Annotated in this window: 43 protein-coding genes (2 of these 43 running past the window's edge); 19 read left to right on the plus strand and 24 right to left on the minus strand. The window is 39.4% G+C overall.

The features are described from left to right. The 3 genes from ABD005_RS04050 to ABD005_RS04060 all read left to right on the plus strand — a co-directional run. Window positions 1-114, plus strand: the 3' end of a protein-coding gene (locus ABD005_RS04050; protein WP_343815247.1) for a GNAT family N-acetyltransferase. 597 nt of this gene lie to the left of the window's left edge; 114 of the gene's 711 nt are visible here — the last part of the coding sequence; its start codon lies off the left edge, out of view; it ends in the stop codon at window positions 112-114. Between the two features lie 88 nt (window positions 115-202). Next, entirely contained in the window at window positions 203-760 is a 558-nt protein-coding gene (locus ABD005_RS04055; protein ID WP_343815250.1) for a phosphoribosyltransferase, read from the plus strand. Window positions 761-844: 84 nt separating this feature from the next. Further along, window positions 845-1,531 carry a 2OG-Fe(II) oxygenase gene (locus ABD005_RS04060; RefSeq protein WP_343815253.1) on the plus strand — a complete coding sequence of 229 codons (687 nt, stop codon included), beginning with the start codon at window positions 845-847 and terminating at the stop codon, window positions 1,529-1,531. Window positions 1,532-1,676: 145 nt separating this feature from the next. On the opposite strand, the gene ABD005_RS04065 is transcribed toward ABD005_RS04060, so the two are convergent. The 4 genes from ABD005_RS04065 to ABD005_RS04080 all read right to left on the minus strand — a co-directional run bounded on the left by ABD005_RS04065 (window position 1,677) and on the right by ABD005_RS04080 (window position 11,524). After that, a complete protein-coding gene (locus ABD005_RS04065) occupies window positions 1,677-4,301 on the minus strand; it encodes a glycosyl hydrolase family 18 protein (RefSeq protein ID WP_343815256.1) in 2,625 nt (874 codons plus the stop codon). Window positions 4,302-4,375: 74 nt separating this feature from the next. Continuing rightward, a complete protein-coding gene (locus tag ABD005_RS04070; protein WP_343815259.1) occupies window positions 4,376-5,968 on the minus strand; it encodes a lytic polysaccharide monooxygenase in 1,593 nt (530 codons plus the stop codon). Between the two features lie 117 nt (window positions 5,969-6,085). Beyond that, complete coding sequence (locus tag ABD005_RS04075) at window positions 6,086-9,250, minus strand: glycosyl hydrolase family 18 protein (protein ID WP_343815262.1); 3,165 nt, start codon at window positions 9,248-9,250, stop codon at window positions 6,086-6,088. Window positions 9,251-9,877: 627 nt separating this feature from the next. After that, entirely contained in the window at window positions 9,878-11,524 is a 1,647-nt protein-coding gene (locus ABD005_RS04080) for a SulP family inorganic anion transporter (protein ID WP_343815636.1), read from the minus strand. Window positions 11,525-11,767: 243 nt separating this feature from the next. On the opposite strand from ABD005_RS04080, the gene ABD005_RS04085 reads away from it, so the two are divergent. From ABD005_RS04085 to ABD005_RS04095, 3 genes are all read left to right on the plus strand, one after another. Beyond that, window positions 11,768-13,030 carry an ABC transporter substrate-binding protein gene (locus ABD005_RS04085; RefSeq protein WP_343815264.1) on the plus strand — a complete coding sequence of 421 codons (1,263 nt, stop codon included), beginning with the start codon at window positions 11,768-11,770 and terminating at the stop codon, window positions 13,028-13,030. A gap of 39 nt (window positions 13,031-13,069) precedes the next feature. Then, window positions 13,070-15,781 (plus strand): ATP-binding protein, encoded by a 2,712-nt coding sequence (locus ABD005_RS04090; protein ID WP_343815267.1) that lies wholly within the window; start codon window positions 13,070-13,072, stop codon window positions 15,779-15,781. Window positions 15,782-15,904: 123 nt separating this feature from the next. After that, complete coding sequence (locus tag ABD005_RS04095) at window positions 15,905-17,194, plus strand: dipeptidase (RefSeq protein WP_343815269.1); 1,290 nt, start codon at window positions 15,905-15,907, stop codon at window positions 17,192-17,194. Between the two features lie 190 nt (window positions 17,195-17,384). Here ABD005_RS04095 and ABD005_RS04100 read toward each other — a convergent pair whose 3' ends face one another. From ABD005_RS04100 to ABD005_RS04120, 5 genes are all read right to left on the minus strand, one after another. After that, window positions 17,385-19,016, minus strand: coding sequence for a mechanosensitive ion channel family protein (locus ABD005_RS04100; protein ID WP_343815272.1), 1,632 nt, complete (start codon window positions 19,014-19,016; stop codon window positions 17,385-17,387). A 123-nt stretch (window positions 19,017-19,139) separates the two neighbouring features. Beyond that, window positions 19,140-22,097: an ATP-binding protein gene (locus ABD005_RS04105; protein WP_215980050.1), complete on the minus strand. Its 2,958-nt coding sequence runs from the start codon at window positions 22,095-22,097 to the stop codon at window positions 19,140-19,142. Between the two features lie 9 nt (window positions 22,098-22,106). Continuing rightward, window positions 22,107-22,292 (minus strand): hypothetical protein, encoded by a 186-nt coding sequence (locus tag ABD005_RS04110; RefSeq protein ID WP_215980049.1) that lies wholly within the window; start codon window positions 22,290-22,292, stop codon window positions 22,107-22,109. Between the two features lie 370 nt (window positions 22,293-22,662). After that, complete coding sequence (locus tag ABD005_RS04115) at window positions 22,663-25,797, minus strand: efflux RND transporter permease subunit (protein ID WP_343815281.1); 3,135 nt, start codon at window positions 25,795-25,797, stop codon at window positions 22,663-22,665. After that, window positions 25,797-26,861: an efflux RND transporter periplasmic adaptor subunit gene (locus ABD005_RS04120; RefSeq protein ID WP_215980047.1), complete on the minus strand. Its 1,065-nt coding sequence runs from the start codon at window positions 26,859-26,861 to the stop codon at window positions 25,797-25,799. Before ABD005_RS04120 ends, ABD005_RS04115 begins: the two co-directional genes overlap by 1 nt. Before the next feature lie 194 nt (window positions 26,862-27,055). On the opposite strand from ABD005_RS04120, the gene ABD005_RS04125 reads away from it, so the two are divergent. Next, on the plus strand, window positions 27,056-27,475 hold the full coding sequence (locus ABD005_RS04125) for a GFA family protein (protein ID WP_215980046.1): 420 nt from the start codon (window positions 27,056-27,058) through the stop codon (window positions 27,473-27,475). A 159-nt stretch (window positions 27,476-27,634) separates the two neighbouring features. On the opposite strand, the gene ABD005_RS04130 is transcribed toward ABD005_RS04125, so the two are convergent. The 6 genes from ABD005_RS04130 to ABD005_RS04155 all read right to left on the minus strand — a co-directional run bounded on the left by ABD005_RS04130 (window position 27,635) and on the right by ABD005_RS04155 (window position 36,518). After that, window positions 27,635-28,228, minus strand: coding sequence for a hypothetical protein (locus tag ABD005_RS04130; protein ID WP_343815284.1), 594 nt, complete (start codon window positions 28,226-28,228; stop codon window positions 27,635-27,637). 149 nt (window positions 28,229-28,377) lie between these two features. After that, on the minus strand, window positions 28,378-31,512 hold the full coding sequence (locus ABD005_RS04135) for an efflux RND transporter permease subunit (protein WP_343815287.1): 3,135 nt from the start codon (window positions 31,510-31,512) through the stop codon (window positions 28,378-28,380). Then, the gene (locus tag ABD005_RS04140; protein WP_343815290.1) at window positions 31,509-33,254 is read right to left on the minus strand and encodes an efflux RND transporter periplasmic adaptor subunit; all 1,746 of its coding nucleotides are present in this window, start codon (window positions 33,252-33,254) and stop codon (window positions 31,509-31,511) included. Before ABD005_RS04140 ends, ABD005_RS04135 begins: the two co-directional genes overlap by 4 nt. Beyond that, a complete protein-coding gene (locus ABD005_RS04145; protein ID WP_343815293.1) occupies window positions 33,251-34,783 on the minus strand; it encodes a TolC family protein in 1,533 nt (510 codons plus the stop codon). Before ABD005_RS04145 ends, ABD005_RS04140 begins: the two co-directional genes overlap by 4 nt. Before the next feature lie 168 nt (window positions 34,784-34,951). Beyond that, entirely contained in the window at window positions 34,952-35,419 is a 468-nt protein-coding gene (locus tag ABD005_RS04150; RefSeq protein ID WP_343815296.1) for a hypothetical protein, read from the minus strand. Between the two features lie 202 nt (window positions 35,420-35,621). Continuing rightward, a complete protein-coding gene (locus ABD005_RS04155) occupies window positions 35,622-36,518 on the minus strand; it encodes a redoxin family protein (RefSeq protein WP_343815301.1) in 897 nt (298 codons plus the stop codon). A gap of 552 nt (window positions 36,519-37,070) precedes the next feature. Here ABD005_RS04155 and ABD005_RS04160 point away from each other — a divergent pair. The 7 genes from ABD005_RS04160 to ABD005_RS04190 all read left to right on the plus strand — a co-directional run bounded on the left by ABD005_RS04160 (window position 37,071) and on the right by ABD005_RS04190 (window position 41,910). Continuing rightward, entirely contained in the window at window positions 37,071-37,817 is a 747-nt protein-coding gene (locus tag ABD005_RS04160) for a hypothetical protein (RefSeq protein ID WP_343815304.1), read from the plus strand. Between the two features lie 141 nt (window positions 37,818-37,958). Beyond that, window positions 37,959-38,270, plus strand: coding sequence for a hypothetical protein (locus ABD005_RS04165; RefSeq protein ID WP_343815306.1), 312 nt, complete (start codon window positions 37,959-37,961; stop codon window positions 38,268-38,270). Continuing rightward, window positions 38,243-39,004 carry a hypothetical protein gene (locus tag ABD005_RS04170; protein WP_343815308.1) on the plus strand — a complete coding sequence of 254 codons (762 nt, stop codon included), beginning with the start codon at window positions 38,243-38,245 and terminating at the stop codon, window positions 39,002-39,004. Before ABD005_RS04165 ends, ABD005_RS04170 begins: the two co-directional genes overlap by 28 nt. 308 nt (window positions 39,005-39,312) lie before the next feature. Further along, the gene (locus ABD005_RS04175) at window positions 39,313-40,356 is read left to right on the plus strand and encodes a hypothetical protein (protein ID WP_343815310.1); all 1,044 of its coding nucleotides are present in this window, start codon (window positions 39,313-39,315) and stop codon (window positions 40,354-40,356) included. Window positions 40,357-40,368: 12 nt separating this feature from the next. Further along, complete coding sequence (locus tag ABD005_RS04180; protein ID WP_343815313.1) at window positions 40,369-40,932, plus strand: LemA family protein; 564 nt, start codon at window positions 40,369-40,371, stop codon at window positions 40,930-40,932. Window positions 40,933-41,189: 257 nt separating this feature from the next. Beyond that, window positions 41,190-41,492: a hypothetical protein gene (locus tag ABD005_RS04185; RefSeq protein WP_343815315.1), complete on the plus strand. Its 303-nt coding sequence runs from the start codon at window positions 41,190-41,192 to the stop codon at window positions 41,490-41,492. Then, window positions 41,470-41,910, plus strand: a complete 441-nt coding sequence (locus ABD005_RS04190; RefSeq protein WP_343815318.1) for a hypothetical protein — start codon at window positions 41,470-41,472, stop codon at window positions 41,908-41,910. Before ABD005_RS04185 ends, ABD005_RS04190 begins: the two co-directional genes overlap by 23 nt. A gap of 163 nt (window positions 41,911-42,073) precedes the next feature. Here the strand turns inward: ABD005_RS04190 and ABD005_RS04195 are convergent, their stop codons facing one another. The 6 genes from ABD005_RS04195 to ilvG all read right to left on the minus strand — a co-directional run bounded on the left by ABD005_RS04195 (window position 42,074) and on the right by ilvG (window position 49,982). Beyond that, complete coding sequence (locus ABD005_RS04195) at window positions 42,074-43,006, minus strand: prohibitin family protein (protein WP_215980034.1); 933 nt, start codon at window positions 43,004-43,006, stop codon at window positions 42,074-42,076. Window positions 43,007-43,117: 111 nt separating this feature from the next. After that, window positions 43,118-44,683 (minus strand): threonine ammonia-lyase, biosynthetic, encoded by a 1,566-nt coding sequence (gene ilvA / locus ABD005_RS04200; RefSeq protein ID WP_343815321.1) that lies wholly within the window; start codon window positions 44,681-44,683, stop codon window positions 43,118-43,120. 162 nt (window positions 44,684-44,845) lie between these two features. Further along, complete coding sequence (ilvD, locus tag ABD005_RS04205) at window positions 44,846-46,705, minus strand: dihydroxy-acid dehydratase (RefSeq protein WP_215980032.1); 1,860 nt, start codon at window positions 46,703-46,705, stop codon at window positions 44,846-44,848. Window positions 46,706-46,979: 274 nt separating this feature from the next. Continuing rightward, on the minus strand, window positions 46,980-47,906 hold the full coding sequence (locus tag ABD005_RS04210; RefSeq protein WP_215980031.1) for a branched-chain amino acid transaminase: 927 nt from the start codon (window positions 47,904-47,906) through the stop codon (window positions 46,980-46,982). 137 nt (window positions 47,907-48,043) lie between these two features. Further along, window positions 48,044-48,316 carry an acetolactate synthase 2 small subunit gene (gene ilvM / locus ABD005_RS04215; RefSeq protein WP_343815325.1) on the minus strand — a complete coding sequence of 91 codons (273 nt, stop codon included), beginning with the start codon at window positions 48,314-48,316 and terminating at the stop codon, window positions 48,044-48,046. 1 nt (window position 48,317) lies between these two features. Further along, a complete protein-coding gene (gene ilvG / locus ABD005_RS04220) occupies window positions 48,318-49,982 on the minus strand; it encodes an acetolactate synthase 2 catalytic subunit (RefSeq protein WP_343815328.1) in 1,665 nt (554 codons plus the stop codon). Window positions 49,983-50,440: 458 nt separating this feature from the next. Between ilvG and ABD005_RS04225 the strand changes: the two genes are divergently transcribed. Both ABD005_RS04225 and ABD005_RS04230 read left to right on the plus strand, forming a co-directional pair. Then, window positions 50,441-51,961: a YifB family Mg chelatase-like AAA ATPase gene (locus tag ABD005_RS04225; RefSeq protein WP_343815331.1), complete on the plus strand. Its 1,521-nt coding sequence runs from the start codon at window positions 50,441-50,443 to the stop codon at window positions 51,959-51,961. 149 nt (window positions 51,962-52,110) lie between these two features. Next, window positions 52,111-52,782: a hypothetical protein gene (locus ABD005_RS04230; RefSeq protein WP_343815334.1), complete on the plus strand. Its 672-nt coding sequence runs from the start codon at window positions 52,111-52,113 to the stop codon at window positions 52,780-52,782. A 13-nt stretch (window positions 52,783-52,795) separates the two neighbouring features. Here the strand turns inward: ABD005_RS04230 and ilvY are convergent, their stop codons facing one another. Then, the gene (gene ilvY / locus ABD005_RS04235; RefSeq protein ID WP_215980026.1) at window positions 52,796-53,677 is read right to left on the minus strand and encodes an HTH-type transcriptional activator IlvY; all 882 of its coding nucleotides are present in this window, start codon (window positions 53,675-53,677) and stop codon (window positions 52,796-52,798) included. A 165-nt stretch (window positions 53,678-53,842) separates the two neighbouring features. Here ilvY and ilvC point away from each other — a divergent pair, with 165 nt between their 5' ends. After that, on the plus strand, window positions 53,843-55,327 hold the full coding sequence (ilvC, locus tag ABD005_RS04240) for a ketol-acid reductoisomerase (protein WP_343815337.1): 1,485 nt from the start codon (window positions 53,843-53,845) through the stop codon (window positions 55,325-55,327). A gap of 195 nt (window positions 55,328-55,522) precedes the next feature. Further along, a complete protein-coding gene (gene ppnP / locus ABD005_RS04245) occupies window positions 55,523-55,837 on the plus strand; it encodes a pyrimidine/purine nucleoside phosphorylase (protein WP_215980024.1) in 315 nt (104 codons plus the stop codon). A gap of 88 nt (window positions 55,838-55,925) precedes the next feature. On the opposite strand, the gene ABD005_RS04250 is transcribed toward ppnP, so the two are convergent. Next, entirely contained in the window at window positions 55,926-56,378 is a 453-nt protein-coding gene (locus tag ABD005_RS04250) for a hypothetical protein (RefSeq protein ID WP_343815341.1), read from the minus strand. Between the two features lie 27 nt (window positions 56,379-56,405). After that, window positions 56,406-56,738: a PBPRA1643 family SWIM/SEC-C metal-binding motif protein gene (locus tag ABD005_RS04255; protein WP_343815344.1), complete on the minus strand. Its 333-nt coding sequence runs from the start codon at window positions 56,736-56,738 to the stop codon at window positions 56,406-56,408. 298 nt (window positions 56,739-57,036) lie between these two features. On the opposite strand from ABD005_RS04255, the gene ABD005_RS04260 reads away from it, so the two are divergent. Then, window positions 57,037-57,671 carry the 5' portion of a glycoside hydrolase family 16 protein gene (locus ABD005_RS04260; protein WP_343815347.1) on the plus strand. It continues 304 nt past the right edge of the window, so only the first 635 of its 939 coding nucleotides appear in the window; the start codon lies at window positions 57,037-57,039; its stop codon lies beyond the right edge, outside the window.

The raw sequence follows: 57,671 nt of genomic DNA on the forward strand, positions 1-57,671 counted from the left end.
CAAGATAAAGGCTGCCATTATGTGAGTTTGCAAGCCTCCCAAGCGGGTTTACATTTATATGAAAAAATGGGCTTTAAAGCCCTCGCCAAATTAAACAGCTGGGTAAGAGAGTAATTTACCTGAGCTAAACGCATGAATAATTGTTTATAGTTTACTTAGTCAGTTATTATGGTTGGTTATTTACACTGAGGAAATACCATTAATGAACAAAGTATTTATTAGCGCGCAGCAACTGATGGAAGACTCTTTTCGGCTGGCGGCTAAAGTATATCAAGATGGCTTTCGCCCACAATTTATTATTGGTATTTGGCGTGGTGGTGCGCCTATAGGTATTGCGGTACAAGAGTATTTTGACTTTAAAAAAGTCAGTGCAGATCATATAGCAGTGCGTACTTCATCTTATCAAGGTATTAATCAACAAAAGAAAGAAATCACGGTGCATGGACTGCATTATATTGTGGAACAAGCCAACGCCGATGACAGTATTTTAATTGTCGACGATGTTTTTGATTCTGGGCAGAGCGTACAAGCGCTTATTACACAGTTACAACTACAAATGCGTAAAAACATGCCGCAAGACTTACGTATTGCATGCCCTTGGTTTAAGCCACAAAACAACAAAGTGGCTCTAATCCCAGATTATTACTTACACGAATCTGACGAGTGGTTAGTGTTTCCACACGAAATTTCAGGGTTAACTCCTGATGAAATAGTAAACGGTAAGTCTGATTTGGTGAATGTTTTGGAATTATTTGAATAATTCTTGTGGTGATACGCATTAAAACTCACCAGTTTTTTATTCTAATGATACTATGGCGCACTTTCCCTTTTTTAAGCCAACAGCATGTTGCTTCAACCTCAATTTACGGTCGATACTGATAGTACCGATACCTCGCTTTTTGAATCAATTTCAGATGATATTAGTACTAAAGGTTATAGTATTCGCCCTTATGCATTACCTGAACATTTAGCGCAGCTATTATTAGAGCAGGTCACCGAATTACCTGAACAGCAGTTTAAGCGAGCGGGTATTGGTAGGGCACAAGATCATATTATTAATGACTTTGTTCGCACTGACGAGATATGTTGGATTACCGGAAACTCTGTTGCAGGGAGCGCTTGGATAAAATGGACGCAATCGTTGCAAGCGTATTTAAATCGGCGCTTATTTTTGGGGTTATTCTCATTTGAAAGTCATTTTGCGCATTATGCTAAAGGTGATTTTTATAAAAAGCATAAAGATGCATTTACCGGCGAAGGAAACCGTGTTTTGTCTGTGGTGGTTTATCTGAATCAACATTGGGTTGCCGATAATGGCGGAGAACTAGTGATTTATGATGACAAGCAAATCAACAGCGGGATTATTGATGATCATATTATTAAGGTAACGCCAAGTTTTGGCACTATGGTCGTTTTTTTAAGTGAGGAATTTCCGCATGAAGTATTACCTGCTAAATGTGATCGCTACTCTATTGCAGGGTGGTTCCGCTTAAATAATAGCATTGCTAATAATATTGACCCGCCAAGTTAGCGGTAATAGGTTAAATAATAAAAAAGCGCGGCTGTTCATTACAGCCGCGCTTTACTTTTTCATTAGAAAATTTAGTTATTGGTTAATATTTAAATTAACGTCAGTCATTAACCTTAGTAGTTAATGTCATTCATTAACGGCAATATTAAAGTACTTTCCAAACACCAGCAACACCAGGCTCTTCACCTTTAGTCCACCAGCCAGCGCTATAATTTACGCCATTGTGCGTTACTTTATCACCGCCGTTGTAAACTAAATCTGCACGCCAAGCTCTTACTTGACCATCGTCTGGAATAACTTCAGACCATGCTGCGCTTTGATCAGGCTGTTCACCTTTAGTCCACCAGTTAGCTTTGTAAGTCACATTATTATAAACAACAGTATCACCTGTGTTATAAATTTTGCTGCTATCCCATGTGCCAGTGCCACCACCAGTACCTTTATTGGTGACTGTTACAGTAAAGCTTTGTGACGTTGTTGCAGTTCCGTCACTCACATCAACACTCACGGTAAAGTTAGTATCAGCAGTCACTTCTGCTGCCGTTAACGTTACATTAGCACCTGAACCTGCTAGCGTTAGGCCTGCAGGTACTTGCCAAGTGTAAGTTAGGCTATCGTTATCAGCATCAGTTGCAGAAACAGCAATGCTTGTTTGCATGTTTTCTTCTACGCTAACATCACTAATAACCGCGACAACAGGAGCAGTGTTACCTGTAGATGGAGCAACAACAGTTAACATTGCTGACTTATTAACATTTGCTGTACCGTCAGATACTGTAACCGTTACTGGGTAACTAGTAGTTTGAGTCACATTACTTGCCGTAATAACAACATTGGCAGTATCGGTTGCTGTTGCTGTTAATGCGCTATCAACAGTCCAGCTATAAGTGAGTGGGTCGTTATCAGCATCGGTTGCACTTGCTGAAATGGTAATAACTTCGCCAGCATTCACTGAAAAACTACTCGCTAAACTAACTACTGGTTTTTTATTTGTTGGACCACCCGTGCCACCTAAACCTTCATGCATAGCATTAAGAATATCGCCATTATCTGCATCAATTTCCCATGCAAATAAACCACCTAAACCATTTGTGGTAACGTATTCACCTTTGGCAATTACTGAGCGAGGGCTATCGTAAGTGATTAACTTTCCTGATTGCTTATTCCACACGTAAGCAGCTTCAGCAATTTCATCGTAACCTACTTCAAAACCATTAACGCCAGTACCATTAGCGCCAACCATGTGTTGAGCAACACCTTTGTAGTCAATTACACCAGCTTCCCATACTCCTTGTGCGCTCGTGCCGGTAAGTTTTCCGTTACCTGGAGCTGTCATAGGGTTGTCTAAAATAGTGGCATTTTCAGGTGTTACACCTTCCCAGCCACGGCCGTACATTGCGGTACCTACAACAATTTGTTTTGCTGGTACGCCTTGAGCGAGTAATAAGTCTACCGCATTAGTAATAGTATAAGCAGGACCTTTACGTGGATTACCTTCATCGTCTAAGCCAGTGCCATTACATTCATCAACACTGATATGGCTACCACAATTTAAGGCAGTTTGATGACCAGTTACATTGTTCCAACCGCCAAAGAAGTCATAAGTCATGGCAAAAATGTAATCCATAAATTGTGCTGCTGCAGCGTAATCTACGTCTTCAATTTTGTCATAGCCCGAGCCGATAGCTGAAGTTAGTTCGTAAGTACGACCTGTTTCTGCTTCTAACTCGTTTAACATGGTGCGTAACTCTTGCATCAAAGCCACATAAGCTGGACCATCATTAACTGGGTCACCTAATGTTGGAGACGCGCCGTTTCCACCTGGAAATTCCCAGTCAATATCAACACCATCGTAGAACTTCCATGTTTTTAGGAAGGTTTTCATTGAGGCAACAAAAACGTCACGATTAGCTTTTTCAGTAAAGCCATAGAAAGGGTCAGATAAAGTCCAGCCACCTACAGATGGAAGAATTTTTAAATCTGGGTTGCGTTGTTTTAACGCCATTAATTGTGCGTAAGTACCGCGAATTGGATCTTTAGCATTAATACCCGGTAGTGCTTTTTGAATTGCAGCCCACGGATCGTGTATTACTACTTCATAATCAGCCGAGCCAGCACAAGCGGTTTCTAAAGCACGCCAGCTATTGCCATTTTCAATTTCTTTTAGTGACTCGTTAGCGCCACAAATTGGAATAAAGCCGTATAAAATATGCGTTAAGTTATCTACTGGTATTTGGCTTACATCGTAGCCACGACCGTAAATACCCCATTCAACAAAATAAGCACCTACTACGTTATCAATTTGTTTAGGGTACGTTTTATTATTAGGATCGATATTCATTGCAAGTGGTGCTAAATGACCACCGTCAGTATCGGCAATTACAATTTCTTTTTGTGCACTAGTGGCACAAACTGCGCCTTCACATAGCTCAATTGTTAGCTGATGGCGACCAGACTTGTCATAAGGAAAAGTAATAACACCACTTTTAGTACCGGCTGCCAATGTGCCCTGATTTACTACGGTATTATCAAAATACACCTTGTAGCTGTCGCCGCCTGTGCCGCTCCATGAGTTCCATTTGATACTAATATCAACCACTTCTTTGGCAGTAACTAAATCTTTATATGAGCCAAGCCCTTCAAGATTTACTTCAACGAAAGAGTAATGTTGTGGTGCCCAGTCAATACTTGGCGCAGCAGGAGCTGCACTGACTTGTAATGACGAGAGTGCGGTGCTAATTGCACACGCCGTAAGTAGTTTTTTGTACATAATAACCTCTTATTATAAGTGCTGAATATTCAGCGTTTTTTAGTTGCGGGGGATTCTGTTGGTTAACCTAATGATTAAAGTTGCTGCCAAACTGCACTGGCGCCCGGAGTTTCACCTTTGGTCCACCATTTAGCTTGATAACTGATTTGCTCATGACTGACGACAGCACCTTTGCTGTATTCATTTTGGGCGCGCCAAATTGTTGCGCCACCGCCGGTTGATGTTTCTAACTGCCATGCGCTGCTGTTACTCGGTGCTTGGTTTTTATTCCACCATTTCGCGGTATAGACTTGGTTTTCGTAACTTACTTTATCGCCCGTTGAATAGGCGATGTCGCTTTGCCATGGTGGAGTTGTTGGATCAACAACGAGATTTTTTACGGTTACCGTGAAGTTTTTTGTGGTAGTTAACATGCCATCAGATACTGCAACACTGACGTTGAAATCAGTATCTTGTTCAACGCTTGGTGCGTTTAACGTAATATTGGCATCGTTGCCAGTAAAGCTCAGCGGGCTAGGAATCGTCCAAGTAAAGTTTAAGTTTGCTTGTTCATCATCAAAAGCATGAACATGAATGGCTGAACTAGTGCTTTCATCCATGATTAGGTTGGCAATATCATGTACAACAGGCGCAGTATTAACTGCTGCAGGTTTCACTGAAAGTACAAAAGTATGATCTTGGCTAGTTAAATAAACAACATTACTTAATAAGTTAGCTTGATCAAATTGAATATTATCTTGGGCGTCTTTCACGCCAATATTAAGTAAGTGAGCGTAATTTAAATTAAGTGTTTCGGCTAAGTCGTTAGCCCAAGTCGCTTGATTATTATCAGTAACATTGAGTTGTTGGCTGACTAACTCTTGTCCTGTTGCGTCAAATACGCGCAGACTAACACTTTCGCCTGCAACCGCGGTTTGACCTTGTTTTAGATAAAAGCCTGCGTCAAACCAAGTGTCGGGTTGAATACCATCACGAACAATGGTGATATCACTACAGTTATAAAAGCCTTCACCAACAACATCATCGCGTTGCCAGCGGGTATATAGTACGGCATCGCCAACACGGTCTGCTGGAATATTGACTTGCATTTCATAGAAACGATTACCGTCAGCATCTTTAATAAAATCAACATTGCCATGCGATTGCACTAAGTTAATATCATCCCAAGTTAATGGCATGGTGTTACCGTCATAGTTTGGATTACTTAAATAAAACTCCCAAAAACTTGGGTTATGTGGAGTAGTGGCTAAAAACTTAATGCTGATATCGCCATTGGCATTAGGTACTACATCACTACGCTGCCAATGTGGTGAAGGTATATCCATACCTTTTTTCTTGCTATCGCCACCCGCACATAAAGTGCCATTAGGTATATTCGCTTGTACTTCAACTAAGTTATTAAAGTCGCGCGTATTAACAGCAAACTCATGTTGCTGAACAAATTGAAAATGTCCTGAACTTAAGTAAGCGCCTCGACAGGCGGCGTTAGGAATATTTGAGCCATCTTCAGGCCACCAGTACCCTTGTTGAAGCTCACAAAAAGCTTGGCGAGCCATAGGGCTATACATGTAACCGTGCGCCGATACTTGATTGCTGGCGCCACATAGAACGCTGGTAAGTACCAAACTTAATGCGGCAGATTTATAATTTAAGTGATTTTTAAGCATAACTGTCCCTTAGCCATAAAATATGTGTTTTATGACGGTCTTGTACTGACGTAATGAATAATTGTGATTCGTTGTTGAAGTGTGGGCGCTTTTATTAAAGCGCCCACATTTTAGGTGCTATAGACTACAAACACTGTCCCAGTCTGCGCCGCCAGGTGTCGAGCTTGTCCACCATTTGGCTTTATAAACCGTATTATTATGAACAACCATGTCACCTGCATTAGCATGACTTGAGTTACCCGCCCAATCTTTTTGTGGGAACTCGGGGTAAACTGATAAGCCGGCTACATTAATACCGTCACACGTTGTTGTGCCGTTACCGCCACCGGTATCTCCGCCGCCATTACCGCCTGAAGTTGCTTCTGGTAGTTTTGGGTATTCAGCTTTGAAGGCAAATACTTTACCGTCTTTTTCTATCGTGAAGTTAGTTGGTCCACTAATCGGCATGTAGTACATTACTTGCGCATTAACGGTTTGACCTGTGGTGAATGATTCAGCAGTGCCACCCCATTCATTGGTTAAGGTAATTGAAAAACGATGGAATTCGTTCTCATAACCTCCAATGTTATTACCTGCGGCATTTGAACCATTTTGTTCAATTTCCATTTTCAACTTTTTCGTTGCATTCCAATTAGATTTAAAGATTGCAGACGTTGATACCGGTACATCAAACGATATTTTAGCACCTGAAAAGTCAATCGCTGAATTGTTGGTAAAAGCAAACGTTGGGCTGATCGGGTAGTTTTCATCGCCAACAGGGAAGTCTTTAGCAACAAAGCTTACATCAACCATTTCAGCAGGTTTAACAAAAGCGCTATTACCTTTATCAATACCGTAAGGAGTACCACTTTGATTAAATTTGTCATAAGCAATGGTGGTCATGGTTGAGCCCATGAAGTATTCACCTTTCGCTGCGTCAAAATCAAAATCACCAGCAAGCTCCCAGAACATCACACCACCTAAACCGTTATTGATAACGTAATCTACTTTAGTGGCCATTGACTCTTCATCTTCGGTTGAAATAAAGACTTTTTTCGTGTCATTCCATAACCAAGGAGCAACAGCTACGCTGTCATAATGGCGAGTGTAGGTACCTACTAACTTGTCGTTTTCATCATTAGCAGGGTCAAGACCATAAGTTGCTGAGTAGCTACCTACTATGCCATTTTCTAAGTTTTTAACGTGCCATAGTGGGTTAGAGCCGGCAGGAACTTCTCGATCATTTTCGATGTCGTGCCATAAGTTATCGATACCTATTGCGCCATTACCACAACTGTTTTTATCACCAACTCCTGTACCTTTCGGGCAATTAGCTTGATCAGGAAACGCTGCTTGTCCCCATAAACCATTGGTGCCGCCAGTTACATCTTTAAAACCACGAGTGTAATACGGAATACCAATGTTAATACGACCTGCCGATAAACCACCGCGGAAGTACTTAACAGCCCAGTCGGTATTTAAGTAACCAATACCTTCAAACTCTTTAGTTGTATACACATCCCATGCAGCAAGCTCTGAATCTAAGCCAGTATCATAAAGTGAGGCATTGTGACCAACATGTGAGTTCCATGCGCCGTGTAAGTCGTAAGACATAATGTTTACGTAATCAAGATATTGCGTCGCTTGGAATGTTTCCATACCACGTAATAAATACCCCGATGATGGTGAAGCTATAGTTAATAAATAATGTTTACCTGCGGCTTCACCCGCTTTGTCTAAGCTTTCACGTAAAGACTTCATTAAGACTTGGTAGGAATTATTTAAATAAGCGCGACGAGCATTTGAAAAAGTGAAGTCGTCAGGGTGACCAGAGTCATTCATTGATGATGGGTATTCATAATCAATATCGATACCATCAAAGCCATATTTCTCAATAAACTCAACAGCGCTTGCACTAAATGCTGCAATGCCTGCTTCGTTGACTGTACCGTCAGCATTCGTGGTTAAAGTATAAAAACCGCCATCAGCAACGCGACCATTTTCGCCAAAGTGACCACCTGTTTCTGCCCAACCACCAACTGACACTAATGTTTTCACATCAGGGTATTGTTTTTTGTATTTGTTTAAGAGGTTGAAGTGACCTTTGTATGGCAGGCTAGGGTCCATTTCAGCACCGACAACACCAGGCCATTCCATGTTAGTTGCTGGGTTGTTTGGTGAATTTGGATCGCCAATAGAAACTTTATGATTAGCATCAACGTGGGCAAAGGCGTAATTAATATGGGTAATTTTATCCCACGGAATGTCGTTTACTAAATAACTCGGTTGTTCATTAGCGCCATTACGCCAGCTGGTAAAGTAACCAATAACGCGTCGAGGGTGGTCTGCACCCATAAGTTCACGACCGTCTTGATCGTAAATAGTACAGTATGGCGTGTTAACACCCGGTGTTTGGTATAAGCCTTCAGGACGACAAGCATCAGCATCGGTACCGGTTTGTCCTTCGGTAACTACGGCAAAGTTAATGGCATTACTTAGTGATTTCGCGCCTTTATCGTCAGTTGCTTCTACGGTAAAGCTTTGACTACCCAGTGCCGTAGCTGTCCATGCAAAGCTACCAGTATTAGCGTTTACCGTACTAATCACAGAGCCATTTTCAAGTAGCGATAATTGTGTTACTTGGCCATCACTATCGCTACCAGAGAATTCGAAATTAATTACGGTGCCCACTAAAACTTGGCTAGGTAAGCTTGCCATCAGTGTAGCAACTGGTGCTTCATTGACTGGGGTTGTATCGTTAGCGGTAACACTAAAATTAATAGCACTAGTGGTTGCTTTAGCACCTTTATCGTCAGTAGCAACGGCAGTTAACACATGCTCGCCAACAATACCTGCCCATGAAAAACTATATGGTGCGTTCGTTAACGTACTTACTTTGGCGTTATTTAAATAGAACTCAACTTGGGCGATAGTGCCATCTGTATCAGAAGCATTCACACTAAAGACAACGCTGTCATTTTCAAGGAAAGAACTACCTGCGATAGGCGATGTAAAAGACACTTCAGGAGGGAGGTTAGCTGTCACGTCGCCAGCACAGGTGCCTAAGTTTTCCCACTCTTGCCATGGGCCAGAATGTGATACTGGGTTGGTTTTATTCCACCAGTTAGCTTTAAAAGCTTGATTGTTCGTTTGTACAATGGTCCCTTTCACTGAAACTTGGTCAGTTTGCCACTCAGCTAGGTTAGTACAATCGTAAGTTGTTGCGTAAACCGAGCTACTGAGTAAAGCGGTCGATATTGCACACAATTTAAATACACGGTTTGTTGGTTTTATTTTTTTCATGTTATCCCCGTCAACAATTAGTTAACAAATTTCAAAGTCAATTTAAAAGTAACATAAAAAAAAATAGCGTCAATTGTCTCTAAAAGTAGACACTGGATAAGTAAATTGGTTTGATTTATTATTTTAAGCATTATAAATCAATGTCTTAACAGGTTATTTCTGTGATTGTAAATAACCCACCAATTTGTTCATATTTTGTTACATTCTTACGGTTTTACCTTGATGTAAAAAATATGTTAATTAATTGCAGGGCTGATTTACAGAGGCTAGTAGGATAAAAAACAAACAAATATATAGTTGGTTATATGATATTCTTAATTGTTATATGTAAATGTTACATATCCTGTAGAGCTTTTACTTTAGAAAGAGGGTCTCTAGAGAAATAAAGCGATAATAACCTTTTTTATGGTGTGACTTATTGTGAGCATCAATGATTTATCTCTAATTAAGCTGAGCCCAGATTAGCTAGCATTTAATTTATAAATTTATTGTAAGTTAGGTTATAAGTGAAACTGGTCATTGGTTTCACTTATTTATAACTAATTCAAAACATTACCTTTCAAAGGCTCTGCCTTGTATAAATACCCAACAAAAAGCTGCAAAACAATCTCGAAAGATCAACAGTCCCTAACACTCAAGTACTGGTTGATTATTCTTTTCAACATGCTTTAACGAGGCTTGTAGTGCTTCGTAGCGAAATGCGTAGGTGTTGCCGTCAGGGACTAGATCTAACACTCTAAATTTTTCTAATTGCTGACGGGTTTTTGTATTAGGGCACAAAAGTAACACTTCACAATTAACATCTAATGCATCCTTAATGGCATTTTCAAGAGCTAAGCCAACAGTAACATCAATCATAGGAACATCAGTCAAATCGAGAATCATAACATCGTAATCATCAATACTTGCGTGCTGCTGTGATATTGCCTTTGAAACACTAAATATCATCGGACCTGACAAGTAGAAAAACAGCACCTTACCGTTAGCTTGGTCAAGTAAGCCTCGTTCGCTATCAGTTAATGGAACAATATTATCATCGGCATCACTTATCGCTTTAACTTGTCGTGCTTGAACACGGCTAAGTTGTTCAATAATAATAATATTTGATATAAATACGCCTAAGCCTACGGCAACAATTAAGTCGACGAATACCGTTAATAACATTACGCCATACATGACCGCCATACCGGGCATACTCACTTTATGAGCACGTTGAATAAAGCTCCAATCGAGAATGTTAAAGCCAACATAAACGGCAATACCAGCTAAAACTGCCATAGGAATCGGTTCAGTTAAGCTACCCGCAATTAATACGACAAGTGCTAGCATTAACGCGCGGATGATGCCTGACAGTGGTGAACGTGCTCCAACCTGAATATTAGTTACGGTACCCATAGTTGCACCAGCACCTGGTAGCGCGCCAAATAAACCTGAGATCATATTGGCAATACCTTGACCACGCAGCTCTTTGTCTGAGTCATGTACTTTACGGGTCAAAGAGTCACCAATAACGGCGGTTAATAGGGTATCAATACAGCCTAGCGTACCTAATACCAAAGCATCAATCACCATTGTCATAAACATTTCGGTATTAATGTGCGGTAACACTAAAGAAGGCAACCCAGCAGGTATTTCACCAATTCGGCGGATACTATCAGTGTCGAAAATAATTACAGACAATAACGTTATTGCAACTAATGCTACTAATTGTGCAGGGACATATTTTCGGTATTTACTCGGGAAAAAGAAGAGTATTGCTAGGGTTAATAAACCAAGAAAGAGTTCGCTAAATTTTAAGTTAACTAAAGTATTAGGCAGCGCCGATAACGTGCCCATTACACCGCCAGCGGGAGCTGAATGTCCTAGTAAAGGTGATAGCTGTAAAATAATGAGGATAACCCCAATGCCAGACATAAAACCTGAAATAACGCTGTAGGGCATTAAGGTTATGTATTTACCGAGTTTAAGTGTCCCCAACAATACTTGAAAGGCACCGGCCATAATAACCACAGTAAAACCCATGGCCATGCCAGTTTCTGGATATTTAGCCATCATACTGGTAAGTACTGCAGTCATAATTACAGTCATTGGGCCGGTCGGTTCAGAAATTAAACTAGTAGAGCCACCAAATAAGGCGGCAAATAAGCCAACCAAAATGGCGCCCCAAAGACCGGCTTCAGCACCAGCACCAGAAGCAACACCAAAGGCTAATGCTAAGGGGAGGGAAATTATCGCTGTGGTAACACCACCAAATAAATCACCTTTGATACTCATATCTTTAAAACGATTATCAAACACAGCAGAAACCCTTATTTATGAAAGCAAAAAAGAAAAACAAATAAATCGCGTGATTTTAGCAAATTGTTATAGATGCAGCAAAGGATGTTGTAGGAATACATTAATTAAGTATTCATAATGCGAGTATATTTAATTCAGTTATATTAAACTTTGTAATATAACCGCAAAAAATTTAAAAGCCCCTATACTGAGAATAACATTCTCACAGTGATGATAATTATGGATATTTCTCGCAGAAAAGCGTTAAAAAATATTGCAGCAGGGACGTTAACAGGCGCCTGTATTATTAAAGCACCTTATATTATTGCCAAAGAAAAGGTCACGTTACGAATACTAGGAACCCATGTCACTTTGCAAGAAGAGCTAAGGCAAAGAGCAATGGAAGATTTAGGCATTAAACTTATCTTTGAGCCTAAAGGTAGTGCTGCAGTATTACAAAAAGCAGCAATGTTTCCTCAATCGTTCGATTTATACGAGCAATGGTCTAATAGTATTAATGTTTTATGGCGCTCGGGTGCTATTCAATCCATTGATAAATCAAGAATAACCCATTGGGGTGAAATTAATAACTTAACCAAGACTGGCCGAATAACCCCATCTGCAAAATATGGTGCAGGTGATGCTCCCCATAAGTTATTGCATGTGCAAAAAAATAACATGTTAGGCGCTGAGCACACTAATGATATTAGTTTTCTTCCTTATGTTCATAATGTTGACTCTTTTGGTTATAACACCAATGTTATTCAGGCTGGTATACCTTATGAAACCGAAAGCTGGGGCTGGCTGTTGAATGAAAAATATAGTGGCAAGGTCGGTATTATTAATGCGCCTACCATTGGCTTGTTTGATTTGGCATTGGCCGCTCAGGCGAATAACCTGATGGCTTTTAACAATATTGGCGCGATGACTAAAGCAGAGTTAGATCAATTGTTTAATATTCTAATTGAATTTAAGCAGGCTGGTCACTTTAGTGGTTTTTGGACTTCAGTGCCCGAGTCTGTCGAGTTTATGAAATCAGATCGCGTTGTTATTGAAAGTATGTTTTCTCCAGCGGTTTCAGCGTTAAATGGCATAAATATTCCTGTTAACTATGCCGCTCCTAAAGAAGGCTATCGAGGCTGGCATGGTGTTATGTGTTTGTCTAGTCGCACTAAAGGTCGAGCAAAAGATGCGGCATATGATTATATGAATTGGTGGCTTTCAGGTTGGCCCGGTGCTTATATTGCTAAACAAGGGTATTACATATCAAACCCTCAGCGAGCAGCTAAATACCTATCTCAAGATGAATGGGATTACTGGTATGACGGCAAGCCTGCCGGTCAAAACTTAAAAGGAACAGATAATAAAATATCTGTCAAAGCTGGAGATATAAGAAGTGGAGGGAGTTATCAAAAGCGCTTTAGTAACGTTGCAGTTTGGAACTCGGTTATGCCAACTTATGATTATAGTTTACAAAAATGGTATGAATTTATTAATGCTTAGTCGCCACCTTCCGCAACAAATTTTTAAGCAGAGTCTTATATGTTTAGCAGTTTAAAACTACAGTTAACTGCCGCTTTACTTGTTATCTTGCTACTTGCTTTAGGCCAGCAGTTTGTAGCGGTTGAAAGTCAAAAGCTATTAACGTCTGGCTTAGCAACAACTCAGCGTGTTGCTAATAAAGTTATGCTAGTAAAAGCCTTTGAAAAAGATGTTTTAGATTTGCAACGTAGTGTTCTGATCTATCAGCAAAATAATAGTCAATCTGTACTCAAGCGATTTGAGCAAACGATGCAGTCAATTAATGAGAAGTTGGCTGATATTTCAATGTTTATTGATATAAGCACACTTGATAAGAAGCAACAAACCGTTATTAATAGCATGCGAGGCCATTTAACCAGCTATCGCGAGAATTTTGATGTGGTTGTAGAAACCCTCATAAAAAGAAAGTCATTATTTGATGAAAATATTGTCACTGAAATTGAAGCAGTAAAAGCTCAGTTAACTGAGCAGATTAATGCTTCAAGGAATGCTGATACTAAAAAAGCATATTACAGAGAGTTACTTTCTTTAATAAATCAGCTGCAAGTTAGTGTCTATGAATATGCATTGTATTCAACTTTTGAACCTATAGAAAAGTTTAATAAAATCAAATCACAACTAGATGAATTGTTAAGCAAGATAAATGATCCTAGTAGCACGAAAAGTATCACGGCAAGTGTTAATCATATTAACAGTAATTTTTTTCAATTAACGCAAATAACGCGTAATTATCAGTTTTTAGTAAATGTTGTTATGTCTGGCTCTGCTAATGAGTTTCTTTATTTAGCCAAGAGTTTAAGCCAAGCATTTTTGACGTATTTAAAGGACAATAATAGCACCTTAAATCATACGGTTGAGCAATCAGGACATCGTAGTAATGCAATGTTTATTCTGAGTTTGATTATGATGCTAATGGTGATGGTTTTTGTAGTATACCGTTTAATTTTTCCAATACAGCGAGTAACCAAAGTATTCGATATACTGGCAGAAAACAAAGAATTGAAAGAAGAATTGAACTCTTCTCGTGTTGATGAAATAGGCAAGTTAATTCGCTCAGCTAATATCTTTAAAAATAAAAACCTACAAACTAATACGCTGTTATTAGAAGCAAGACAGCTGAATGAACAATTAATTATAGAAACGGAAAAAGCAGAAAAAGCCACTAAAGCTAAAAGTATTTTTTTAGCTAATATGAGCCATGAAATTAGGACGCCAATTAATGGTATTGTCGGCTTAGTTGACCTACTTATGTTGAAAGACTTACCTAATGAAGAAATGGACTACCTGAATAAAATTCGTTACTCCACCAGCATTCTCATGAGTGTTATCAATGATATTCTCGATTTCTCTAAAATTGAAGCAGGTAAGTTAGTGATTGAAAATATTGCTTTCAATCCGGGTACCATCATTGAAAATATTATTGAGTCTGTAGTCGTAAGAGCGGCAGAAAAAAATATCAACATTCATTGCTTATTGCCTGAAAATTTACCCGAAACTCTTGAAGGAGATCCCGTACGTTTAAGTCAAATATTACTTAATTTGGTCAACAATGCGGTTAAATTTACCGAAAAAGGGCATATAACTTTAAAAGTCAGTCATGAAGTCCACCCAGATAAAACGGGAGCTACACTTTGTTTACAGGTTATTGATAGCGGTATTGGTATTAGTGATGAACAACAACAAAATATTTTTAAGGACTTTATTCAAGCCGATGGCTCCACGAGTCGCCATTATGGAGGAACAGGTTTAGGCTTAAGCATTTCTGAGCAGTTAGCGAAATTAATGGGAGGGAGCATCAAATTAAAATCAACACTTAATGTTGGTAGTACATTTATTGTTACTATCCCATTTGCGCTAATAAAGGCAGATATATCACCCCCTACGCTTTCGTTGCAGCCTTGTGTTCACCTATGTAACCTTGAGCAAGAGTTGGCAATATATAACCGGTCATTCACGCCTTATTTCACTCGTTCGATAATAGTGAACCAAGTCGACTTAATATCTGATGACGGTCCTTTTGCTATCCAAAAAGAACAAGAAGAAAAAGAGAAACAAGTACTTATTATTTTTGTGGGTAAATTACTTACTTCACAGCAACGTAGTATTATTAATCAGCTATGCACGAGCAATATTTTACTCGGTTTTTGTCTTGAAACTCATGCCGATGAGATAAAAGAATCTTTACTTAAGTTAGGAGGAAAGCACTTTATTCATCAGCCTTTATTACCCAGTCGTATTCATTCTTTTTTAAATGACCTATTTCGTGAAGAGCATGATATGCAATCGCCTCCTATAGTGACATCGGCAAAAGCTATTCGTGACAGTGAAAAAGTCTTAACCTTTCAAGGGCATGTGCTATTAGTTGAGGATAATACTATTAACCAATTGGTTGCTGGTAAAGTATTAAAAAGCTTTGGTTTAACATACGATATTGCTGGTGATGGCGAACAAGCAGTTGAAAAAATAAAGCGCAATCAAGCGTATGATTTGATCTTTATGGACATTCAAATGCCTGTTTTAGATGGTTATGAAGCGACTAAAAGTATTCGAAAGCTTGGCTTTGACGATTTAATTGTTTGTGGGCTCTCTGCTAACGCTATGCGTGACGATATCAATAAAGGCATGGATTCAGGTATGAATGAGTATATTACTAAACCGTTACACCGCAATGATATGGAGCGCATTTTAAGTAAGTACCTTAGCTCTACTTAACCCAAGTCTTGTGTATGCGATAATGATACTTATTCATTTCACCGATGAACTTTGACATTATACTAATGGCTTGGCACAGTAAGGTTTTATATCTTCAATTCACATAATAAGAAGCCTATTACTATGAGCCTATCAGTTAAAAAAAATCTACCAGGTAAAATATACGCTAAGCCCTTAGCTGTAGCAGTGTTAATTGCCCTAGGGTTAGCAATTTCAGGCTGTCAAGATAACGCATCGTCAAGCAGTCAAGCAGAGCAAAGTGCTGCCGCCGCTCCTAAACTCTCATTAGCACAACAAGCGAATGAAATTGCTAAGAAGTACATTATTGCCGACACGCACATTGATGTGCCTTATCGTTTAGAAAGTCAGTTTGAAGACGTTTCTGAGCACACACCTCATGGTGACTTTGACTACCCAAGAGCTGTTGCTGGTGGTTTAAATGCTGCATTTATGTCGATTTACATTCCAGCGACACTTGAAAAAACAGGCGGTAGTAAAGCACTTGCCGACAACTTAATTACCATGGTTGAAGATATAGTCAAAGCCGCGCCTAATAAATTTGCGTTAGCATACTCTAGCGACGATTTAAGTAAAAACTTCGCTAATGGACTGATTTCATTACCTATGGGAATGGAAAATGGTAGCGCAATTGAAGGCGATTTAGCTAACCTTAAACACTTTTACGATCGCGGTATTCGTTACATCACTTTAACGCATTCGAAAGCAAATCATATCTCAGACTCTTCTTATGATATTGAGCGACCAGCCAAAGGGTTAACTGATTTTGGTAAAGAGTTAGTACAAGCAATGAATAACATTGGCGTGATGGTTGATGTTTCTCATATTTCTGATGAAGCTTTTTATCAAGTGATGGAAGTCAGTAAAGCGCCAGTGATTGCTTCACACTCTTCAGCGCGTCACTTTACGCCAGGTTTTGAGCGTAATATGAGTGACGACATGATCAAGCTACTGGCTGAAAATGGTGGCGTTATTCAAATAAACTTCGGTTCAAGCTTTATTTCACAAGCGTCAATCGACAAACGTAATATCCATAAAGCGGCAGTAAAAGCCTTTGCCTTAGAGCATGGCTTAGATGAAAAAAGTGAACAGGTTAAAGAATTCTCGAAAGCTTACTTAGCAAAAAATCCTTATTTATACGCCAGTTTAGAGCAAGTATTAGATCACTTTGATCATGTGGTTAAGTTAGTGGGCATTGACTATGTTGGTATTGGCTCTGATTATGATGGCGTAGGTGACAGCTTGCCAACCAACTTAAAAGATGTTGCTTCATACCCTAATTTAATTGAAGGATTATTAAAGCGCGGTTATAGCGAAGCCGATATTGTTAAAATACTCTCGGGTAATTTAATGCGTGTTTGGCAAGAGGTAGAAGCTTACGCGGCTGAGCATTAATCGCTTTTTTAAAGGGCTTTATTAAAGCGCTGTTAATGCAACCCGAGCTCGGCTTAACAAATGTTTCTCTAGTTGCTATTTTCCTAACTTCTTCGTTAAATTTACTTGCAATAGCTCCTAGAGATTCAGAAAAATAATTTTTGCTGATATTTCAGATTGTTAAATATCTCTTAAATTGAGTTCAGGTTAATTATCCTGCTGGCTGCACATAAGGTTGTACTGGAATTATTTTAGAGCCATGCTCTTCGACAATTTCCATTATTCTTAATTGTAATTCTTCGGCAACAGCTTGATAAGTAGGAAAGCTTTGAGTGCCCACATAAGCAAAAACATTGATTTCTAAACCATGTAAGCCAAACCCTTTAAAAGTGACTCTAAGTGGGCTTTCAAGCACATCTTCATGGTTTTCAAGCAAAGCCTTAATATCAGCAATAATCGCCTTTAACTGCGTAGTATTAGTGCTGTAAGGTAAGCGAATATCGGTTTTAAAGCGAATTTTCTCGCGTTCAGAAATATTCTCAATTTCCATTTCGGCTAATTTAGCATTGGGTACGTGAATTACCGTTCTGTCTAAAGTACGAATGCGGGTACAACGTAAGCCTATTTCTTCAACGGTGCCACGCATTGAGCCAAACTGGCATAAATTACCAACTCTAATGGGCGCTGCTGAATATAAGGTCATGGTACCAATGAGGTTTTCTATTGATTGCTTTGACGCTAAAGCAATAGCAATGCCACCAATACCCATACCTGCGAGTATGGCACTGGCGTTAAAGCCTAAGCTTTCTAGCCAAATCAGTATGGCTAAAATAAAAACAATAACACGAACAAAATTAACTAAAGGACGTAGTAGCGAAGCGCCTTGTTTATTACCCTTTTTAAGTAAGTGCTCACGCAACATTGACTGGAAAACACTAATAAGCGACCACACTAACCACATAATGCTTAAGATCAATAATACGCCATTTTCCATTAGCTCACTTGCACGTGCTGTTAGCTCTGTATTGGCGAGCCATGCTTGATTGACAGACAGCGCTAAAAATACGCGTAAAGGTCTAGATATCCACTTTGCTATTTCATTTTTTACGGTAAATTTACTGCGTAAAACTAACCATTTTGTTAGCCAAGTTATTGGTAATACAATAATAAATGCAACAATAAGATAACTACTAAGTAGTGCCCACTCCCAAATATTCAGCTTAAAAAATCGCCCTTCAGGCGTGTGCTCAATAAACCATTCTGGTAAGGGGCCATAACCCAAATCACTATATAACTGAGGTATTTTAGCTACCGTGGTATTGGATACTTTCCAAACACTACCTGATTTACCACTAGGTACTTTTTGTAGCACTAAACTTATTTTTTCGCCTTGTATTTCTATAGTGCCAAATAATTCTCGATAGGTTGGTAAGTTGTCATTGGTGTTGCCGTTTGGATCGTCACTGATTTCTTCTAAGTTAATCCAAATATTACGATCTAAAATGGCTTGTAATTGCTCGGCATAAACCGCGGCATTTTTAGCATTCATGGTGTCTGGTAAATAGCGAACATCAAGATACTGTGCTGCTTTAATATAATCAATATCGTAGGCTGCAGCGGCGGTAAAGCCTCTTAATGCACCACGAGGGGTGTCACGCTGTAATGGATCAACGTATTTATAATCAACCACCATTTTTTTTGTTTCAACACTAGCAGGCTCTGCTTTGGTTTTGTTGAGCTGAGCGTTAGCAAGCGCAGTGTTTGCTGAAGCAATAGCAGAAGTTATGCTGATAAGACAGCATAGTAACAAGCCCATCAGAGCAGTGATTGAAGTGTGACGCATGAGTTAGGATCTCTAAAATAAAAGCGGCAAAATTTTAGCACTGAAAAGTGTTGATACCTAGCATAAGCGTCATGCTTTTTTTGAGCGAAAATAACCTCTTGATTAGGCGTTAGTTTGGGCTGCTCAATTTATACTCGGATGAAGGGGGATGGTGATAATAAAACCTAAACCTTGAGTTATGCTTTCATCAATAACTATTTCACCTTTGAGCTGTTGACTAACAATATTATAAATAATGTGCGCACCAAGCCCAGTACCGCCTATACCACGTTTGGTGGTATAAAAAGGCTCAAATATATTTTGCTTTCCTTCGGCAGAAACCCCTTTGCCATCATCGCTGTATTTAAAGACGATGGTTTGGTTACTTTTCTCAACCGTGATGGAGATTTTACCTGCTTGGTTTGGCTCATAAGCATGAATGTGTGAATTAAAAATAAAATTAGAAATAATTTGCGAGAATGCGCCAGGAAAACTATTTATTGTTAAGGTGTCGTCGCAGACAAGATCAATGCTTAGTTGTGTTTTGCGTAATGTTGGACGTAACGACAATAAAATATCTTCAATGTAGTCTTTAACTAAAAATTCTCTTTGTTCTTCATGGGTTTGGTCTACAGCAACTTGCTTAAAGCTGGTGACTAAATCTGCGGCACGCCGAATATTATTCTCTGAAATTTTACAGGCCTCATCAGCATAGTGAAGATAATGATCCATGTTTTTCTTGGTTATTTTATTCTCATGATAAAGCTCAGTAATACGCGCAGTTTCTGATTGTAAAGATGATATAGCAGTTAATACTATCCCGATAGGGGTATTAATTTCATGGGATACGCCAGCCACTAAACCACCTAAAGAAGCCATTTTTTCTGCTTCAACTAATTGTGTTTGCGTATTTTTTAGCGCCGACATTGCCGTGGTTAAGTCGGTGTTAGCTTGGGTTAACTGTTTGGTTCTGTCGTCAACACGTAGCTCAAGTTCTTCATTTAATGATTTTAATGCCTGCCTTGCTTGGCTGGTTTGTTCTTTTTCACATTGTAACTCTTGAATTATATGTTGTTGTTGTTCAGCATGATTCTCTAAAAGCGATTGCTTTTCTTGGTAAAAGTCTACCTTTTCGAGTAGCTCATCGGGAGAAAGGTTTGCTTTGGCTAATAACTCGGAATAGCAGGTTGACAATAACGCTTGTTCATTATCATTAAGTAACTCAATGCTTTTCATGGCATTATTGGCTGAAGCCATGCCAATAATACCGGCCAGGACACTTGTTGCTTGGGCTTTTAATTGCGCTAATTCTAAAATATTTATTTTTGTATTATTGTTCAGTTTTGCACGAGTAATACATAAGTTAATTTTATTTTTACGCTCAGTTAGTGGTAGATATTCAGCCAATAGCACATCTATTTTATTGAGTTTCTCATTAAGAGCTATGTTGCTAACTAATGAAGTTGAGAGTGACTTTGCTTCATATGATTGGCCTAAGCCGACATTAAGAAACTCTTGGTTATGTTTTAATTCATCTTTGCGCGCATTATTATTTAATGAGGACATTAAAATATAGACACAAGTATTAATGAACAAGCTCCAAAATAAACTATGCCCGATAGGGGTATCAATATTAGAGCCTAATAATTGTTCAGGTTTAAGCCATGCAAGCTGAAATAATCCGGTTTGTAAAATGTCGGTATCAATCCAGCCACTACGAATAACAGAAGGCAGCATTGAGGTATAAAACCACACTAGCATTCCAATGAATATTGCAGAAAATGCCCCTCTTAATGTACCGTTTTTCCATAACATTCCTCCGACAAGAGCAGGTAATAGCTGTGCCATCGCGACAAATGATATAGAGCCTATTTTGACAATAACTTCCGACTCTCCAATACGTCTAAAGTAAAATAAGCTCAGTAATAGCAATGAAACAACCACCGCCCATTTTACATAAAGCAGGTGGCGGCGTAAAAAATGTAATACTGAGAAGCGCTCGATAAGTGGCAATACTAAATGGTTGGTACCCATGGTTGATAAAGTCATGGTGCTTACCATGATCATGGCGGTACTTGCGGCAAAGCCTCCTAAAAACACTAAGGTAGCGATAACAGAATGACCTTCGGTAATAGGAATGTTAAGCAATAATAAATCAGTACTGCCGCCTTGTGTGCCAATTAATTGTCCTGCCATTGCGAGCGGCAACACCATTAAATTCACGAGCAATAAATACAATGGAAATTGCCATTTTGCTTTATCTAAAAATTTTTCATTTGAGCATTCAACGACGGTAACGTGAAACTGACGGGGCAGTGCAATGATGCCAATAACACCTAAGATCATGGAGGTAAACCAAGCTGATATAGGTGGTGGTTGTGAAAATGAACTTAATGTACCTTGTGCGATGTTTTCGGCATCTATTTGCGCAATTATGTCGCTAAAGCCACCAAAAATAACAAAGCAAATTAGTAATGCGGAACAAATGAAAACGAGTAACTTAAATAAACTTTCTGCTGCCAAAGCGACCATCATTCCGGGGTGCTTTTCGGTAGGGTCTAAGCGTTTAACACCAAAAGCTATAGTGAAAGCGGCCATCATTAAAACAATAATCATATCTAACCAAGGCAGAATTACTTGGGCTTCGGCTGAATTATTATCAACTAGTAGCGTGAAAGTTGTAATAATAGATTTAAGTTGAATGGAAATATAAGGAGTAATGCCAACTAAACACAGTATGCTAATCAATGCTGCTAGAGCATGGGAGTTGTTATAACGAGTTGAAATAAAATCGGCAATACTAGTGGAATGATAAACGTTTTTAATTCGCACCATCTTTTTTAATATCGGCATAAACAGAATAAAAGCGAGAGTGCTGCCAATATAGAGTGCTATATGTTGTATACCTTGGCTAGAGGCTTGGCTGATATTGCCGTAATACGTCCAAGAGGTGCAGTAAACCGCTAAGCTTAGCGTGTAAGTGTAAGACGATTTTTTTATTCTGGTAGCACTTTTACTTGATGATTCACCCCAGCAGGCGATGAGATAAAGACAGCCGCCATAGAGAAATAACATCAAAAATGCTGAAAAAATAGAAATCACGTTAACTCACTATTGATCATTGTTGTGCTCGCTATTTTTATTATTGTCATAAAGTACGGTGCACAGAATAACGAGTAACCATAAAGCAAAGGGGTAAAGCCATAACGCCCAAATAGACAGTTGGAGTTGAGCAATAACCGGCCAACTAAATAACAGCACAAGAATTACTAATAATGTATATCTCACGCTATTCATCTGTGCTCCTTAATGATTATTTTTATACAATAATATTTTATTTATTCAGTATGTTAAGTACTTATCACCTTAGCAAAAAATGATTCCAATAAGCTATTGTTTTTTTAATTATTTTGTTTTAACGTCTTGTTTATGCTTATGTTAGTTGTCAATTCATTATGAGTTTTGTTGTACTTAAGTCTAAATTGTAAGGGCTTTTAATCCAGGTTTTTAATACAAGTTTTTAGCCTTTTTTAGGGCGTATTTCAGGCGGTCAAAGTCAAAAAGGAAATAATAATGAAGTGTAGCAGCGATAAAATAAACGGGTAATCTAATAGTAGTTACCCGTTTTTTGACAATACTTACGCGGCATATTTTATTGTACAGTTTGTTAACTGTTTTGCTCCGTTTGCTCTTTCATAATACTAACTAGCAGCGCGGGTAAAAATGTTAAGGCTAACAATGTTGAAAATAAAATACCGCATAACACAATAATACCAACACCACGATAAAGCTCAGTTCCGTCTCCTGGAATAAATACTAATGGCGCTAAACCAAAAATAGTGGTCGCGGTCGACATTAATATCGGCATTAAGCGCTTTTCAACTGCCTGACTTACGGCTTGGCTGACGAGCATACCTTTTTTCATCATATTTTTTCGGGTTTGATCAACAATTAAAATAGGGTTGTTAACGACAGTTCCTAATAAAATTAAGAAGCCCAGCATAGTGATCATGTCTAAAGGTTGGTGAAATGGCGGTATACCTATATTGGTTAAGAGTGAATTAATTCCGTTAACTGTGATTAAACCGAGTAAACCACCAGCCATCCCTAACGGAATAGTCGCTAAAATAAAAAGCGGATAGCGCCAATGGGTAAAAATAGCGACTAACAGCAAGTAACTCAGCAAAACTGAAATAATGAAATTGGCCGAGAGTGAGGTTTTTGTCGCCTCAAGTTGATCCGCCGCGCCACTAATTGACACATTAATGCCCGGTGCTATTTTCCCTTGTTGCCATAAAACTGGCAGTAATTCTGTCCTTACTTGTTGCTCTGCTGTTTCTAAAGCAACGTTACGCGGTGGAATAATATAAACGGTAACGGTTCGTTTTCCATCGACACGTCGCAAGCTATTACTACTTTTAGTAATATGCAAATCAGTCAGCGCATTTAAGGGCATAACTTGCCCTGAGGGCGTTAAAATAGGAGCGGTGGCTAGTTGTTCAATATTTTGTTCATTGCCTGCATTACTGAACATAAAAATATCTACTTTATCATCAGCTAAGATAAATTCATCAACATAAGCGCCATCGCTTAGTGCCGCAATGGCATAACCTAGTTCACGGCTATCTAAACCGAGCTCGGCTAAGCGAGACCAACGTGGTTGAATTTCAATAAGAGGTTGGTTCAAACTTAATGAACCAGGGTCTGAGTTGATTTGTGGATTATCAAAAACTTGCTCAGCTTGTTGGTAAACGGCTTCTGCCGCTTGATAAAGTTCTACTAGGTTGGGGCCAGAAATATCAACAGCTACTGCCCGTGTACCGCCATCATTACTTGAAATAATAGAGCCTCGCGATGAAAATGCCCGCATGCCCTCATAGCTTTCGAACTTACTGGTAATGGCATCCATCATTGCTTGAATATTTGCAGAGTCTACAGGGGCACTTAAAAACCAAATTCGACCAACAGAAACCGACATTGAGTAGTAGGCAAGCGGTGGCATATTGGTTTCGCCTTGAGCAAAATTTTCATTAGGCGCATTCACATAACCATCAAAGTGGTTACGCAGCTCTTGTCCAATACGTTGCATTTCACTTAAATTATAACTCGGCGGTGCAATCATCATTGAGAATGCTTTTGGCTCTTCGCCTTCAGGTAAATATTCAGCGGCAGGCATTAATAAATATGCGGCAGTTAAAATAGCGAATGAGAAAGCTATTACGCTGGTTATTGCGGTTTTTCTGCTGCGAATAAAAAAGCCAACCAGTGATAGCCATTTAGATGAAAGATGCAGTTGCTTTTTTTGTTGAAAATCTTCGTTATGACCAAAATTAGCTAAAGCAACTGGCACTACAAAAATGGCCACCAGCATTGAGGCAATTATGGCGGCAGAAATCGCGATAGCGATATCTGAATAAAGCTGACCAGCTTCTTGCTGCACAAATAAAATAGGTGCAAATACTAAAATAGTGGTGGCGGTTGAGGCTAATACGGCAGGCCACACATCAGTAACTCCAGTAATAGCGGCCTTGAGTTTGCTTAAGCCTCGTTGCTTGGCTTGCATAATGCTTTCTAAAACCACAATGCTATTATCTACGGTCATACCAATGGCAAAAGCTACACCAGCCAGAGAAATCACATTAATGGTGCGGTTAAATAGCATTAACCCTAAAAATGCCGCAATCGTACAAATAGGAATGCCTAATACACCAACCAATGTTGCTCGCCCAGAGCGTAAGAAAAAATACATGACTAAAGTAGCGAGCAATGCCCCTAGTGCTAAGTTAATCCAAACATTTTCTAACGAGCTATGAACATATTTTACATCGTCACTGAGTAAAACCAACGTTAAGCCATTATGTTGTAATAAATCACTATTGATTTGCTCTACAACCGTCAACATCTGCTCTTTTATGGCAAGTACATTTGAACCACTTTCACGTCGTACAGATAAACTAATAGTGCGCTCGCCGTTGTTATATGAGAGCCCACGGGTTTCAAAGTGATCTAAACTGACTTCGGCAACATCTTTGAGTAAAATATTGGCATTGCCTTGGCGCAGTAAAATAAGATCTTCTAACTCACTTAGGTGCGTAAACCGACCAACCATCCGCATTAAGTAGCGCTCTTTACCGCTTTCAATATCTCCAGCAGAGGCATCGGCATTACGGTTTCTGATCGCCGAACGTACTTGGCTTAAACTAATGCCACGTTGAGCGAGTTTGGCCGGATCTACTTTAATTTGTATTTGTTTAGCTGAGCCACCACCGACTCTAACCTCTGACACACCGGCAACGCTTTCCATTCTGGGGCGTATATAATCTTCGGCGTAGTCTTTGATTAAATCCATATCCAATTGCAATGGATTACCAACTTGCGGCTTTAAAACAAAATACATAAATGCATTGCTTGAAAAAGAACTGGATAATAACCTAGGTTGGTCAACATTTTCAGGGTAGGTTGGTACTTGGCTTAAGGCATTGTTTACATTAAGCAGTGCGTCACTAATATTGACACCAAAAGGGAACTCAAGCTCGATAGTGGCTTCGCCCATTTCAGCATAAGAAATCATGCGCTGTAGATTAGGTAAACTGCGTAAGTAGCGCTCTTGTTCAATCAGTATTTCTTTTTCAACATCTTGTGGTGTTGCACCAGACCAGCCAGTTTGTACGGTAATAGTGCGCACTTCCAAGTCTGGAATCATTTGTACGGGAATTTTTAAAGCCGCAACTACTCCTAAAATACACGTGATTGCCACAATAACCGTCACTAAAGTACCTTGTTTAATTGTCGCCTTAAACATTAGTTACTTTCCTTAACCGTAATATTCTCAACGGGAGTGCCTTCGGTTAATAATTCATTGCCTGAAACAATAATGGCTGAGCCTTTAGGAATACCAAGTACAGATACTTGCTGGTTTAAATGTTCTAGTACTTTAATGCTATAACGCTTTATTTTGTTCTCTGTTGCAGAAAAAACACTATAACTACCATCGGGGTGACGCTTCAAAGCAGCTTTAGGTACAACCATGTGCATTGTTTGCTGTGGAAGAAGAATTTCAGCGCGTGCAGAAGTCCCAGGAATAAAATGGCTATGCTGAGGTAAGTCAATACGCGCTTGTACTGTTCTGCTTAATTCACTTGAAATAGCAACAATTTTTGATAACGCTAAACGGTGCGTTTGTTGTATATCCAAATCTGAGCTTACTGCGGCCATTGGCGCTTTTTGGCGCTGTAAAGTCGCAACATACTCTTGAGGAATATCAACAATCAGACGTAAATTCTGATCAGATACTAATTGAAATAAGGAAGTTTGTTGCCCAACCCATTCACCAATATCAACAGTGCGCTTGGCAATAATGCCATCAAAAGGCGCAGTGAGTATGTGGCGGTTTACTATTTCTTGCTGTAGGGCTAGCTCTGCGGTGGCTTTGGCAAGTAAAGCCTGACTATTGGCGCGGTTTGCTTTACGCTCAGCTAATAAGGTGTTGGTAACCACTTGCTTTTTTGCTAACTCTATCACTTCTTCATGTAGACGTTGCGCTTCTTGATACTGAACTTTTGCTGACAATTGCACAGCTTGTGCTTGTTCAAGTTGTATTTTTGCTAGGGTATTATCAAGGGTGAGTAGTACTTGCCCTTGGCTTACATGATCGCCAGCTTCGACTAAAATAGTCGCGATTAAACCCGCTTCACGACTGGCTAAGTTAGCATCTTGTTGAGCAACTACAGTACCGGTTAATAAGAGCTTTTTATTAACGGTTTGTTGTTTCGGGTAAATAACGTCGACCGTAATGGCATAACTTGGTAAGGTCAAAGTTAGTGTTAAAAAGCTCAAGAGCATCAAAGACAGTAATTTTAAAAACATAACACACTCAAATGATAATAATTATCATCTATTGTGTGATATTTTTTGGCTAAGATCATCTTTTTTCGACCAACAAGCTGTTTTTAGCTGTAAAGTGCCCTTGACCTGTATCTATACTGTACCTATAACTAAGTGTTTCACTCGTGACTAATATCGCGTTATGGCTAAACTAAGGTTAATTAATAAGGAATAACATGGCTACTATAAACTACCCCCTTAAAGGAGCTTGCCAGTGCGGCGGTGTTACTTATGAGTTGTTAGCTCCACCTTTAGCTATTGCCGCATGCCATTGTCGAGCGTGTCAAAAGCTTTCGACCAGTGCTTTTAGTATTACCGCGATTGTGAAAGCACAAGATATAAAGTTTTATGGTGAAATGAAACATTGGAGTCGCTTGGCTGATAATGGTAATGAAAACGCAGGAAAGTTTTGTCCTACCTGCGGAAATCGCATTTATCATATTAATCCAGCCGAGCCTGAAAAAATTAAGCTCAAGCCGAGTACATTAGAAGATACCAGTATTATTAAACCGACGATGCATATTTGGACGAGTGAAAAACAAGCATGGTTTGATATACCGGCAGGCGTAAGTACCTTTGAAAAACAGCCTTTTTAAACGGTCTAGCCTAGCTAAATAGCTAACTAACCCGAACTCAGGCTAGTTATTCTGTTTATCATTATAAAAACCTATGTAGCGCTTGGCTTGATGTATCAGCTAAGCACTACTTATAGAGTAATTTTATCTTAAATGTTGATGGCGTTAGAGCTGAAATGGCTATTGCACTAACTCAAGTGCACGTACTTGTAAGGTTGCTTCGCCACCTTTTTCATCAGTTAAGCTTGGCGTTAAATAAAGCGCATTAATTTGTTCTAACACAATGCCGTGATCTACGGAGCTTTCTGGTGTCCAATCTGGGCGTGAAAAACCGCTAAAGTCCACTTCTTCGGTATGCCATTGTGTCGCGGCAGGTAGCTTTATTTGGTAATGGGCGTAGCTTTTATCTCCGTCTTTTCCATAATGCTTTTGTGATAATTTAATTAGCAGTGGAATATCACACTTATAAGTGAGCTTGATACGCTTAGTAGTGGCTAACATTGCTGCTTCGGGTGAATAAATGACTTCTATCCATGAGTTGCGTTTGGCATCAACACGTGGGATACGTTTGAAATTGACCCAAACACCTTGATCAGTAACTAAGCTTTCATTAATGTTCGCTTCACTGCCGTATGGGTCAGTTGCATAACTCCATTGACTTGCTTCTAACGGGGAATAATTTTCTTTGGCAGATACTGAGGTTGACAGTATTGTTGAGGTGGTTATCAATATAATGATCACATTGATAAATAAGGCTTTAACAGAAACGGACATTGTAATTTTCCTTAGTAATTCTTATATAAGAGTAAAATATAACAGTAAATGTATAACAGTAAGTAAATAAAAAACAGAGCACTAAACAATACTCTGCTTTGAGCTTGTAATCTAGCTTAAGCTCTTGTTTTATTTAACTTGAACTCGGATTACTTCTTAATAGATTGTGCTTTCCATAAGTAAAATAATACGGGTAACACCAGTAAAGCTAATAGCATTGCGCTGATCATACCGCCAACCATAGGTGTGGCAATTCTACTCATTACTTCTGAGCCTGTGCCTGTACCATACATTATTGGCAGTAAACCAATAATCACGGTACCTGCGGTCATCATTATTGGGCGTATTCTCATTCCAGCACCTTGTATTACTGATTGCAGAATATCACTTTTCGTGAGTGTTTCTTGGGCGGCCTGCTTACTTTCAACAACTTGTTGATAAGCTTGGTTTAAGTACACTAACATCAACACGCCTATTTCAACGGCAACGCCTGCTAAGGCAATAAAGCCAACGGCAACGGCAACTGAAAAGTTAAAGCCTTGTAAGTACATTAGCCAAATACTACCGACCATAGCTAATGGCAGCGTGCCTAAAATTAGTACTACTTCAACCACATTTTTAAAGTTTAAATACAACAAAACAATAATAATAAGTAAGGTTAGCGGAATAACATAGGTTAACTTGGCTTTAGCGCGCTCCATATATTCGTATTGACCTGCCCAAGTAATAGAGTAACCTGCGGGTAAACTTAGCTGCTCGTTAACTACAGCCTGTGCAGCAGTCACATAACCGCCAATATCTCGTGCTTCAATATCAATAAATACCCAGCCATTAAGGCGGGCATTTTCTGATTTAATACTTGGCGGCCCATCTTTAATCGCAATTGTTGCAACATCACCCAAGGCTATGCGTTGCCCAGACGGTGTCACTATTGGCAGCTTGGCTAATTGCTCAGGTGAATTACGGTAATCTTGCGGGTAACGTAAGCTAACCGGATAGCGCTCTAAACCTTCAATGGTCTTGGTGACATTCATTCCACCAATAGCAGTAGCAATAACTTGCTGAATATCATTAATATTTAAGCCATAACGAGCCGACTTAGCACGTAAAATATCAACATTAATATAGCGCCCGCCAGCAACGCGTTCAGAATAGACCGAAGCCGTGCCGTTAACTTGTGGCAAAATATTCTCAAGTTGCTGACCAATATCTTGAATTACTTGCAAGTTTGGCCCAGCTATTTTTATACCTACAGGGGTTTTAATACCAGTAGCAAGCATATCTATACGGGTTTTGATTGGCATTACCCAAGCATTAGTTACCCCAGGGAGTTTAACTAATGCGTCGAGCTCTTTTTTCAAACTAGCCGTAGTAACACCAGCGCGCCATTCACTTTGTGGTTTTAGCTGAATAAATGTTTCTATCATGGTTAAAGGCGCTGCATCGGTTGCCGTTTCCGCGCGACCTACTTTGCCAAACACGGTTGCGACTTCAGGCAAGGTTTTAATCAGTTTGTCTGTTTGTTGTAGCAATTGCCGTGCTTGCCCAATAGAAATACTTGGGTATGTGGTTGGCATATACATTAAATCACCTTCATCCAACGGAGGGATAAATTCACTACCAATTTTATTTACCGGATATAAGCCAGCACCTAAAATAATAACAGCGGCGAACACCGTAATTTTAGGAAAATTGAGTGCCGTTTTGAGTAGTGGCATATAGGCAGCGGTTAATGCTTTATTAATAGGGTTCTTATGTTCAGCTAACACGTTGCCGCGAATGAAATAACCCATCAGCACTGGCACTAAGGTAATTGCCAATGCGGCAGAAGCTGCCATCGCATAGGTTTTGGTATAGGCGAGTGGTGAAAACATTTTTCCTTCTTGTGCTTCTAAGGTAAATACCGGCACAAAACTTACGGTAATAATCAATAAACTGAAAAACAGCGCTGGACCAACTTCGTTGGCAGCGTTAATGACTAATTGCCAGCGTTTTTCATTACTGAGTTTTTCTTCTGGAGGTAGTTTTTCAAGGTGCTTATGCATGTTTTCTATCATCACAATAGCACCATCAACCATAGCGCCAATGGCAATGGCAATACCACCTAATGACATAATATTAGCGTTAAGCCCCTGTGCGTGCATAACCGTAAAAGCGGTCAGAATACCGACAGGAATACTGAAAATAACCACAAGGGAAGAGCGTAAATGAAAGAGGAAAATAATGCAGACTATGGCCACCACGACAAACTCTTCAACAAGTTTAGAGGTTAAGTTATCAACCGCTCGCTCAATGAGCGCAGAGCGATCATAAACCGTCACTATTTCAACGCCGTCAGGTAAGCCTTTTTTCAGTTGTTCAAGCTTACTTTTGACGCGATTAATCACTTGCTGCGCATTTTCACCAAAGCGCATAACGACAATACCGCCAACCGTTTCACCCTCACCATTAAGCTCGGCGATACCACGACGCATTTGCGGACCAGTAGTAATGTCAGCAACATCTTTTAGTAGCAGCGGCGTGCCATTTTCATTAACACCTAAAGGAATGTTTTCTAAATCATCAATACCTTTGAGGTAACCTGTTGCGCGCACCATATATTCCGCTTCAGCCATTTCCACAACCGACGCACCAACTTCTTGATTACCTTGCTTGATTGCGGTTTGAATTAACGACAGTGGAATACCAAAAGCACGTAATTTATCGGGATTAACCTGTATTTGATACTGTTTAACCATACCGCCTAAAACACTCACTTCAGAAACACCTGCGACTGTTTGTAGTTCGTATTTTAAAAACCAGTCTTGAATACTGCGTAATTGACTTAAATCATGTTGACCGCTTTTATCAACCAGTGCATATAAATAGACCCAGCCGACACCCGTGGCATCAGGGCCTAATTGTGGTTTTGCTTCAGTGGGTAGATTGGGGGCTACTTGGCTTAAGTACTCTAAAACACGTGAACGTGCCCAATATAGGTCGGTATCTTCTGAGAAAATAACGTAAACGTAAGAGTCACCAAAAAATGAAAAACCACGCACTGTTTCAGCACCAGGTACCGATAACATCGCGGTAGTTAATGGATACGTCACCTGATCTTCAACAACTTGTGGTGCTTGACCTGGATAGCTTGTTTTAATGATTACCTGTACATCAGACAAATCAGGGAGTGCATCAACAGGGGTATTTTTAAGTGAATAAATACCTGCACCAATGAGCATCAATGTACTGAGTAATACCAGTAAGCGATTGGTCACAGACCAACGAATAATAGCGCCGATCATTTGGTGTAAACCTTATTCAAACCTGCTTCTACCGTATGGGCAGCGCCGTGATCATGAAAATCACCATGATTATTACCTTTCATTGCCATGGCCTTGATAATAATAAAATCTCCGTCATGAATTTCGAAGGTAAACATTAAGTAAGCACCAGTAACAAATAAACTGATATCAACCGCGTCATCCACGATAAAATCAACGCTGGCTGCGGGTCTGTTCCATTTTTCAATAGCTTCACGGTCAATGGTAACCATGCGATGATCTGCCATAACCGAAGTAACCGTACCATGAACCATAGCGCTACTGACTTGTGAGGTATTTTGCTCCGTACCGTGTTTGTGTGCATCAGTGCTATGTTCGTCAGTGCTATGCTGATTATTACCATATTCATCAGTCATGTGTGCGTGCTCTGAAAAAGCATCCATGCGTTTAAAGTCAGATGATTTACTTGATTCAGAATCGAGTAAGAACTGCGCTGAGCTGACAATTTTTTCACCAGCGTGCAAGCCAGTTAAAATTTCAACATGATTATTGTCAAAGTGACCAACGGTAACGGCAACAGACTTGAAGTATCCATCGCCTAAAGCCAATACCACGCGATCTTGATGGCCGGTACGAATTAGAGCTTCACGAGGAATTTGTAATACTGGCTCGCTAGCACTGACATTGAGGGTAACTTGTGCAAACATATTGGGCTTTAAGTAACCGTCACTGTTGTCAAACTTTAGCCTTACAATGCCGGTGCGTGTCGCAGAGGTTAGCATAGGGTGAATATGAGCGACGGTACCCGACCACACTCTGCCAGGAAAATAATCTAAGTGCATAGTGGCGGTGTTACCCGTGGCAACGTTAACAATATCTTTCTCAAAGACTTCTGCTTTTAACCACACTTGGCTTAAATCAACAATAGATAGCATCATAGTTTCAGGCTTAACATAAAAGCCTTCGCGTATGTCTAAACTTTCAACCACACCATTTTGAGGGGCATAAAACGTTACATACTGTTGTACCCGTCGGGTATTTTTTAGGGTAGTAATAGCGCTTTCAGGTAATTGTAAAGCCACAAGACGGTTTTTGGCTGCGTTGATCAAACGTGTGTTTTTTCGATCAAGTGCAAGCAATAATTCTTCTTGTGCATTAACGAGCTCGGGTGAGTATATATCGTACAGGGGTTGACCTTGCTTAATAGTATCGCCAATGGCTTGAATATGGAGTTTTTCAATCCAGCCTGCTACGCGAGGGTGAATATGTATCAACTTATCTTCATTGTAGGTAACATAACCGACGGTTTTAATTTCATTATTTAAAGACTTTAAACTCACCTCGGTAGTACGTACGCCTAAGTTATTAATGACACTTGGCGAGATACTAATAGTACCAGGCCCTTCATCAAAGGCGTTATTTTGCGCGGTATTACCGTAGTATGGAATTAAATCCATGCCCATCGGCGATTTTCCTGGTTTGTCTCGACGATAGTTAGCATCCATTGGTGCTACCCAATAAAGTGGCTCGGCTTTAGCTGGAGTGCTATTTGCGCTAATAGCGTTTGCTGTAGTGTCTGGCATACTATGATGCGTAGTATTATCACTCAACAATATAACTAAAATTAAGGTCAATAAAATACCGATAGCTAAACCTACAGCTAAGCCAACAAGTGGACTGGCAATAATACTTAAGCCGTTAGCATCTTTGTGTTGAATATTTTGGGATTGAGAGCTTTGTGGTGCTGGTGGTTTTATATTCATGAATTCTCTCCTAGTGCTGCTAGGCTAGGTTGATTAGTAACACTGGTTTTTTGCGCGATAAATAAGTAGTTAAGCGCCAGTATAAGTTTTTGTTCTTCCACTAACAGGTTGATATGGTCTATTTCTGCGTTGAGTACCGCAATACGTGCGCGTACTACTTCAGCAAAATCGCCATCATCGTTGGTATAAGCAGAAAGCGCTGCTTCGGCTTGATCGTGAATTTGTGGTAATAGCTGAGTTTGATAAAGCGATTTTCGAGTTTGTATCCGTAGAAACCTTCCCTTAGCGCTATTAAATGAGGCGATTAATTGCCGTAATAACAATATTTTTTCAGTTTTAACGGATTCGGTTTGTGAAATAGCCGACTTAACCGCCATGTTTTGTTTATTTTCAGTAAACAAAGGTAAGTCAAAAGTCACCCCAACAGAGAAAAAATCACTTCTGCTTGCGCCGCTAGGAGTATCATCACGATAACCATAGCTTGCGTTAACTCCCCATTCAGGCTTATAAGCTTGTTCAGCGAGACTAATACCTGTTTTGTTTGAGGCTATTTTTTTATTTAACGCAAATACCGCTGGATGATTTGCGAATTGTTGTGCTAATTGCGTTGCTGATAACCACTGTTTACTTTGCACGAGTTCAGGTTTCAATAAACTAATATCGGGTAATGTACTACTTAAAGTGAACATACCTTGCTGCTCAAAAGCTACGTTAGGTTGAGTTGCTAATGACTCAACCTCAAACGGTGTTAACCACGGCGACATCATGCCGTGATACTTACTTTGTTGACCGGCAAAGGTATCAAGGCGCTCTTCTAAGCGCGTTAACTCTAACTGTGCACGAATAATGTCTTGCTGGCGTGTTTTTCCTGCGGTTGAAGCATAATTAATTTGGGCAATGTCGGTTAGCTGATCAAACAAAGCACGATTTTTTTCAATTAAGGCAATACTTTGCTGCGCTTTAAATGCGTCTAGCCATAAGCTGCCTACCGTAACGGCAACTTGTGCGCTGCGGTCTTGGCGTAAATAAGGGTAAGCCTCACTGGACAGGTGCAGTTGTTGCTTTTTAATCGCTAAGCTGTCACCTCGCGCAAACATTTGGCTAATGCCTACTTTTACTTGCGTCATACCTTCTTGAGAAAAATCAAAACCATCGGTTGGTAAATTGTTGAGCCCGAGTGACATTTTTGGGTCGGGTAATGTTGCAGCAGCATTACTCAGTGACTCTATGGCTTGCTGTTGGTGTTGATTGCCCTTTAGCCAAGGATCATTTTGCTGCGCATAGTTTATAGCGTGCTGTAGGCTTAGTGTTTTTATGGCTGTGTTTGAATTATTCGCCGTAGCCAATGTTGCAGCACTGGCTGAGCTAATAAAAATAAAAGCGCAAAAGACAATAAAAACAAAGGTTATTACAGTTAAGCACGTTGAGTAATACGGCGAACTATAAACCGCATTATTGTGCTTTATAGTTTGTTGCTTAGCCATTGCTTGGCTAGCTGTCTGGTGTTTGGTAAAAAAAATAGCAAACATATTCTCTCCAAAGAGAAATTTAACACTAGGGTTAATATATTTTTAACAGGCACTTACATGCGTAAAATAAAAACACTAACCATTGGTGTTAATAAAATGATGATAAATTAAACGCTTATCGTTGAAAAATGAGAATCACCTCAAATTTTAGAGGCAATGAGGCTGTGATCAGCTAACTATCGGTGGACGATATAAAGAAGGTAAGGGCTGTGTTACAGGGGTTTTATTAACAAAACTGATTTTGTTCGCCGTAGCGTTAATGCCACTATAGGCAATAGACTTTGAAAAAGCAGATGCATTAGAACAGCCACCCGTTAAACATTGGCAGTCTTGTGCGCAACATTGCTCGTTGCTATTGCTTGGTTGTTTTTTAGCGCTAATTTGCTGAGGGCTTTCATGGTGTGCGCTGTTAACCGACATCATAGGTTGCATTACTTCACTTGCAGAAGCACCGTGTTGACAATGAGCCATAGAGTTAGATGCACTGTTAGTGCTGCTATCATCACTCAAGATAACGCCACTCATTGAAGTCATTCCAGCCATACTATAAAACATAGTAACGGATGCCATTGATTGACCGACTAAGATCAAGCAAAGCAGAGTAACTAAAACTGTTTTATTAATAATAGATGTCACAAGTTATACCAAAGTTGATAAAAATGCGTGAATGAAAGTTGATTTTAGCACTAACAAAATCAACAGTTCAAGCTGCCACTTGGTTTCGCCGTTATATTACCCAACTAGTTATGTTACTCAACTAATACCTCCTAGATAACAGTACTTAGATAAAATCACCTAAATAGCAGCTTAAACAATATTAAAATGTGTGGCGCTGCCGTTATTTTGCAAGCAATTGCTTTATTTCATCACCTGTTATTTTTTCAACAACCTTACCATTTTCAATGTGGATTATGGTTGGAATATTTCGAATATTAAAGTGAGTGAATAACACACCATTGTTATCTATATTGAACGGAAAACCTAATTGGTAAAGTGTAATAAAGTCGGTAAGTGCTTTGTCATCTGTCCATAAGTGATTTACAAAGCCATGCCATGATTTATCACCTGATTGTTGGAATTTTTTGGTAATTGCTGACTGAATATCTTTGCAATCATTGGCCATTTTGGGTCTGGAATCTTTAAGGTACCAATCACACCAAGTCGCGGTAAAAAATAAAGTATGATTGCCCGTTTGCCAAGGTGCAATAATCTTTTGCTTCGCTTGTTCGCTGAGCATGTCATCGCTTTTGCTCGCAAGCGTCTCACCTTTGGCGAGTTTAGCAATAAAAGTATCTAGTAATTCATCCGACTCGTGTGTTGTGTACACTACATCGTTATTGGTGTTAATAAGAACACTAAAAGGGGTTCCTACGAGCCCAAGCGCTTCACTAAGTTGCCCCTCATTATCAAGTAATACTGGCATAGTTAGACCAAATTTAGTGATAACGTCATCAATATATTTCATCTCTTCATTGATATTAATATTCACCGCGATAATATTAATTTTTTCACCATAGGTTTCATGAAGCTTTTGAAAATGCGGCATTTGCGCCATACAGGGTTGACACCACGTTGCCCAAAGTTTCAGGTAAGTAGGCTTTGATTTATCAAATTCAGCTAATGATATTGCTTTATTTGACTTAAAGTCGGTTAATGGAATGTCGTTTAAATCATCGGCGAATGCCATAGGTACTAAGGTAAAAACCAACATAATAAGTGAGAGTAAGGCTTTCATGAATTTTGCACTCTTTACAGTAAATGATTAGGTATTGAGTATACCTTCAATCTAAGAAAATACGCTATATCCAAATACAATCGTATTATGGAAAATATAAAAATGTTAGCTCCAACTGAAGCTTGATATACTGCGAGCGTTTTGGATAAAAAGTATCTATGGAGTTAATTGTTACAGGCTCACGATTTAAGCTTTAAATTGTACTCAAAGGAATGAGGAAGAACATGAACGGAATAATAAACGATGGGTTTTAATTATAATTGGTTTAAAGGTGGCGCTGTTACTTTATCGAATCAGCGGGTCTTTAATCGCTATTTTAAGGAAAGCCGCGCTTACGAACACCGGAAAACTGATAATGTCATGGGTTTAGAGTTTACACGAAACGTAGGCGATTATGTAAGGGAAAATCTAATAATGGGGAGGTATTTCACGCAACGAGAACGCTATTACCCTGTTTTTAGTATGAACAATAATGTATTGAAAATTCTAGCTTTATATCTACCTTCTATATATGGAGGGGTCGCTTCGCTTGCCTGCGTATTTTTTTTTATAATGGCAGTTCTTTTTTCTGATGTGGATTTTCCTTGGTGGCTTTTAGCGGCGACCATTGGTTGGAATTTTTTTTGGCTTAATTTCCGCTTTGCTTTAAATTTTATTTTTAATAAATTCAAAGGTGCCTACATCGACCGAGAAAAGCAAACCATTAGTTTTACTTGGCACGTTAGTGGTAACCCCGCAAAAAATGAATTTGGTCATGCTACCTTCCCACTAAGTGATATTGAAGCGTTTGCGTCATTACAGTTACGTAATCAAAACGGCGGCTCAGCCTATGCCTTGTGTTTAGCCCATAAAGACCATGACAGCTATGATGGCGCTTTTTTACAAATTAGCGTGCCTGATAGTGCGCATAACACAAACTTTTGCCAAATGGAGTGGGAATTAATTCAGCGCTTTGCCGACAATACTTTGCCACTGCCCGACATACCTGATTTAGAAAAATTTCGACAGTTAGACCCTGTTACCGTTGCCTATGATAAGAAACACCAGCGACCTAAATTTCATTGGCGTAATATGCACGTTAAACAACAAAGAGCGATAGAGGCTGAAATAGAAAAGCAGGTGAATAGTTTCTTTTTTAATAGTGCGATAGCAGACCCTGAGCGTTACGCTCAAAAAGAGTTAGAAAAACCGTGGCGAACGTGGAAGGTTGATAAAAAATATTTTACCGATGAAGAGGCAATACCACTGTGGAAAAGACGAGGTAGAGTAGTTCTTAGACAGCTAATTGTTGGTGTTTAATCCTAACAGCATAGCACCGTGCTGCTTAGAGCGGCGTTAAGCGTAATATTAAAAAATTTTAAGGATGAAAATAAAGCATGATATTTGTCGTGATTGATTTAGCTATTGGTTTAGTTATTGGTTTAGCTAAGGACTGTAACTATGGGTTTTAACTATCGCTGGTTTAAAGCAGGCGCAACCACCTTACCTAATCAGCGGGTTTTTAATCGTTATTTCAAAGCTGGAGAAGGGCTCAAGGCTGATGAGAACTTTATTGGGTTGGAGTTAACCAAAAAGTTAGGTGATTACGTTAGGCGGAATTTAGCAGGTGATGAATACTTAAAGCAAGGTGAGCGCTATTACGCTATTAATAGCGTTACTGGTAATTTATTGGCATTTTTTGTTGTTGCAGGGCCAACAATACTTGGGGGGGTAGGCTCTCTTACTTGCGCATTTTTTTTATTGTATCAATGATTTCTGCTACCACAGACTTTCCAATGTTCGTTTTATACATCGTTGTGGCATGGAATTTATTTTGGTTAAATTGTCACTTTTTATTAAATTTTGTGTTTAATCGATTTAAGGGCGCTTATATTGACCGAGAAAAACAAACCATTAGCTTTACTTGGCGCGTGAAGGGTAACCCAGAAAAAAACGAATTTGGTCATGCTACCTTTTTACTAACTGACATTGAGGCGTTTTATTCGAAACAAATTAAAAATCAACAAGGTGGCTCAAGCTATACCTTGTGCTTAGCCCATAAAGACCATTACACTTACAGCGGTGCTTTTTTACAAATTAATATTAGAGATAATCCGCACAACCCTAATCATTGTCAGCATAAGTGGGAATTAATTCAGCGCTTTGCTGATAATACCTTGCCATTACCCGATATGCCTGAGTTGGAAGCATTTCGCCATCTTGACCCGCTCACCGTTGCTTACGATAAAAAACATAACCGCCCTGAATATCATTGGCGTAAAATGCATGTTAAACACCAAAGAGCAATAGAGGAAGCGTTAGAAGAAATGGTCCATAACTTTTCTTTTGAAAGTGCGATACACGATCCAACGTGCGCTAAAAAAGAGTTAGAAAAACCATGGTTAATCTGGCCGATAGAGCAAAAGTATTTTGATGATGAATTAGCTGTGCCACTATGGAGAAAGCGTGCAGGGGTTGTATTTAGGCAGCTAACCATAGGTATTTAATTTTAAAACTAACAAAAAATAACAGGGACAGTCGCTTAAAACTAACTGAGTAGCGGCTAACGCAATAACAAAATTAAAGAAATATAAAGAATGAGTAAGAATAAACTACACCATAGCAAGGCAGGCAATAACATTAAGCCCGAACAATTCGCTTGGGCTTTTTATTGAAAATGCCATTATTTTATAAATAAATGGTGTGAATATTTTTTCTTTCTATAATTAATTCAAGTATTTGGAATTACTTTTTAGATAAGCTATGATGCAAGTTCACGGACGAATAAATCAAATTTAATATGGATGTTTTTGGTATGCCCTCACACAATGAAAGACTTAGAACCTTACTTGATAGCACTAAACAAAAGACAGAAAATGCTACAACACAACAATGCTTAAGTAGTGTTATTGAAGACGCCATAGCATTTGATGGCCCTATAGAGTTTAACAATACAAAGGTGTGGTTATTATCAGGCTTGTGCCTATTAGTAGCGTGTTTTTTTGGTTATTTAATCGCTCCTAAACTTAATTTGGATTTCATTTTTTACTTCGTGCGTACATTTAATCAGTGTTCGCCAATCATATTTGCGCTTATTATGTGCGGTTTTTTTATGTGGCTCGGACTTACTCGTAATTCGAGGATTGATGCTTTATCAGATGAGATATATAGAAAAGATCTTATCGTTGATGCCGGTATGATACCTCAAAAAATTAATGGTGTTGAACACGCAAAGAAAATGGCTAAAGTACTTAATGATTTCCAACGAGGCAATCACTATTGGAACACCGAAAAATTATTTAACGCAAACTTTAGTGGTAGTGAATATTCATTTGCGTATCAATATTACTGTTTTCATTATGTTACTGAGCGCAGAGAGGTTGTAACCTCTACAGATTCAGAAGGGAGGACGACAACACGAACCGTAATGACTTATGTTCATTCAAGGCGTTATGGAATCCTGTTTGATTTTAGCTTTACTAAAGAAATTGAAATTAAAACTGGCACAGCTATTAAGTCTCAACAGTCGTTTACACCCGCTTCAATAGAGTTTAATAAAAGATACTGGGTTAAATGTAAAGATGACAAACGCGCAAGTAAATTCCTAAAACCAACGGTTGTACTCGCTTTCGAAGATTTAGATGAACAGCTTAAAGGCGTTCATTTTGAAGTAAACAACCATGGTAAGGCGTGTTTATCTACCGCGGTTGAAGTATTTGAAAATACGCGTAAATTCGGGTTAAGGCAACCTCAGCAATTCTTATCCGAGATAAATGAAAAAAACGAAGTTAATAGGCTTAATGAGCTGCTACTTTTTGCGCATAAATTAATGACATTAACAGATAATAATTTTAAGTAGGGGAGATCTTAGATGGAAATTTTAATAATTTTAATTCCGTTAACGATCCTGTTTATCGTTATTGTGAAAATTTATAACGGTATTATCCGTCGTCATAATGCGGTTAAAAGGGCGTGGGCGAATGTCATTACTCAGCAACGACAAAAAAACAAAATCATTCCTTATCTAGAAAGCTCACTCAATAAATACGGTGACTATGAGCAAGCGTTGCAAAAGCAAATTACACAATTACGTGAAGCGATCACAAATTTATCAGAATCCGATATTGATCATAGCAGTTTAAAAACCGCGCAAGAAAGTACTAGGGCTTTAGTTGGTGGTATTAGAGTGGCAGTTGAAGCATATCCCGATTTGAAAGCATCTAAATTGTATATTGGATTTATGAAGGAGTTAACGGAACAAGAAGAAAATATTGGCGCCACTGTACGTATTTTTAATCAAAATGTTGAGTCGTTTAACAATGGGATCCAAACATTTCCCAACTCACTTGTTAATACTATTTTAAACCAGAAAAAGCTAATCAATGTGTTTTCAGACAGCGAAGCTGAGGCTGATTTTGAATACAAACTAACATAAATTTAATACGTGAATATTATGATTTAATTAGTCTTTTTTTTATGATTATTATCTTTAATTAGCTGCGGTAATACATTTCCCGAAGACTTTGTTACTACTGAAAATGAGCGAAAAAAACACAATATCCACTACTACAGGGTATGTATGTAATATTCAATTTCTTTAGTGGCGGTAACTTAGAAGCTAAGCCTATAGTTGATAATACAATTTTAGAGGAGAGTAATAGTAAACTGAGGAATTTTCGACTTGGTCGAGGCATGAAAAAAATTGAACCTTTGACTGAATTTAGTTTTGAACAAAATAACGGCCAACTATTTACTAACCCTGAATATTTATCAATGGGGTCAATGAATATGGAGTATATAAGTAAAACGTCTTGGGCTATTCCGTTAACAATAGCCTTTTGTATTGGAATTGCCTTGTTAATTTCGTACCCTCAAACTCAAAAGTCATTTGCATTATATTGGGGGGGGAGGGATAAGTTTATTTACTGGCTTATGGCTAGCTTACCTAATAAAAGTCAAATACACAGAAAGCATGTATGTCTCTATTCGTTTTGAACGCAAAACCGGTTTGGTTATTTTTCCTATTGGTAATGGTGATAAGCATTTTTCAGTAGGCATAGAAGATGTTGAGTTATACACCAGTAAAGTATCGTCCAGTAAAGGGGTTATGCATCGTGTTGCTTTTCTCGCCCCCAAAAAATTCCCCAAAACAATGTGGTGGCAAAAGATTTACACGGTTAGTTTTATGCCCAGAACACCTGAGTCAGCACAAATTCTTTGGACGGAAGTAAATCATTATATGGATAAAACTAAGCCTATTCCGAAAGGCTTTTATCGAAATTGGCAAAATTTACTTGAAGATAGGGAGTCAACAGAAGAGGTGAAAAAAGAAACTCTAACACCTGAGTTGTATGCGCAAGCCCCTTTTTACGATCGAAAAAATGGTAAATATTTAGATAAGGAATTTTGGTAACGGTTACTTGTTAATGCTTTACCAGTAACTAAATTCATCTCAAGCTGTTATTTTTACCACTAACCGTGTTGGACTTATTTGTAATAGACCTAATCAATTGCTTGATTAGGTCTATATTTGCTTTGTTGGTGAAGACTAGCTTTGGCAAATTATGAATATGAGCTTATTTTTCTTTCATATTCCACAAAATGTCTTGGCCGCTACCCATTACCGTTGTTGGTAATTTACCATTCCATTGTTGTGCTTTGACGTACTCAACTAAGGTTTTATTGTTTTTAATGGCTTCGGCTTTTTTCACCATAGATTCAGCTTCTGCTAAACCTTTAACACGAATTGCCTCAGCTTGCGCTTTTGCTTCAATTTCTATGGCGTAAGCACTACCGTCAGCACGGGCTTTTTCAGCATCACGTTTTGCTTCAGCGGTATTTACCTCACGCTGAGCTTCAAGTTTTTGTCGCTCTAAACGGTGTTTTTCAGCTTCGGCTAAGTTTTTTTCGGTTTGCTTAGTTTCAATACTTTGTAAGTATTTTTGTGGTAATACCAAGTTTTCTATTTGTACACTATCAAGCTTTACCGGAAATTCAGCCATGGCTTCGAGTAATGTTTCTTCAATTTTTTGAATAACTTGTCCACGGTTTTGGATTATTTTTTCAGCTTTAAAGCGTGCGAGTGCATCTTTAGTGGCAGAGCGTAAACGTGGGTCTAAAATTCTATTTTCAAATTGATCTAAGCCGCCGTAACCTTTGTAAAGCTCAAAGGCCTCTGCGCGAATGACGGTCCAGTTTACCGATACTTCCGCTTGTACAGGCATTTGCTCAAAAGTAGAGGCTTTTAAATTCTCAGAATTTTTACGAGTACGAATTTCTAACTCTTCAATACTGTCAGCAAAGGGAACTTTAGTGTGTAGCCCCGGATTTACTTGGGTGGTTGCTTCACCAAAGCGCTTAACTATGCCAACATGACCTTCGTCAATGGTGTAAGGTACTTGCCATAAAACTGCTAGAGCGATAACGCCACTAACAACTTTACCAATATGTTTAGTTGCTTGCGCGGCATTTACATCAACGGTCTTTTTGCTTAGTCCATTTTTTAACATATTATTTCCTTCTGCTTATTTAACATTTATAACTACTTGTTAATAACAATAAAGCCTTGACATAATATGTCAAGGCTTTTGTTTGTTCGGCCAATTAAGTAACGTTTGTGGTTAATTTAAAAAGGTTTGATATGCCAAGTTGTCGGTTTCTTCTTGCCACTGGTAGCCTAAATCTGCCAAATGTTGAAAAAACTCTTGCTCTTGCTTATTGTCTACATCAAAGCCTGCTAATACTTGACCAAATGCCGCGCCATGGTTTCGGTAATGGAATAAAGTGATGTTCCAATGCTCACCCATTGCTGCTAGAAATTTCTCAAGGGCACCAGGGTGCTCAGGAAATTCAAAACTAAATAAGCGCTCATTTTTTTGATGATGTGCAGGGGTAATGTTTTTTCCGCCAATCATATAGCGTACATGAAGCTTGGCTAGCTCATTATCGGTAAAGTCACGCACTTTATAATTAGCGTTAACTAAACCTTGTAATAATTGCTGGCGTTCTTGCACGCTGCCCCCTAGGCGAATACCAACAAATATTTCAGCACTGGGTTCACCTGTGTAACGGTAGTTAAACTCAGTAATTGCGCGATTACCTATTGCTTGGCAAAAGCGCTTAAAGCTGCCTTTTTCTTCGGGAATGGTTACTGCTAAAATAGCTTCTTTTTTCTCGCCTAATTCACAACGTTCAGACACATAACGTAAGCTATGAAAGTTCATGTTGGCGCCAGAAAGTATTGCGGCTAAAGACTCTGAGCCTTGGCTACTTTGACAATATTTTTGTAAACCAGCTAACGACAAAGCGCCAGCAGGTTCGGCAATAACACGTGTTTGTTCAAAAATGTCTTTAATTGAAGCACAAATTTCGTCGGTATTTACGGTAATTACTTCGTCGCAATAGCGCTGAATTAAACCAAAGGTGTTTTCACCTATGCGCTTAACTGCAACGCCGTCGGCAAAAAGTCCTACTTGAGTAATATCAACAGGTCCGCCTGCGGCGAGTGCCGCTTTTAAACAAGCAGAGTCTTCTGCTTCTACGCCAATAATTTTAGTTTTTGGGCTCAGTTGTTTTAAGTAAACCGCCATGCCAGCCAGTAAACCACCACCGCCAACAGGAATGAATACTACGTCAGCATGGGGCAGTTGTTGTAATAACTCTTTAGCAACGGTACCTTGACCAGCAATAACATCAACATCGTCAAAAGGGTGAATAAGGGTTTTGTTTTCTGCTTGTGCATATTCTTGAGATGCCGCTTGAGCTTCGTTAAAGCTATTACCTACTAAGCGTACTTCGCCACCAAAACGACGGACATTGTCGACTTTAATGTCGGGTGTAGTTTTTGGCATAACAATAGTCGCTTTTATACCAAGTTTACTTGCTGCCAGTGCTAAACCTTGCGCATGGTTACCTGCTGAAGCGGCGATAACACCATGAATGCATTGTTCTTCGGTTAAATTGGCGAGCTTGTTGTATGCACCACGTAATTTAAAAGAATGTACAGGTTGCTGGTCTTCGCGTTTTAAATAAATTTGATTATTTAAACGCGTTGATAATTTAGTCAGTGGAGTCAGTTCAGTTTCTACTGCAACATCGTAAATCGGTGCAAGCAGAATACGTCGTAAATAATCGAGTTGTTCAGCTTGTTGTGTATTTTGCGTGAGTAGATCTTGCGTTGCGGTCATGGTATTGCCTAAATTACGGTGGTTGACTTAATTTTTTAGAATTTGATTGTGGCTTCAATTTTACTCATTAACTAGCGATGGTAATACGATGCTCGGCCTGTGCTAGCCGAACATCGGTAAGGTTAATTATTATGTCTAAAACAGGCTTTAGACATAATGATATTACTCGGTTAAGCCGTCTAGTAAGGCGCGGTTACGAACAGCTCCTTTGTCAGCACTCGTGGCTAACATGGCATAGTTTTTCAGTGCGTAGCTAATTGGGCGAACACGATCTTTAGGTTGCCAAGCATCTTTGCCTTTAGCTTCCATTGCTGCGCGACGTGTTGCTAATACTTCTTCGCTAATTTGTAGAGTAATTTCACGCGTAGGTATGTCGATATGAATAATATCGCCTTGTTCTACTAAGGCGATGGTTCCGCCACTTGCGGCTTCTGGTGATACGTGGCCAATAGACAGGCCAGAAGTACCGCCTGAGAAACGACCATCGGTAAGTAGAGCACAAGCTTTGCCTAAGCCCATTGATTTTAAATAAGTAGTTGGGTAAAGCATTTCTTGCATACCTGGACCACCTTTAGGGCCTTCGTAACGAATAACCACCACTTCACCAGCAACTACTTTACCGTCTAAAATACCGGCAACGGCATCGTCTTGGCTTTCAAAAATATGTGCAGGACCAGTAAATATTAAGTTGTCGTCACTAACACCCGCGGTTTTTACCACGCAGCCATCAACGGCAATATTACCCGAAAGTACCGCTAAGCCACCTTCCGTTGAAAAGGCATTATCAATGCTACGAATACAACCATTCGCTCTATCATCGTCTAACGTATCCCAGCGACAATCTTGGCTAAAGGCTTTAGTAGTACGAATACCGGCAGGGCCAGCGCGATAGAACTTTTTAACCTCTTCATCATCGGTAACTTTAATATCATACTGAGCGATAACATCAGCTAAGGTTGTGCCTAATACATTAGGAACATCTGTTTTTAATAAGTTAGCGCGGGCCAATTCACCTAAAATAGCAATAACACCACCAGCGCGATGAACATCTTCCATATGATAATCTGGTGTTGATGGCGCTACTTTACATAACTGTGGCACGATACGAGATAATTTATCCATATCTTCCATGGTGTAATCTATTTCAGCTTCTTGTGCGGTAGCCAGTAAATGCAAAATAGTATTGGTTGAGCCGCCCATCGCAATGTCTAAGCACATTGCGTTTGAAAAAGAGTCTTTGTTGGCGATATTACGTGGTAATGCTGACTCGTCGTTATCTTGATAGTAACGCTTAGTTAGCTCAACAATTTGTTTACCTGCTTTTAAGAATAATTGTTCGCGATCAGCGTGGGTTGCTAACATTGAACCATTGCCTGGTAATGCTAAACCTAAGGCTTCGGCTAAACAGTTCATTGAATTTGCGGTAAACATACCAGAACATGAACCACAAGTAGGACAGGCTGAACGTTCAACTTGGTCACTTTGCTCGTCAGATACTGTTGGATCAGCACCTTGAATCATAGCGTCTACTAAATCAAGTTTAATAATTTGTTCGCTTAATTTGGTTTTACCTGCCTCCATTGGTCCACCCGAAACAAAAATTACTGGAATGTTTAAACGCATTGCAGCCATTAACATTCCTGGGGTGATTTTGTCGCAGTTTGAAATACATACCATGGCATCAGCACAATGTGCGTTAACCATATATTCAACAGAGTCGGCAATTAAATCGCGAGAAGGTAGGCTGTAAAGCATGCCTGAGTGACCCATAGCAATGCCGTCATCAACGGCAATGGTGTTAAATTCTTTTGCAACACCGCCTGCTTCTTCAATGGCGCCTGCAACAAGTTGCCCCATGTCTTTTAAGTGCACATGACCAGGTACAAATTGCGTAAATGAATTAACCACCGCAATAATTGGTTTGCCAAAATCGCCATCGGTCATACCTGTAGCGCGCCAAAGTGCACGAGCACCGGCCATATTACGGCCTTGAGTAGAGGTAGCAGATCTTAATTTAGGCATATTCAGGACTTCCAATTAGAGGTTAGTATTATGTTTAATAAGTTTTTATTAGTTTTATTTTAAAAGCTTAATAAGAGTAAAATTAGTGATTAAGCTTTTAAAATAATACTTAGTTTGGGCGCTAGCCTTAGTTTGTACGTTAGTTTTAGTTCGTTTATATCTTTCGCCATAAAAGTGAAGTAACTAGTATCTTGAGATTAACTCAAAACAGGAGTGCGAAGCCTATAACAATAGGTAAGCACTCCTGATAAAGCGCTAGCTCTCAAAAGGCCGTTTATTCAACAGACTCTAACCAACCCCATTTATCTTCAGTAGTACCATCAAAAATACCGAAGAAAGCTTCTTGTAATGCCTTCGTGATAGGACCGCGTGAGCCAGTACCTACAGGTAAACCATCAACGGTTTTAACAGGTACTATTTCAGTCGCTGTGCCGGTCATGAAGAATTCATCAGCAAGGTATAATGCGTCACGCGCAATTGCTTCTTCACGTACTTCATAACCTAAATCTGCCGCTAATGTCATTACTACATCACGCGTTAAACCGGTTAGAATTGAAGCTGAACTCGGTGGCGTGTAAATAACACCTTTGCGTACTAAAAATAAGTTTTGACCTGCGCCTTCACTCACCATGTTATTAACATCAAGAGCGATACCTTCGGTATAACCGTGGCGCGCTGCTTCAGTTGATATTAATTGTGATGATAAGTAGTTACCACCTGCTTTTGCCGCTGTTGGCATAGTGTTTGGCGCTAAACGGTTCCAGCTTGAAACACCCACATTAACACCGTCTTCAATAGCTTCAGCACCTAAATATGCTTCCCAGCTAAAGGCTGCGATCATTGCATCGGCAACCGCATCTGTTGGCGGACGTAAACCCATGCCTATATCGCCTAAGAAAAATAACGGACGTAAATAAGCTGATTTCAAACCATTTTTTACCACAGAATCTTTACAAGCTTGAATGATCTCTGCTTGCGTGTAAGGAATATTCATACGGTAAATTTTTGCTGAATTAAAAAGGCGCTCAATATGCTCTTCTAAACGGAAAATACACGTACCTTTGTGTGTGTTATAAGCACGAATACCTTCAAATACAGATGAACCATAATGAAGTGCATGACTCATTACATGAACCGTGGCGTTTTCCCACGGCATAAGTTCCCCGTTGAACCAAATTAAATCTGCGTGTACTTTTGCCATTTTATTTTCCTACTCTTATTAGTGTCGACGGAGTATTCGTGGAACACTCCGTCGGAATTTTATAGATGCTTGTTGTTCCAATATGATTAGGTTGTTGTTTATTAAACACTTAATCAATTTGGCACTATTTATAATTGTTACGCACTACATTGTTGCGTTGCACTATTGTCTACCGTGACACCTTTGATGTCGATCAGTTTATTAATTTGATCAATTAATAAGGTAATAGGTCGAGAGCTGCTAACTTGTAAGGTAATTGTGGCGACTTTATTGCCGGTATTCACCTGTGCATTAATGCCATTAATTAAAAAACCACGGTAGCGTGTTACTTGTAAAATACGCTCAAGTACCACTTGTCTGTCGTCGGCAATAATAATTAGTTGATAGTCATTTAAAGTTGTCGAGTTCATTTTAAACACTCTCCATCATTTTATGGTTAGCTGTATTAGGTGGTACTAGCGGCCAAACATTTTCAGCAGCATCTATTTTTACTTGTAAAAGGTAAGGACCGTCGTGATCAAGCATTTCTTCAACCGCTGTGTTTACTTCACTCTTTTTAGTGATTTGCTTTGATTTGATGTCGAACGCCGTCGATAACATGATGAAATCAGGGTTATCTGATAAATCGGTTTCACTTAAACGCCCGTCGAAAAACAGGTCTTGCCATTGACGTACCATGCCTAGTTTAGCGTTATCAATTAATACGATTTTTACCGGAATTTGATAACGTTTTATGGTCGCTAATTCTTGAACATTCATCATGATAGAGCCATCACCTGAAACGGCAATAACGGTATCATGCGGACGACTAATTTGTGCACCAATTGCTGCAGGTAAGCCAAAGCCCATAGTACCCATGCCGCCACTGGTTAAAAAGTTACACGGATCGTTAAAGTCCATATGTTGTGCAGCCCACATTTGGTGTTGACCTACATCAGTTGTAACACAAGTATTTTTTGGCATTAAATCGCTGACAGCTTTTAATACCGCAGGCGCAAAAATATTTTCGCCTGGGTGATCATAACGCCATGCACAATCGGCTTTCATTTCTTGTAGCTTTTCTTGCCATGGGGCAATGCTTAGTGGCACAGAAAGTAAAGGTAGATTGGCTTTTAAGTCACCTAAAATTGCCACATTAGCGGCACGGCGCTTGTTGATTTCAGCAGTATCAATATCAAAATGGATAACTTTAGCATTTGGCGCAAATTCATTTAACTTGCCAGTAACACGGTCATCAAAACGCGCACCAACGACAACTAATAAATCACACTGTTGTACGGCGTTATTTGCCGCTTTGGTGCCATGCATACCTAACATACCCAAATAATTTTCATCTTCTGGGTTCATGGCGCCTAAACCTTTCAAGGTAGACACACTTGGCATGCCAGTTTCTTTAGCAAACTGTCGAGTTTCCTCAACGGCATTAGCCATACCAACACCACCGCCAACATATAAAATAGGCTGTTGCGCATGGGTTAATAAATCTAATGCATTACTAATATCTGCTAATGGCAAATGCACTTTGTTTTCTAAATGCGATAATTTATCTAAACGTTCAGTAACTTCAGCTAACTGAACATCTTTTGGAATATCTACCAATACAGGACCTTGGCGACCTTCTAAGGCAATTTCGAATGCTTGATGCAATACTTTTTCTAGGTCATTAATGTCGGTTACTTGGAATGAATGCTTAGTACAGGCAAGTGATAAACCGAAAATATCTATCTCTTGAAAAGCATCACTACCCATAGCCGAAGTGGGTACTTGACCAGTAATAGCAACCACAGGAATTGAGTCAGCAAGGGCATCGGCAAGACCCGTAATTAAGTTAGTAGCACCAGGGCCAGAAGTGGCTAAACATACACCTACTTTACCAGCAGCGCGGGCATAACCAACAGCCGAAAAAGCAGCACCTTGTTCATGACGACAGAGAAAGTGTTGAACATCGCTGTCATACAGGGCGTCGTAAATAGGCATAATTGCGCCACCTGGGTAGCCAAAAACGTGCTCGACACCGTGTTGTTGTAACACTTCAAATAATAATCCGCCGCCTGTTAACGGTTTGCTCTCGGTCATGATAAATCCAAAATTGTTTTGTTAAAAATTACGTTCAAAAGTTATGTTTAAAAAATGTTCTTAAAATCAAGTTATTACTCTAGTTTTACGTTGAATAATAAAAAACCCCCGGTTCATAGAAGCGAGGGTTTGTTTTTCGATAAATTGCTATTTTTTAGCTCAACGAAAACCCTCGCGATGTTTTAATAATCACCACGACGAGGACGTTAATAATAATTGAGTTAAATTTATGCATTTTATCGTTCTTTATTTTTTATTGTTAAAACTGAATTTTTATTTTGTTCTAGTTAATTTTTATTCAGCTTTCGTGCACTTATTAAATTAGTACCATAGCTTTTGGTGTGATAGCAAGTTTTTTTATTAGAGTCTTTTTTTAGTTGAATGAACTGAGAGGAATAAGACTAATTGAAAAAAACTGGTCTACACTAGAAAAAAGGGAATTACTAAATGGAATTTTTATGTCACTTGCCTGTGTTTATAGTCGCGCTCGTGTAGGACTTGAGTCACCTTTGGTTACCGTGGAAGTTCACCTTGCTAACGGCTTACCCGCGTTTAATATTGTCGGTTTACCCGAAACGTCAGTGAAAGAATCAAAAGACAGAGTACGTAGCGCTATTATCAACTGCGGCTACGAATTTCCAGCGAAGCGTATTACCATAAACCTTGCCCCTGCCGATTTACCCAAAGAGGGTGGCCGCTTTGATTTACCCATTGCTATTGGTATTTTGGCAGCCTCAGAGCAATTACCGCCTGTTGATTTAAGCCAATATGAATTCGCGGGTGAATTAGCGTTATCAGGAGAGTTACGCGCTATTGTTGGTGAAATTCCTGCGGCTTTAGCCAGCCATAACAGTGGGCGCACACTCATTATTCCTATACAAAATGCTGAGCAGGCTAGTTGGATCAAACAAGCAAAAATATTAGCGATTAATCATTTAACGCAATTGTTCCCGCACTTTTCAGGGCAACAAACGCTCGATTTTGTTGAACAACGAGAAGCGCATATTGTACGAGTCCCGTCGGCGTTAGACATTAGTGACGTTATTGGTCAGCCTTTAGCAAAGCGTGCCTTAGAAATTGCCGCTTCAGGCGGACATAATCTTTTGTTTATTGGTCCGCCAGGTACAGGAAAAACCATGTTAGCAAGCCGATTAGCAGGAATTTTACCTGCGATGAGCGAGGCTGAAGCACTTGATGTTGCTGCGATTCAATCTATCAGTCATCAAAAAATTGATAGTCATTCATGGCACACTCGCCCATTTAGAGCGCCGCACCATACCGCATCGTCAGCAGCACTGGTTGGTGGCGGTAGTCAGCCTCAGCCGGGTGAAATATCGTTAGCGCACAATGGTGTGTTGTTTTTAGATGAGTTACCTGAATTTGAGCGCAAGGTGCTTGATGTTTTACGAGAGCCGATGGAGTCAGGCGAAGTTACCATTTCGAGGGCTTTGCATAAGCAGTCGTTTCCAGCACGCTTTCAATTAATTGGTGCTATGAACCCTAGCCCAACTGGGTTTTATAACGATAAACGCAGTACGCCTGAGCAGGTGTTACGTTATTTGAGTCGGGTTTCAGGGCCTTTTCTTGACCGTATTGATATTCAAATTGAAGTGGCTCGTTTACCCCGTGGTACTTGGTCGGTTGATACGCAAGAAAATGAAAATAGTGAAACGGTACAAGCTCGCGTGCAAGTAAGCCGTAATATTCAAATGGCTCGCCAAGGTAAAGCGAATGCTCACTTGAGTACCGCCGAAATAAAAAAATATTGTCAGTTGAATGTTGATGATAATGAATTTTTAGAGCTGGCTGTAGAGCGTCTTGGCTTGTCGACCCGCGCTCATCACAAAATTATTAAAATTGCGCGAACGCTAGCTGATATGGAAGCTAGTCAAATGATTTTAAAAACACACTTGATGGAAGCACTTTCGTACCGAGCGATGGACAGGCTACTTAGGCACTTAACTAGTGCGGTGGCATAAGTTTTTTTGGAGCTATCGATTGATTTTGATCTTAACACCTACAATGTCATTTTGTAATTAAAGTGAAACCAGAATGTAACTAAATGTTATTTTAATACTTGTCTGTTTTTGCTATGTTTGAATTCCAATTTTTTAACGGAGTAAATTAAGTGAATTTATTAGGAAAAATAATCGTGGCTTGTAGTTTATTATTAACGCAAGTTAGCCAAGCAAGTATTATTTACCAAAACGACTTTGAAGCAAGTGCTGGTGCACAATGGTCAACATCGTTGTTAGATATTACACCTGTGGGCAATCGCAGTTTTCTCGGGCAGTTTGGTAATGAAACGGTGAGTTTATCGCTTGATAACCTTGAAGCACACAATACGATGACAATATCTTTTGACTTGTTTGTTATTCAATCGTGGGATGGAAATCAAGTGAGTGGCGGTGGCTTTGATGTTTTTACTTTTGGTTTAGCTAACGGACTTAGTTTGTTGAGTACTACTTTTAGTAATACACCTGAGTTTAATCATAATCAAAGTTATTCAGCGAGCAATGCCAATGGTGACTTTGTTGCTCATACCGGCGCCGCAGAGATTAATAGCTTAGGTTACTCATTTTATGGTGATTCTGTGTATAATTTGAGCTTTACGTTTGCGCATGCCGCTAATGATGTTCAGTTCAATTTCAATGCATCAGGTTTGCAAAGTATGGCGGATGAGAGTTGGGGTATTGATAATGTTGTGGTTGAAGTGAGCTCGACCAATAATATTCCTGAGCCGAGCACTTTGTTTTTATTTGCTTTACCTTTGTTAGCATTGGCTAGAAAATTTAACTAATTCAATAATATTGCTACTCAGCAATGGCTTGAAAAAATGCTTTCATTAGGGGTTGTGCTTTGTTTTGATTTAAACAACACACCCCTAATTCAAATGGTTCAATCTCACCAATATTCTCTAAGTTTCTAACTCGATCTTTCACTGGGCTATTGTCAACGACCACTTGTGGCACTATGCCAACGCCACAACCTAAAGCCACCATACTCACTAAAGCTTCATGCCCTGAAACCGTCGCATAAATATTTGGTTTACCTTGTTGTTTTTTGCGATACCAAGGTTCGAAACGTTTTCGAGCAGCGCCATGCTCGGGTAAAATTATTGGGATTTTTGACCAAGGTAATATTTTTTCGTTCAGTTGCTGCTGTACTTTACAGCTCATCGTTGGCGCTATTACGGCAAGGGCAATGGTGTCTAAGTGTTGAAAATAAACACTGCGCGGTAAATGTTCAGGGTGTGCGGCTATAGCAACGTCAACCGATTGGTTTTGTACTTGTTCAAGTGCATCGGCGGCATCACCGGTGGTTAACATGATTTCAACTAACGGGTGCTGCGACCTAAAACGCTCTAACAGCGGCGGTAAGTGGCTATAGGCGGCAGTAACCGAACAGTACATGTGCAATTTTCCAGTTAGGGCTTGCTGTGCTTGGTCGATTGATTGCTTAAAGGTTTGCCAGTATTCGAGCTGTTGCTCGGCGTATTGCTTAAACTTTTTACCATTTTCAGTTAGTACCACAGTACGGTTATCACGATGTAGCAAGGCGGTACCTACTTCATCTTCAATACGTTGAATTGCTCTGCTGAGGGTTGACGGACTAATATGATGTGCTTGTGCGGTTTTACCAAAGTGCAAGCTTTGACTTAAATGCGCAAACATCGCAAGTGCTTTTTGATCCATAACCCAGTCCTCTGTGAATTGTCTTGTATTGCAAAAAATGCAACGCGATGGTGCGAATATATCACTTTTTGCAACGCTTTGACTAGCGTATGCTAATTCCACTGTCAGAAAACCTGACTCAATTTATTTTAGAATATTCAACTTTATCAAGTTAGAGGAATCAGCATGAGCAACTATTTCAATACGTTAAGTTTACGTGAAAAATTAGGCCAATTAGGCAAATGTCGTTTTATGAAGCGTGAAGAGTTTAGCGATGGCTGTAACTTCATCAAAGATTGGAACATTGTTATTGTTGGTTGTGGCGCTCAAGGTTTAAACCAAGGTTTAAACATGCGTGATTCAGGTTTAAATATTTCTTACGCTTTACGTGATGCGGCAATTAGCGAAAAACGTCAATCATGGCAGTGGGCTACTGAGAATGGTTTTACTGTAGGTAACTACGCAGAATTAATTCCTCAAGCAGATTTAGTTTTAAACTTAACACCTGATAAGCAACACACTTCAGCCGTTACTGCGGTAATGCCATTAATGAAGCACGGCGCAACTCTTGCGTACTCTCATGGCTTCAACATTGTTGAAGAAGGCATGCAAATTCGTCCTGACATTACAGTAGTTATGGTTGCTCCTAAGTGTCCTGGTACTGAAGTACGTGAAGAATACAAGCGTGGTTTTGGTGTACCAACACTTATCGCTGTTCACCCTGAAAACGATCCACAAGGTAACGGCTTAGCGATTGCTAAAGCGTATGCTTCTGCAACAGGTGGCGACAGAGCGGGTGTTTTAGAGTCTTCTTTCATTGCTGAAGTTAAGTCTGATTTAATGGGCGAGCAAACTATTCTTTGTGGTATGTTACAAACAGCGGCGGTACTAGGTCATAAGCAATTAGTTGCTCAAGGCATTGACGCTGCATACGCACGTAAATTATTACAATACGGTTTAGAAACAACTACCGAAGGCTTAAAACACGGTGGTATTACTAACATGATGGATCGTTTATCAAACCCTGCAAAAATCAAAGCGTTTGATATGTCTGAAGAATTAAAAGTTATTTTAGGTCCATTATTTGAAAAGCACATGGATGACATCATTGAAGGTCGCTTCTCTGCAACTATGATGGAAGACTGGGCAAATGACGATGCTAACCTACTTAAGTGGCGTGCACAAACGGCTGAAACTTCATTTGAATTAGCCGCAGATTGCGATGTAGAAATTACAGAGCAAGAGTACTACGACAAAGGTATTTTTGTTGTTGCTATGATTAAAGCTGGTGTTGAACTAGCATTTGAAGCTATGGTTGCTGCGGGCATTATTGAAGAGTCAGCGTATTATGAGTCACTTCATGAAACACCACTTATTGCTAACTGTATTGCACGTAATAAATTATACGAAATGAACGTAGTAATTTCTGACACAGCTGAGTACGGTAACTACTTATTTGTTCACGCAGCAGTGCCATTACTTGAAGAATACGCAAGTAACTTAACCCTTGAGCAATTAGGTGAAGGTGTTAAAACAAGTTCAAATGGCGTTGATAACGTACGTTTAATTGAAGTTAATGAAGCAATTCGCAGCCATGGCGTAGAAGTGATTGGTAAAGAGCTTCGTGGTTACATGACTGACATGAAAAAAATTGTTGAAGCTAACGTTTAATCAACTTAATTGTTATTAACTAATTAATTTCAATGGTTTGCTGTATTTCAATAAGGTTGGAGTACAGCAAATATAAAAGCATTTATCCTGAGGACGAATGCTTTTTTTATGGAGTTTTTAAGCACAACAACACTGAAATCAATTTATCTTATATAAGCAGAGCTTATTCATTTTACAAAGCAAAGGGGAATATCAATGAGCGAATTTAATAATGTTACTGTAACTAGAGCCGCGAATGTTTATTTTGACGGTAAGGTTACGAGTCGAAAAGTAACGTTCGAAGATGGTAGCTTTAAAACCTTAGGTATTATGATGCCAGGCGACTACACCTTTGGTACTAATGAACATGAACTTATGGAAATTACAGCGGGTGAATGTGAAATTTTATTAGCTGGCGCACAGCAGTGGTTACCAATTAAAGGCGGTGAGTCATTTGAAGTACCAGCAAACAGTAGTTTTGATGTAAAAGCAAAAACAATTATTGATTACTGTTGTAGCTACATTGCTTAGTGCTATAACACCTTAAAAATAATAAAAGGCACTTCAATAATGAGGTGCCTTTTTAGTTTTATCTGTCGCTTATTAGTTAACCTGAATGTTAATTGACATTGCTTATTTTAATGCCAGCAAGTTCCTCACACGATAATAAGCTTTGTATATGCTCAACAATTTCATCTTTATTGGCTAATAGCTGAAAATCATAACCGTTGCCATTACCATCAATAATAATAGAGAGGTAGTTGTCGGCAGCTGTAATCAGCGAAATACGCGCGATGCTAATTTTTGTCAGTGAAGATTTTTTACTAAACGGTGATATTTTTAATCGAGAAATCACTAAATCACTTTCACGACGTTCCACTAAACTTTTTAACGAGTTATTCATTGTAAAGCGTAGTGAAAATCGATAAGACATTAAGCCAAATGCTGCAGCAATCGCTAGCATGTTAGTTGGTTCGCTAATATTGTAATACCAGCGATAAATAAATGCTAAAAAGAAGCCTGCGGCGGTAATGTTACATAAAAGCTTTAATTGTAGGTGTGATATTTTCATGGGCTGCCTAGGTATAGTAAAGCACAGTTAAGCACAGCATTTTTTGTATTTTTTGCCACTACCACATGAGCATGGATCATTACGCTCAGGTGTTTTTTCAAAGCGTTGGGTACTAGGCTTGTTTAAGGCAACTTCTAATTCAGCAATGTTTTCATCTGCTTTAGCATCAATAGTAATATTAGCGACTAAGTTATGCTGATCAGCCAACGCTTGTACTTCTGCGCTACGTTGCTCATTGGCTACTGTTAACACTAATGGTCTGCCTGCAGTGCCTAATTTAACATTGGGGTTTGGCTTGTAACCATTTTTACCATAATTGGTCATTACGTCAGGTCGGCCACGGTAGAAAAATTTAGACATTGTTATTCTCGAATTTCAAAAAACGCTATTTTAGCGGCTTTATTCAATATTAGCGACGAGTTATTTTACTCGAGCTAGTTAACGCCATGTTATTAGCTATGCCGCAGAGGTCTTTATAAATAAGGCTTTAATAAAGTTTAATAACAAAATTAGCAACTTTCATATAATTTAATTGGCAATATTTTAGGGTAAATGTTCTCTTGTGATAGCGCGGCTTTGTTTGTATTTCGAACTAGGGCGAGTAATAAAACGATCACAATAAATGATAACGATAAATATGAGAACGTTAGGGAATATTATGCAACACACACAAAACACATCAATACGGTTACCTTTTTTTATTATAGCGCTTGCCTCGCTATTGGTAAGCCCGGTAAATAGCGCTATCGCCAAAAGTAACGACAAAGTAATGTTTGATGATTTTAATTATAAAACATTAAGCGATGCCGAAAAAAATGGTTGGGTTGCGCGTACTCAAGTAGGGCACCCAGGCATAAAAAATGCCACGTGGTGGGATGAAGGTATTAGCTTTCATGTTGACCAAAGCGATGCTAATAATTCTGTTATGCGCTTAACCTCTAAAACGGACGGTAGTGCCGAAAACACGCGACATACGCAAATTTGTCATCAACGTAAATATTTAGAGGGGACTTATGCCGCGCGCTTATACTTTAATGATGAGCCTGATTTTGGTCCAGACGGTGATGGTATTGTTGAAACCTTTTATACAATTAGTCCGCTTGAAGCCCCAATGGATAAAAACTACAGCGAAATGGACTTTGAATATTTAGCTAATGGCGGCTGGGGTGTTAAAGGTAATGTACTCTTTTCAACCTCATGGGAAACATTTCAATTAGAGCCTTGGACACCAGTGAATGCACATGACACCTACAAGAAAAGCTTACAAGGCTGGAATACCGTTGTGTTGCAAGT

Origin of the sequence: Colwellia asteriadis (assembly GCF_039523295.1) — a bacterium.
In the GTDB taxonomy this organism is placed as follows: Bacteria; Pseudomonadota; Gammaproteobacteria; order Enterobacterales; family Alteromonadaceae; genus Colwellia; species Colwellia asteriadis.

Coding starts and splice junctions, on each gene's coding strand:
- ABD005_RS04055 (WP_343815250.1), top strand. CDS start 203: ATGAACAAAGTATTTATTAGCGCGCAGCAACTGATGGAAGACTCTTTT.
- ABD005_RS04060 (WP_343815253.1), top strand. CDS start 845: ATGTTGCTTCAACCTCAATTTACGGTCGATACTGATAGTACCGATACC.
- ABD005_RS04065 (WP_343815256.1), bottom strand. CDS start 4,301: ATGTACAAAAAACTACTTACGGCGTGTGCAATTAGCACCGCACTCTCG.
- ABD005_RS04070 (WP_343815259.1), bottom strand. CDS start 5,968: ATGCTTAAAAATCACTTAAATTATAAATCTGCCGCATTAAGTTTGGTA.
- ABD005_RS04075 (WP_343815262.1), bottom strand. CDS start 9,250: ATGAAAAAAATAAAACCAACAAACCGTGTATTTAAATTGTGTGCAATA.
- ABD005_RS04080 (WP_343815636.1), bottom strand. CDS start 11,524: ATGAGTATCAAAGGTGATTTATTTGGTGGTGTTACCACAGCGATAATT.
- ABD005_RS04085 (WP_343815264.1), top strand. CDS start 11,768: ATGGATATTTCTCGCAGAAAAGCGTTAAAAAATATTGCAGCAGGGACG.
- ABD005_RS04090 (WP_343815267.1), top strand. CDS start 13,070: ATGTTTAGCAGTTTAAAACTACAGTTAACTGCCGCTTTACTTGTTATC.
- ABD005_RS04095 (WP_343815269.1), top strand. CDS start 15,905: ATGAGCCTATCAGTTAAAAAAAATCTACCAGGTAAAATATACGCTAAG.
- ABD005_RS04100 (WP_343815272.1), bottom strand. CDS start 19,016: ATGCGTCACACTTCAATCACTGCTCTGATGGGCTTGTTACTATGCTGT.
- ABD005_RS04110 (WP_215980049.1), bottom strand. CDS start 22,292: ATGAATAGCGTGAGATATACATTATTAGTAATTCTTGTGCTGTTATTT.
- ABD005_RS04115 (WP_343815281.1), bottom strand. CDS start 25,797: ATGTTTAAGGCGACAATTAAACAAGGTACTTTAGTGACGGTTATTGTG.
- ABD005_RS04120 (WP_215980047.1), bottom strand. CDS start 26,861: ATGTTTTTAAAATTACTGTCTTTGATGCTCTTGAGCTTTTTAACACTA.
- ABD005_RS04125 (WP_215980046.1), top strand. CDS start 27,056: ATGGCTACTATAAACTACCCCCTTAAAGGAGCTTGCCAGTGCGGCGGT.
- ABD005_RS04130 (WP_343815284.1), bottom strand. CDS start 28,228: ATGTCCGTTTCTGTTAAAGCCTTATTTATCAATGTGATCATTATATTG.
- ABD005_RS04135 (WP_343815287.1), bottom strand. CDS start 31,512: ATGATCGGCGCTATTATTCGTTGGTCTGTGACCAATCGCTTACTGGTA.
- ABD005_RS04140 (WP_343815290.1), bottom strand. CDS start 33,254: ATGAATATAAAACCACCAGCACCACAAAGCTCTCAATCCCAAAATATT.
- ABD005_RS04145 (WP_343815293.1), bottom strand. CDS start 34,783: ATGTTTGCTATTTTTTTTACCAAACACCAGACAGCTAGCCAAGCAATG.
- ABD005_RS04155 (WP_343815301.1), bottom strand. CDS start 36,518: ATGAAAGCCTTACTCTCACTTATTATGTTGGTTTTTACCTTAGTACCT.
- ABD005_RS04160 (WP_343815304.1), top strand. CDS start 37,071: ATGGCAGTTCTTTTTTCTGATGTGGATTTTCCTTGGTGGCTTTTAGCG.
- ABD005_RS04165 (WP_343815306.1), top strand. CDS start 37,959: ATGGGTTTTAACTATCGCTGGTTTAAAGCAGGCGCAACCACCTTACCT.
- ABD005_RS04175 (WP_343815310.1), top strand. CDS start 39,313: ATGCCCTCACACAATGAAAGACTTAGAACCTTACTTGATAGCACTAAA.
- ABD005_RS04180 (WP_343815313.1), top strand. CDS start 40,369: ATGGAAATTTTAATAATTTTAATTCCGTTAACGATCCTGTTTATCGTT.
- ABD005_RS04185 (WP_343815315.1), top strand. CDS start 41,190: ATGAAAAAAATTGAACCTTTGACTGAATTTAGTTTTGAACAAAATAAC.
- ABD005_RS04190 (WP_343815318.1), top strand. CDS start 41,470: ATGTATGTCTCTATTCGTTTTGAACGCAAAACCGGTTTGGTTATTTTT.
- ABD005_RS04195 (WP_215980034.1), bottom strand. CDS start 43,006: ATGTTAAAAAATGGACTAAGCAAAAAGACCGTTGATGTAAATGCCGCG.
- ilvA (WP_343815321.1), bottom strand. CDS start 44,683: ATGACCGCAACGCAAGATCTACTCACGCAAAATACACAACAAGCTGAA.
- ilvD (WP_215980032.1), bottom strand. CDS start 46,705: ATGCCTAAATTAAGATCTGCTACCTCTACTCAAGGCCGTAATATGGCC.
- ABD005_RS04210 (WP_215980031.1), bottom strand. CDS start 47,906: ATGGCAAAAGTACACGCAGATTTAATTTGGTTCAACGGGGAACTTATG.
- ilvM (WP_343815325.1), bottom strand. CDS start 48,316: ATGAACTCGACAACTTTAAATGACTATCAACTAATTATTATTGCCGAC.
- ilvG (WP_343815328.1), bottom strand. CDS start 49,982: ATGACCGAGAGCAAACCGTTAACAGGCGGCGGATTATTATTTGAAGTG.
- ABD005_RS04225 (WP_343815331.1), top strand. CDS start 50,441: ATGTCACTTGCCTGTGTTTATAGTCGCGCTCGTGTAGGACTTGAGTCA.
- ilvY (WP_215980026.1), bottom strand. CDS start 53,677: ATGGATCAAAAAGCACTTGCGATGTTTGCGCATTTAAGTCAAAGCTTG.
- ilvC (WP_343815337.1), top strand. CDS start 53,843: ATGAGCAACTATTTCAATACGTTAAGTTTACGTGAAAAATTAGGCCAA.
- ppnP (WP_215980024.1), top strand. CDS start 55,523: ATGAGCGAATTTAATAATGTTACTGTAACTAGAGCCGCGAATGTTTAT.
- ABD005_RS04250 (WP_343815341.1), bottom strand. CDS start 56,378: ATGAAAATATCACACCTACAATTAAAGCTTTTATGTAACATTACCGCC.
- ABD005_RS04255 (WP_343815344.1), bottom strand. CDS start 56,738: ATGTCTAAATTTTTCTACCGTGGCCGACCTGACGTAATGACCAATTAT.